Genomic DNA, 55,819 nt, shown 5'->3' on the forward strand with positions numbered 1-55,819 from the left:
CTGATCCTGCCGATCCTGGTGGTGATGGTGATCTCGTTCAGCAGCGCCTCCTACCTCACCTTCCCGCCACCAGGCTTCTCGCTGCGCTGGTACGAGAAATTCTTCTCCGATCCGAACTGGATGGACGCCTTCTGGCATTCCACGGTGATCGCCGCCGCCTCGGCCGTGATCTCGGTGGTGCTCGGCGCCTGCGCCGCGATGGGGATCGTGCGCAGCGAGATCCGCGGCAAGTCGGTGATCATGCTCCTGCTGGTGAGCCCGGTCATCGTGCCGCCGGTCGTGCTCGGCCTCTCGCTCTACAGCCTGTTCCTGCGCTTCGATCTGGTGGGGTCGATCTGGGGCCTGGCCTCGGCCCATGCGATCGGCGGCATCCCGCTCGTCGTGATCATCGTCTCGGCCGCGCTCCAGGGCGTCGACCGACGCCTCGAGCAGGCGGCGGCCCTGCATGGCGCGTCCCCGCTCACCGTCTTCCGCACGGTGACGCTGCCGGCGATCGCACCCGGCCTGGCGGCGGCGACCTTCTTCGCCTTCCTGCACTCGTTCGACGAGCTGGTGCTGTCGCTGTTCCTGTCGAGCGCGCAGCTCAAGACGCTGCCGCTGATGCTCTGGGCCGACATCAACTACCAGCTCAACCCGGTCCTCGCGGTGGTCTCCTCGCTTGAGGTCCTGCTGGTCGTGATCGGGCTCGCGCTCGCGGGCCCGGTGCTGGCGCGCACCCGCGCCGGCGCCTGATGCGCACACAACGAAAGAAAGAGAGAGGGAGGAAAGACATGGTGCAACGCATGACGATCTGGCGGGTGCTGCCCGCCCTGGCCGCGATGGCGCTGCCGCTCGGCCTGGCGCAGGGCGCGCAGGCCCAGAGCAAGGAGGTGATCGTGCAGGATCCGGGCGGCGCCTATGGCGAAGCCCTGCGCAAGATCATGTACGGGCCGTTCGAGAAGGAGACGGGCATCAAGGTCGTGACCGTCCAGGAGGCGCGCAGCGGCCCGCGGCTGAAGGCCCAGGCCGAAGCCGGCAAGGCCTCCTGGGACCTCGCTTTCATCTTCGACCAGGAAACCAAGATCCTCGGCGACTGCTGCCTGGCGGAGATCGACTACAAGAAGCTCTCCGAATCCGCGCAGAAGACGCTCGCCGCGATGCCGGACAACCTCAAGCGGCCCAAGGGCGTGGCGCTGCAGGTCATCGGCGTCGGCCTCGCCTGGAACAAGGACAAGTACAAGGCCGGTGCCGAGCCGCAGAACTGGGCCGATTTCTGGGATGTGAAGAAGTTCCCGGGGCGGCGCTGCATGCCGGCCTGGTCGCGCTTCACCTTCGAGGCGGCGCTGATGGCGGACGGCGTGCCGAAGGACAAACTCTATCCGATCGACATGGAGCGGGCGCTGAAGAAGCTCGCCGAGATCAAGCCGCATGTGACGAAATGGTGGACCACCGCCGCCCAGCCGCCGCAGCTCCTGCTCGATGGCGAGGCCGACATGTGCATGGCCTATACCGGTTCGATGAGCAAATTCGCGCTCGAGGGCGCGCCGGTGGCGATCTCCTGGAACCAGGGCTTCGTCTATTACGACTTCTTCTCGATCCCGAAGGGCGCGCCGAACTACGAGAACGCGCTGAAGGTGCTGTCCTGGCGGCTCGACCCCAAGCGCGCGGCGACGCTCACCTCGAACTTCCCGGTCGCGCTGCCTTCCTCCGTCGTCTTCGACGCGGCGGACCCGAAGATCAGCGGCTCCTGGGCGAACAACCCCAAGAATCTCGCCCAGGCGATCGAGTGGAGCCCGGATTATTGGGGGGCGACCTCTCCCGACGGCCGCTCGACCAATGAGGAGCACGGCCAGGAAAAGCTCAACGCGCTCTTGGCGAAGTAGCCGTTCGCGGAGGCGGCCGCCGGCAGGCGGCCGTCTTCCCGCGGAGCGCGGCCGGGAATAGAGATTAGCCAGGTTCAGGAGACCGGGTTTACACGATGGACAAGGCGTTCACGAAGGGGCTGCGGCTCCTCGAGGTCCTGGCGCGCAGCGACAAGCCTCGCGGGATCACCGATCTCGCGAAGGAACTGGAATTCACCAAGAGCAATGTGCACCGCCTGCTGGCGACCTTGCAGGCGCAGGGCTTCGTCCGGCAGATGCCGCCGCCGAGCAGCACCTATGAGCTGACGCTGAAGATCTGGGAGCTTGGAAGCAAAGTCGTCCGGCGCCTCGACCTCGTCTCCATCGCGCGGCCGGCCATGGAGAAACTGGCCCAGGCGACGGGCGAAACGGTTCATCTCTCCGTGCTCGACGACACCGACGTGGTCTATGTCGACAAGATCGAGAGCAAGCATCAGATCAGGGCCCATACCAGCGTCGGCATGCGCGCGCCGGCCTTTGCGATGGCGACCGGCAAGGCGATGCTGGCGCATGAGCCAGACGAGGCGCTCGACCGCTTCCGGCCGCTCTTCAAGCGCTACACCGCGACGACGCGGGTGACGCCCGAGGAACTCATGGCCGATATCCGGCAGATCCGGCAGCAGGGCTACGCGACGGTGCTGCAGGGCGAGTGGCGTGACGGGATCGCGGCCTGTGCCTGCGCGATCCTCGGCCAGGCCGGTGAAGTCGCCGGTGCGATCGGCATATCGGGCCCGGACTCCCGGCTGAAGCGGAAGGAACTGAAGCAGTTCTCGGAAGACGTCCGGGAGGCGGCGCGCTCGATCAGTGCGGCGCTCGGCCATCTGCCACGGCATTGAGAACAGCGGCATGCGCGGGCCGGCGCATCCGGCAAAACGAAATCATCGCAACAGCGAGAAGGTCGAACCATGAACGATAGCTTCCGGGCCATGATGATCGTCGATCACGAGGGGCGCCCGCGCGCGGAGTTCCGCGATCTCACAGTGGCGGAGCTGCCCGACCATGACGTGCTCGTCGAAATCTCCTTCTCGACGCTGAACTACAAGGACGGCCTCGCGATCAGCGGCAAGGGGCGGATCGCGCGCCGGCTGCCGATGGTGGCGGGGATCGATCTTGCCGGAACCGTGGTCGAGAGCCGCTCGCCCGACTGGAAGCCGGGCGACAAGGTCCTGGTCAATGGCTGGGGCCTGTCCGAGACGGAGTGGGGCGGCTATGCGCGCTTCCAGAAGCTGAAGCCGCAATGGCTGACGCGGCTGCCCGACGCCTTCACCTTCGAGCAGGCCATGGGCATCGGCACCGCCGGCTACACGGCGGCGCTCTGCGTCGACGCGCTGGAGGATTGGGGGGCGATCGCGCCCGGCGGCCGCGAGGTGCTGGTGACGGGCGCCGCCGGCGGCGTCGGCTCGACCGCGATCAGCCTGCTCGCCCGCAAGGGCTACACCGTCACCGCGGCGACGGGCCGGCCGGAGACGCATGCCTATCTGTCGGAACTCGGCGCTACCGCCTTCGTCGACCGGGCCGCGCTGGCGGAGAAGGGCGGCGCGCTGCAGAAGGAGCGCTGGGGCGGTGCGGTCGATTCCGTCGGCTCGACCACCCTGGCCAATGTGCTGGCGCAGACGGCTTATGGCGGGGCGGTCGCCGCCTGCGGACTGGCGGGCGGCATGGACCTTCCGGCGACCGTCGCGCCGCATATCCTGCGCGGCGTGAGCCTTCTCGGCATCGACAGCGTGATGGCGCCGGCCGGCAAGCGCGAACGCGCCTGGAAGACGCTGGCCGATCACCTCGACAAGGCGCAGCTCGGCCGCATCGCCCGCGTCGAGCCGATGTCGGCCCTGCCGGCCCTGGCGGAGGAGATCGTCGCCGGCAGGATCCGCGGCCGCGTGGTCATCGACGTCAGCCGCTGATCGAGGCCCGCGGCGTGCGTCGGCACGGGCGGGCGCGCCTCGTCGCGATTATGGAATGTTGTTCTGACATAGGGAACACGATGCAATGAGCAGCCGGGACGACCGCGCGTTGCGGCAATCCATCGTCACGGCCTGCCGCGAGATGACCGCGGCGGGCATCAACCAGGGCACCTCCGGCAATATCAGCGTGCGTGTCGAGGACGGCATCCTGCTGACGCCTTCCGGCCTGGCCTATGACCAGATGACGCCCGACGACATCGTCTTCATGGACTGGGATGGCGGCTGGACGGCGCGGGAGGGCAATGTGCCCTCCACGGAATGGCGCTTCCATCTCGACATCCTGAAGGCGAAGCCGGAGGCGGGCGCGGTCGTCCATGCCCACCCGACCTACTGCACGACCCTGGCGATCATGCATCGCGGCATCCCCGCGATCCACTACATGATCGCCGCCGCCGGCGGTAACGACATCCCCTGCGCGCCCTATGCCCAATACGGCACGGCCGAGCTGTCGCGGCTGGCGCTGGAGGCGCTGGCCGATCGCCGCGCCTGCCTGCTCGCCCATCACGGCCTGATCGCGACCGGGGTCAGCCTGCGCAAGGCGCTGTGGCTCGCCGTCGAGGTCGAGACCCTGGCGCGGCAATATCACGGCTGTCTCCAGATCGGCACGCCGCCGCTGCTGCCGGACGAGGAGATCGACAGCATCCTCAAGCGCTGGGGCCAGTACGGCCTGCGCGAGCGCAAGCCGCAGGTCTCCGCACCGGCCGCCGGCGGCTGAGGCGGCGCTGTCGCCCCGCCTTTGCCACCATCCACCCACTTCGATCCCGAGAAACCTGCCATGTCGCCCTCCCATGATGTCAGCGTCTGCGGCTCCTACATCCTCGATATCCTTGGCGTGCCGGTGAGCGACATTCCGCCGGGCGGCACGCGCTACCTGATTGACGAAATCCGCCTCACCGTGGCGGGCACGGCAGGCGGAACCGTCGTTCCCTGCGCACGGCTCGGCCTGAAGGCGCTCGCGGTCGGTGCGGTCGGCGAGGACGAGAAGGCCGATTGGGTGCTCGACGCGCTGCGCCGCGACGGCATCGACGTCTCGGTGATGGAGCGCATCGCCGATAGCCCGACCTCGGCCACGATCCTGCCGATCCGGCCGGACGGGTCGCGCCCCGCCCTCCATGCCCGCGGCGCTTCCGCCCGCTGGCGCATTTCCGCCGCGGCGCAGGCTCGCGCCTGCCAGGGGCGGATCGTCCATCTCGGCGGCGTCGGCTCGCTGCTGGCGATGGATGGCGAGCCCTCCCGCGCGCTCCTCGCCGATGCGCGCAAGGCCGGCCGCACCACGACGCTCGACCTGATCTCGGCCCGCGCCGAGACGCTGGCGCTGCTGGAGCCGCTCCTGCCCGAGGTCGATTTCTTCATGCCCAGCATCGACGAGACGGCGGTGATGGTCGGGACGGATGATCCGGCGGCCTGCGCCCGCTTCTTCCTCGAGCGGGGCGCGGGGGCCTGCGCGATCTCGCTCGGCGGCGAGGGCTCCTTCGTGATGACGCGGGACGGCCAGAACTTCACCATGCCGGCTTTCGAGGTCCCGGTGCGCGACACGACCGGCTGCGGCGACGCCTATTCCGGCGGCTTCATCGCCGGCCTCGTGCGGGGCTGGGAGCTCAGCGAATGCGCAAGGCTCGCGACCGCGACGGCCGCGCTGGTCGCTACCGGCCTGGGTTCCGGCGCCAACCTCGTTTCCTTCGACGAGACCGTGCAGGCGATGAACAGCCTGCCGGTCCGCAAGCCCGCCTGAGCGCGACCGCTATCTCTTTCTCATCTGAAGCGAGAACCGACATGACCAGACACGCCATCGTGACGGGGGCCAGCCGCGGCATCGGCCGGGCCATCGCGCTTGGACTCGCCGAGCGCGGCTACGACCTCGCGCTCACCGATATCGGCCCGCAACAGGCGACGCTTGCGTCGGTCGCGGGCGAGGTCGCCGAGCGGGGTCGACGCTGTGTCACCATCCTGGCCGATGTCAGCAATCCCGAGGATTGCCGCCGCTCGGCCGCCGAGGCGGTGCGCGGGCTCGGCCATGTCGATGCCCTCGTCAACAATGCCGGCATCCTGAAGCTCGCCTCGATCGAGGAGCTGACGCCCGAGCTCTGGGACACCACGCTCGCCGTCAATGCACGCGGCGTGTTCCAGATGACGCAGGCGCTGATCCCGCATATGCGCGAGCGGCGCTACGGCCGCATCGTCAACATCGCCTCGCTCGCCGCGCGGACCGGGGGGCCGGGCCAGTCGCACTACGCGGCGTCGAAGTCGGCGGTGGTCGGCTTCACGCGCGTCTCGTCGATGGAGCTCGGCCAGCACGGCATCACCGTGAACGCGGTCTGCCCCGGCATCATCCAGACCGAGATGGGGATGAACAATCTGCGCGATCCCGAGCGCGTGGCCTATTTCGAGAAGGTCACGGACCTGCATCGGCTCGGCAATCCCGAGGACGTGGTCGGGCCGGTCGCCTTCTTCGCCTCGGACGATTCCGCCTTCGTGACCGGCCAGGCGCTGAACGTGGATGGCGGCATCTTCTACAGCTGAGGATGCCCGCCGGTCCGGCCCTTCCCGAGGAGGGGCGGACCGGCGACCTTCCGAAGCGCGATGTCGGATCGCTGCGCACCTTGCCGGGGCAGCGACCCGCCTTCTTTGTCGATACCCTAGCCGACGTGGCGCTGGACGCCGTCCATCCAGGTCTCGCTGACCTTGATCTTGCCGATCTTGACCTGCGGGGCGGTCGGGTCCTGCTCGAGGATGGCGAAATCGGCGAGCTTTCCGGTTTCGAGCGTGCCGATCTGGTCGTCCATAAGGCACTGCCAGGCGGCGTCGATCGTCACGGCGCGCAATGCGGCCTCGACCGGGATGCGCTCCTCGGGGAAGAAGACGTCGCCACCCTCGTGCATCACCCGCGTCACGGCATCCTCGACGCAGCGCAGCGGCTCGATCGGCGTGACGTTCCAGTCGGAATGCAGCGAGATCCGCAGATTCGCGGCGAGTGCCGAGGCGCAGGGGTCGTAGAAGCGTGCGCGCTCCGGCCCCAGCAGCCGGTCCCTGAACGCCTTGCCCCACCAGCGGACATGGCCGATCAGGAAGGACGGCGACAGGCCGAGCTGCTTCATCCTTGCCATCTGCTCGGGGTGGAGGACGCTGCAATGCTCGATGCGGTGGCGCAAATCGTGCTTGGGCGCCGAGCTGAGCGCGGCCTCATAGGCGTCCAGCGTCATGTCGATCGCGGCGTCGCCATTGGCGTGCACGCCGACCTGCCAGCCGCCGGCATGGGCCCGGCGGATGACGTCCGTGACATGCTCCTTGGTGTAGTTCAGCGCGCCGCGCCCGTTCGTGCCGAGATAGTTCTCGCGCTGATAGCCGGTCCGGGCCTGGTTCGAGCCGTCGGCCCAGGCCTTGATGCCGTCGACGCGGAAGAAGTCGTTGCCGCGGCCGGGCTTGATGCCCTGCTTCTCCCATTCGTCCATCAGGGTCGAGATCAGCATGCCCCGGTAGCGCAGCGGCGAGTTGGCGTTGCCGGCCACGGCATCGAGAAGCGCCAGGTCCTGCATGCCGGCCATCAGGCCGATGCCGTTGTCATGCACCATCGTGCAGCCTACCGAGGCGCAGCGCGCGATCAGGCGCCGCGCGCGCCCGGCCATCTCGGCGGCGCTCGGGGCCGGCATCTTGTCGATGATCATCTCCTGCGCGGCCATCTCCTCGATCCGGCCGGTCAGGTTTCCGTTGGAATCGCGGACGAAGCGCGCGCCTGACGGGTCAGGGGTGTCGCGGGTGATGCCGGCCGCCTTGAAGCCGAGGCTGTTGGCATAGGCGATGTGGCCGTTGCTCTCCTGCATGAAGAACGGATTGTTCGGCGCGAGGACGTCCAGCTCGGCGATCGTCGGGATCTTGGCGTCGCGGGTGATGCTGGCGTCGAATTGCTGGGCGCGCACCCACTCGCCCGGCTTGGCCTTGGCCACCCCGTCCTTGAGCTTGGCGATCACGGTCGCATAGTCGGGCGTCGTGATCGGGCTGACGTCGATCCAGTCCTCGAAGACCGTGAAGACGAAATGCATGTGCGGGTCGATGAGGCCCGGCATCAGGGTCCGGCCCTGAAGGTCGATCACCCGCGTCTTCGGGCCGCCGCGCGCCTGCACCTCGTCGAGCTTGCCGACCGCCAGGATCCGGTTGCCGCGGATGGCAAGCGCCTCGGCGCGCGGCGCCTTGCCGTCCATGGTCAGGACGGGGCCGCCCTTGAAGATGATGTCGGCCAGGTCCGATGCTGCCGCAGGCTGCGCCAGGGCCGGGAAGGGGTCTGTGCAGAGGAAGGCCGCCCCGGTGGCCGCGCCGAGATATTTCATGAAATCGCGGCGGGAGGCGGCGCTGCGCAGCACGGCCATCTGTCCAGGATTACAAGCCAGGCACATGCGATGCCTCCCTCGGTCACGACAATGGAAATGGAACTGGATCGGGCGCGGCGCGGGGGCCGTCACGCCCGGGAAACGCGCTAGAACTGGAAGGTGGCGCCGATGATCGGCCCGTGCTGCGTCACCTTCCACTGGAAGCTGCCGTCGCGATAATCCTGGTACAGCGCGCGATAGCCGGCGCGCAGGATGGTCGGGCGGCCGAGGAGCTCGGTGCGATAGCCGAGATAGGCCTGGCCGTTGAGGCTCAGCCGCGTGCCCGCGCCGAAGCCGCCGACATCGCCCTCCAGCATCAGGTTCCAGCGATCGGTCAGGTCGAGCTGGGCCCGCATGCCGAGATAGGGGTCGAGCCAGCCCTCGCTGTGGGAAATGTGGAAGCTGCCGAAGCCGAGGCGGCCGGTCATGCGCGACCAGCGAACGCCGGCGGTCGGCTCGAGTGCGAAGATCCGCGGCGTGCCGTTGACCGTGCTGCCGCCGAGCGCGGCCTCGTAGACGCGGTAATAGGCACCGACGGCCACCAGGGTGGAGCGCATGCCGACGCCGAAATCGTACCGGCCCAGGCGTTCGTCGCTGGAGACGTCGACATATTGCCCGTTGAGATAGGCGCCGAAGACGCCGTTGCCGATCTCGATGTTACCCATCACGCCGGCATTGAGGTTCTTCAGCGTGTCGCGGAAGGGCACGTCGACACTGCGCTGGAAGCCGAATGCACCGGCATCGCCGTTAAGCGAGGCGGCCCAGAGATAGGGGCTGACGCTGAGGGTCCATTCGCGCGGTACGGCTGGGCTGGCCTGGTCAGTCTTGGGTGCGGAGAGGTCGGCCGCGCTTGCCGGGAGCGTCGTGGTGGATGCCAGGAGGCCGAAGGAAGCGGCGGCCGCGACTCGGCGAAGGAAGGGAAAGGCAGGAATCATGTATCCGGGTCCGGCATCTGTCGTCTGTGCAGCGTCGATATCGAGAAACTGGGGCATCGCGCGTGGAGCGCCCTGAGGAGCTTTTGATTTCGCCTGTGCATCACCTCGGACGATGAGGGCGTCGTCGCTGGGCGAACACCGCCATCTTGAACGGGCATACTCCCATGCGGGGGCCGATTCGGATGCAGCGTCACGTCTCATATTCCATGGCGTCGCGTCTCAGTGCCGAGCATGGTGAACCGGCCGGAGCGTGCGGTTACGCGCCATCAACCAATTCGCCCGCATTCTGCATCCCAGAACCGGGTTTCGCATGAGAGATCGGTAAACCGGCTGGGGGCGGCTCGGTGGCAAACGAAATCATCCTGTCGACCGATATGGTCGAGCCAGCCGCGCGGACCGACCTGTGCCGCGAGATGTCACGGCACTTCTTCGAGCCGAGAGCGCTGTCCGAAGGCGCCGAACCGCTCGAATTGTCGCTGCGCTCGCGCCTCGTCGGGCGCATGGCGGTCGTCGCATCCCGGCACGGGCCGCAGCGCTATCGCCGTGAGCGCCGCCATATCGCCGCGGGGATGGACCAGTACTTCATCCGCCTGCTCCTGAATGGCCGGCACGAAGGCGCCTGCGGGGAGCGTCCGACCGCGATCACGGCCGGCGATATCTGCGTCTTCGATCTGAGCCGACCCTTCTGCGGCGAGGTCGACCGCGGCGCGATGCTGTCGCTGATGCTGCCGCGAAGCGCCGTCGAGAAAGCGGCCCCGGGGCGCGATCTGCACGGCCTCGTTCTCGAGCGGGGCGCACCGGTTACGGTGTTCCTGACCGACTTCATGGCGAGCTTCGCCAAATTGTCGGAAACCCTGGATGAAAGCGAGACGCTCGCCATCGAGGACGCCGCGATCGGGCTCCTTGGCGCTTGTCTGTCGCGGCAGGCGCCGCCGCGGGATCCGGCGCTCGGGCTCGTGCTGCGCCACCGCCTGCTCGATTTCATCGAAAGCCACCTGGCGGCTCCGGATCTCGGCCCGGCCTTGCTGATGCAACGCTTCCAGGTCTCGCGCGCCCATCTCTATCGGATGTTCGTGGCGGAGGGTGGCGTCGCGGCCCTCATCCGCGACAAGCGGCTCGATGCGGCCTTCCACGCCCTGGCCTCCGTCAATGGCGGCCACTGGTCGATCGCGAAGATCGCCCACAGCTTCGGCTTCTCCAGCGCGACGCAGTTCCATCGCGCCTTCCGGGCGCGGTTCGGCGTCACCCCGAGCGAGGCGCGACACGAAACCCGACCCGGCACGGCCGGCCTCCAGGCCGCGATCGTCGGCTGGCACGAGCACTGTGTGCAGAGACCCCGCATGGCGGCGAGAGACTGAACGATGCGCTCCGTGCGGTCGCATCCCGCTATGCGTCGCCCATCCTGACACATCCCACCCGCGCCTCGCGCTAGGTTCGCGGCGATCTCGTTGGAATCGGGTGGCGGGGCGCGGTCGCCGGAGGCACTATCGCGCGCGTCATCGAACAGGAAGGCAGCGCCATGGCGGCCAGGACGGGCAGGATTCGTATCGGCATCGGCGGCTGGGTGTTCGAGCCCTGGCGCGGCGCCTTCTATCCGGGCGGCCTGCCGCAGAAGCGCGAGCTCGAATATGCCTCGGGCAAGCTGACCTCGATCGAGATCAACGGCACCTATTACGGCTCGCAGAAGCCCGAGAGCTTCGCGAAATGGCGCGAAGAGACGCCGGACGACTTCGTCTTCGCGCTGAAGGGTTCGCGCTTCTGCACGAACCGCCGCGTTCTGGCGGAGGCCGGGCCCTCGGTCGAGAAGTTCCTGACCAGCGGCCTGACCGAACTCAGGCACAAGCTCGGTCCGATCAACTGGCAGTTCGCGCCGACGAAGAAGTTCGATCCCGCGGATTTCGAGGCGTTCCTCAAGCTCTTGCCGAAGGAGCTGGACGGTATCGCGCTGCGTCATGCCGTCGAGGTCCGGCATGACAGTTTCCGCGTGCCGGACTTCGTCGCGCTGCTGCGCGGCTATGGCGTCGCGGCGATCACCTCGGCCGATGCGGATTATCCGCAGATCGCCGATGTGACGGCGCCCTTCGTCTATGCGCGCATCATGGGGACGCAGGAGGCGGAGCCGAAGGGCTATTCCGAGGCCGGTCTCGGACGCTGGGCCAAGGCGGCGCAGGCCTGGGCCGAGGGCGGCGTTCCGGAAGGGCTGGAGACGGTGGCGCCGGCCGCTCCCCGGGAGAAGCGCGACGTCTTCCTCTATGTCATCAGCGGCGGCAAGGTGCGCAATCCGGCTGCCGCGATGGAACTGATCGCCCGGACGGCAGGCTGAGCGTCACTCCGCCGCCGCTGTCTCCGGCAGCGCTTCCTGGCAGACGTCGACCCATTCCGCCTGTGTCAGCTCCGCCATGCGCGCCGGCCCGATGCGCAGCGCGCTATGCGTCGAGCCGGCCGCCGGCACGACGATGTCGTAGGCCTTCAGCGAGAGGTCGCAATAGATCTTGAGCGGCGTGGCGAGCCCGAAGGGGCAGACGCCGCCGACGGGGTGGCCGGTCAGGGCCTCGACCTCTTCCTGGCCGAGCATGCGCGGCTTGCCGCCGAGCGCGGCCTTGGCCTTGCGGTTGTCGAGCCGGGCGTCGCCGCGGGTGACGACGAGCACCACCTCCTCGCCGATGCGCAGCGACAGGGTTTTTGCGATCTGGCCCGGCTCGACGCCATGGGCCGCCGCGGCGAGCGGCACGGTGGCGCTGCTCTGCTCGGTGACGATCACGGCGATGTCGGGGGCGTGCTCGGCGAAGAAGGCGCGGACGGATTCGAGGCTCATCGGACGATTCGGGAAGTCAGCCACAGGATCAGCAGGCCGGCGAGAGCCGGGACGCCGAAGACGAGGAGGAAGATCGGAGCTTCCTCCATCACAGTATAGCCTGCCCGGCTGACGCCGATCCAGAGGTTGATCAGCGCGCCGACGAACCAGAGCGGCAGGAAGAGCCTGATCGCGAAGGGAATGGGCCGGCCGGCGGATACGGCCAGACGGGGCGCGGCCACGAGCAGAATGCCGAGCAGGGCGAAGCCGATGCCGATGACCTTGATCGTGTGCACGTCGTCCTCCGCGTCAGTCGTCTCGCCGCGGAGGCTGGCGCGCCACCGAGGCCGCCGTCAATGGCGGAAGTGGCGGTGCCCGGTGAAGACCATGGCGAGGCCGGCTTCGTCGGCCGCCTTGATGACCTCGTCGTCGCGCATCGAGCCGCCCGGCTGGATCACCGCGGTGGCGCCGGCCTCGGCCGCCGCCAGCAGGCCGTCGGCAAAGGGGAAGAAGGCGTCGGAGGCGACGACCGAGCCCTTGGCCAGGCTTTCCGCCACGCCAGCCGCCTTCGCGGCCTCGGCGGCCTTCCAGGCGGCGATACGCGAGGAATCGACCCGGCTCATCTGGCCGGCGCCGATGCCGACGGTGGCAAGGTCCCTGGCATAGACGATGGCGTTCGACTTGACGTGCTTGGCGACGCGGAAGGCGAAGCGCAGATCGGCGAGCTCGCGCTCGCTCGGCTGGCGCTTGGTCACGACCTTGAGTTCCATGTCGTCGACGACGGCGTTGTCGCGCGACTGGGCGAGGAAGCCGCCGGAAACGGTGCGCAGCGCGAGACCGGGCGCGCGGACATCCGGGAGGCCGCCGGTCAGCAGCAGGCGCAGGTTCTTCTTGGCGGCGATCATGGCGATCGCCTCCTCGTCGGCATCCGGCGCGATGATGACCTCGGTGAAGACCTCGACGATCTTCTTCGCGGCCTCGGCGTCGAGCTTGCGGTTGAGCGCAACGATGCCGCCGAAGGCCGAGACGGGGTCGCAGGCGAGCGCGCGCTCATAGGCCTCGAGCAGCGAGCCGCCGGCGGCGACGCCGCAGGGATTGGCGTGCTTGACGATGACGCAGGCGGCGGACGCCTCGGGCGCGAACTCGGCGACGCATTCGAAGGCGGCGTCGGTGTCGTTGATGTTGTTGTAGGAGAGCTGCTTGCCCTGGACCTGACGGGCGGTCGAGACGCCCGGGCGGTTCTCCGGCGTGCGGTAGAAGGCGGCCCATTGATGCGGGTTCTCGCCATAGCGCATGGTTTCGGCGAGGGCGCCGCCCAGCGCCCGGAAGGCCGGAGCCGTGTCGCCCAGCTCATTGGCGAACCAGTTCGAGATCGCCGCGTCATAGGCCGCGGTGCGAGCATAGGCCTTCTGGGCCAGCTTGCGGCGCAGCGTCAGCGTGGTCGCGCCCTTCTGCGCCTCGAGATCGGCAAGGACGGAGGGATAGTCCGCAGGCTCGACCACAACGGCGACGTCGTGATGGTTCTTGGCGGCGGCGCGGATCATCGCCGGCCCGCCGATGTCGATGTTCTCGATGCAGTCGTCATAGGCCTTGCCGGCCGCAACCGTCGCCTCGAAGGGGTAGAGGTTCACGACGAGCAGATCGATCGGCTGGATGCCGTGGCCGAGCATCGAGGCCTGATGCTCGGGATGCGAGCGGATGGCGAGCAGGCCGCCATGGACCTTCGGATGCAGGGTCTTGACCCGGCCGTCCATCATCTCGGGGAAGCCGGTGAGGTCGGAGACGTCGCTGACCGGCAGGCCGGCCTCGGCGATGGCCTTGGCGGTGCCGCCGGTCGAGACCAGCGCAATGCCGAGCCTGTGGAGCGAGCGCGCGAAGTCGATCAGGCCCGTCTTGTCGGAAACGGAAAGGAGAGCGCGTTCGACGCGGCGAAGTTCATTCGGCATCGGGGTCAGGTCCGGTCTGGATTGCGACGAAGGCAGTTTCTGAGTTCGGCAGCCGCGCGCGGGCTATCATGCTGCGCCGCGAAAGGCAAAGCGCGCCGTCGCAGGACCGTCACGCGTCGGGTGCGGACTCGGCTCCTTCGCGCTCGGCGATCGCGGCCGCGACGGTCTTGCCGGCGCGCGGATTGGCGGCGCTGATCCGGCTGAAGCGCCAGGCGAGGCGCGGCGTCGCGACGACGTCGTAGGCGACGACCAGCTGCTCGGTGCGCCGCCGCCCGTCCGCCGCTGCGAGGAAGATGCTCTCCTCGATCGCGATCTGCAGCCCGCTGGCCTCGAAGCTCCAGACCTCGCCGGAGGCCAGCGCCAGCAGCGCGCCGCTGCCGTCGCGAACCAGGCTGGCGCGGACATGCGGATGCAGATGGAAGCGGATTGCGGCGGGCAGTGTGGCGCCGGCACCGGTCAGCGCGACCTCGTCCTCGCCCGAGAGGGCGGCGCCGTCGCGCGCGAGCAGGAGGCGCCTCGTATGCACGGCGCCCAGGCTGCGGCGATAGCCGTCATGGCTCGCCACCCATTCCGGACCCTCCACTCCGTCCTGACGCGCGACGCGGACGTCGCGCGGTCCCGAGACGATCCGGCTCTCGCCCAGGACCACCCCGAAATTCGCGCTCGAGCGGTCGTCGAGGACGAGGGTGGAATGCGCGGCGGTGCTGCGGGCGGCGAGCCTCAGCTCGGGCGGGCCGAAGCGGCTGGCGCCGCAATTGACGATGATGCGCTGTGGGCCGCTGGAGAACTCGAAGGCGAGGCAGCCGGCATGGGCCTCGGTCGAATAGGCGCCGCGCGGCGGTGCGCCGGCATCGGCGACGACGATGCTGCGCTCGGCGGCGAGGCGGCTGTAGCCGGAATAGGCGGCGTGCTCGGTCGGGCGCCCGCGCGCGTCGTCATAGGCGGCGAGCGTGGCCATCAGGTCGGGCGGTGTCGTGCCCATGCCATTGAACAGCGCCAGCGCCCCGTCGCCATGCCGGAACAGGCGCAGATGCGGCATCATCCGCTCGATCGCCGTCAGCACGCCCTGCGGCGGCTCGAGGCCGCGGGCGGCGAAGGTTTCGCGCAGCGGCAGCAGATCGAGCAGGAACTCGATCAGCAGGCGCGGATTGCGCGAGAGATGGCCGCCATCGGGCAGGACCTGCTCCTCCAGCTCGTCCGAGAGCTGGCTTTCGTAGCGGCGCCGGCGCGCATCCTGGCCGTCGAGGCAGATGGCGGCGAGCGTGACCGCGATGAGGCTGTTCAGCCGGTCGGTGCCCTCGACCGCCCCGGCGAGGGCGAGGCCCAGCCGATCGGCCAGCTGCGCGACATGGCGCAGATAGCGCTCGTAGAAGGCGTGGTCGGAGCCTTCGAGCAGCAGCGGCGAATGGGAGAGGAAGGAGATCAGTCGGCGGGCGGCGACGGCAGGCCGGCGCGCGATCTCGTGGCGGTAGCGGCGCCGGGCGATGAAGTCCTCGACCAGGCTGCGGGCATTGGCGCGGGCGATCGCCGTGTCGGCGGCGCGCATATGGCGCAGCCAGCCGAAGCCGTAGAGCGCCTCGGCCCAGGCCTCGCTCGGCGGCTCGACGTCGAAGGGGGATTCGCCATGGCTGCGCAAAGTGCGCCCGGCAAAGGCGTAGTAGCCGGCGTAGAAGTCTCCCGCCGTCGTCGGATCGGCGGTGCGCAGGTCATGCGGCGCGAAGAGCAGGCGGGTGGCGGTGCCGCGGCCGAAGGGCCAGAGCCGGCGCGTGGCGCCGACGAACTGGCCACGGGTCCGCCGTGCCGCCCGTCCGATCGCGGCCTGGGCCAAACCCCGTCGCTCAGTCCAGCCGTTCAAATCTCCCGTAAGCTCCGTCCCGGGGCGCGGCGGCGCGCCGCGCGAATCCCGGCTCCGTCATAGCCTGATCAGGCGGGTTGCGTAAAATCCCGCCCATCCCGAAAGACGCGCCGTTTCACCGGAAAGCTGATGCGGAAGGGTCCGGATATCGCCGTTCGCATCGATCGCCTCCGCCAAACCGCCGATTTCCGCCGGCTCAACGGGCCCGCGACGAAATTGGGGATGACGCGCCAGGAAGGCCGTGATCTGGGCCTCGCCCTCCTGCGCCTCGAGCGAGCAGGTGCAGTAGACGAGGCGCCCGCCGGGCTTCGTCAGGGTGGCCGCCGCGTCGAGCAGGCGCGCCTGCAGGCCGGCGAGCCGGTCGCGATCCTCCGGTGTCTTGGTCCAGGCCACGTCGGGGTGGCGGCGGATGGTCCCGGTCGCGCTGCAGGGTGCGTCGAGCAGCACCGCATCGAAGGGCTCGGCCTTCCAGTTTGCGGCATCGGCGGTGACGACTTCGGCCGTGAGGCCGAGGCGGGCAAGATTGGCCTTGAGGCGGCGCAGGCGCGGCGCCGACCGATCGAGCGCCGTCACTTCGGCTCCCGCGGCGGCAAGCTGCGCGGTCTTGCCCCCGGGCGCGGCGCAGAGATCGGCGATGCGTTCGCCGGGGCGTGCTGCCAGCAGCCGTGCGGGCAGGGCGGCCGCGGCATCCTGCACCCACCAGGCGCCTTCCGCGAAGCCGGGCAGCTCGGCGATGGCCCGGCGCTCGCGCAGCCGGACCGAGCCGGTCGGCAGGGCGACGCCGCCGAGCGCTTCGGCCCAGTGGGCCGGATCGGCCTTCACGGTGATATCGAGGGGCGGCTCCTCGCGGTGGCTCGCCGCGATCGCGGCCGCCGTTTCCGCGCCATAGGCGTCGTGCCAGCTCTCGGCCAGCCAGTCGGGCGTGTCGCGGAAGGCGTCGGCCCGGCTCTCGGCCAGGACCGCGTCGCGCTCGCGTACGAGCCGGCGCAGCACGGCATTGCCGAGCGAGGCATAGCGGGCGGAGCGCGCATCCTCGTGCAGATGGCGGATGGCGAGATCGACGGCGGCATGGTCCGGCACGTCGAGGAAGAGGATCTGCGCCGCAGCTGCGGTCAGGATCGGCTCGAACGGGCCGGACTGGCGCGGGCTGCCGCGGTCGAGCCGCTCGTCGATAGCCTGCTGGATCGTGCCCAGCCGGCGAAAGGCGGTGACGGCGATGGCGCGGGCGAGCCCGGCATCTGCGGCGTCGAGACCGGCCTCCGGCAGCATCCGCTCGATGGTCTCGTCGAGCGCGACGCGGGCGCGCAGCACCTCGTCGATGACATCGGCGGCGAGACGGCGGGCGGGCAGGCCCGGCGCATCGTCGCGCTTCGGGGTCGCTGCCGGGGGCCGGCGGCGCGAGGGAGCGTGACCAGCCATCTCAGCCCCAGGGGCCGGGCTGACGCGGGGCGCTTCCCCATGGGCCGTTGCCGGCCTGGGTGGTGAAGCCCGCTGCGGACGCGGTGGCGCCGACACCCATGGCGCGCGCCTGCTCCATCAGCGCGGCGATGCGGTTACCAGTGTCGGGATGGGTCGAGAAGAGATTATCCATGCCGCCGCCGGTCAAGGGATTGATGATGAACATGTGCGCCGTAGCAGGCTTGGCCTCGGCTGTCTCGTTGGGAATGTGCTGGACGCCGGCCGCGATCTTGGCGAGGGCGTCGGCGAGCCAGACCGGGTTGCCGCAGATCTGGCCGCCGAGCTTGTCGGCCTCGTATTCGCGCGAACGCGAGATCGCCATCTGGATCAGGGCGGCCGCCATCGGCGCCAGGATCGAGAGCAGGATCTGGACGATCAGGTTCGGGCGGTTGTCGCGCGAGCCGAAGAACATGCCGAAGGTGACGAGCGAGGAGATCGCGCCCGCGAAGGTCGCGGTGATCGTCATGGTCAGCGTGTCGTGATTCTTGATGTGCGCAAGCTCGTGCGCCATCACCCCGGCCAGTTCCTCATAGGTCAGCGCGCGCAGGATGCCGGTCGTCGCTGCGACGGCCGCGTTCTGCGGGTTGCGGCCGGTGGCGAAGGCGTTGGGCTGGTCCTCATGGATCAGGTAGACACGCGGCATCGGCATGTTCGCGCGCGCCGCGAGGTCGCGCACCATGCCGTAGAGTTCCGGGGCGCTGCGTTCGTCGACCTCCTGGGCGTTATGGGCGGCGAGCGCCATCCGGTCGGAGTTCCAGTAGCTGAAGAGATTGGTCACGGCGGCGAAGCCGAGCGCCATCAGCATGCCGCCGCCGCCGCCGAGCAGATAGCCGACGGCGCCGAACAGCGCGGTCAGGCCTGCCATCAACATCCCGGTGCGAACGTAGTTCATCGATACCCCTTTATCGGCGGCGCTGCGCGGGAAAGCCCTCGCGAAGGCCAGGTCCGTGCCCTATGTGGTGGGGGCTATCCCGATCCTGCAAGAGAAACCGCGAGGAAGGCGAGCCGAGATGCCGGAAAAATCCAGCGACGACGACATGCCGGGTGCCGCCGGGCAGGCGCAGGCGAAGACGATTTCGCCCGCCGCCGAGCGGGCGCTCGCCGAGGCCGCCGCGCGACGGGCCGCGATCGATGCCCATGCCGCCGAAGTCGCCAAGGCGCGCGAGCTGAATGGCCGCGGCGGGCTCGAACCGGTGCGCTACGACGACTGGGAAGTGAAGGGCATCGCCAGCGATTTCTGAGGTCTCCGGCCGGATCGACCGGCGCGAAACATTGCCAAGCCGCGAGGTTGCGTCCAAACAGCGCCGGAAGGGCATTGGATTTTCGGTGATGGACAGCAACGACAAGCGTCTCGCGGCGCTGCGCCGCCTTCTGGCCGAGGCGCATGAAAAGCTCGGCCTGAAGCTCGGCTTCCGGCTCTGGGATGGCAGCTCCGTCCCGGCCGGCTGGCCCGCCGACGGGCTCGCCATCGCGATCGCCGACCCCGGCGTGCTTGCCGCGCTGATCCGCAAACCCAAGCTCGACACGCTGCTCAACCTGCACATCACCGACAGGATCGCGATCCGGAACGGTTCGATCTTCGATCTCGCGGCCGCGCGGCCTGACGGCAAGGTGGGCAAGCTCGCGCGCAACATCCCGAAGGGCGCGGTCTTCGATGTCGTCAGACGCTTCGTCTTCGCCCCCGGCAAGGCGGAAGCGGCGATCGGCCACCGCAAGGGCGACGAGATCGCGCGCGACGGCGCCCCGGCCACCAACAAGGCCAATATCGCCTATCACTACGACGTCTCGAACGATTTCTACCGGCTCTTCCTCGACGAGGAGATGGTCTACACCTGCGCCTATTTCACCGAGGACCATGGCGACCTGGCGCGGGCCCAGCGCGACAAGCTCGACATGATCTGCCGGAAGCTGCGCCTGAAGCCGGGCGACCGCTTCCTCGACATCGGCTGCGGCTGGGGCGCGCTGGTCTGCCATGCGGCGCGCCATTACGGCGTCGAGGCCCATGGCGTGACGCTGGCCGAGGAACAGCTCGCCCTGGCGCGCGAGAAGGTCGAGAAGCTCGGGCTGCAGGGCAAGGTCACGCTCCATCTCAAGGATTTCACCCAGATGGAGGGGGAGTTCGACAAGATCTCCTCGATCGGGATGTTCGAGCATGTCGGCATCCGCAACCATCCGTCCTATTTCCAGGCGGTGAACCGGCTGCTGCGGCCGCGCGGGCTCTACCTGCACCATTGCATCTCGCGTCGGGCCAAGAAGACCGAGAAGGCCTTCAACAAGATGCCGGCCGAGTATCGCGCGCTGGTGCGCTACATCTTTCCCGGCGGCGAGCTCGACCATCTGGGCATGTCGATCGCCAATCTCGAGCGCCACGGCTTCGAGATCCACGACGTCGAAGGCTGGCGCGAGCACTATCAGCGCACGACGCGGCTGTGGTGGGAGCGGCTGGAGGCCAACAAGGCGAAGGCGGAGGTCGAGATCGGGCCGGAGCGGACGCGGATGTGGCTGCTCTATCTGGCGGGCTGCTCGCTCGCCTTCGAGCGCGGCGGGGCGCTGGTCAACCAGACGCTGGTCTCGAAGCGACGCAAGGGCCCGTCCGGCCTCCCCCTGACGCGCGTCGATCTTTATCGCGACTGAACGGCTTTACGGCCGGCTGCGCCGCCGGCCATATCGTTCGTCCATTCTGCATCTGCGGGTGGGAATGCCCGGCGCAGGCCGGGCCAAGACTCACAGCTCGATCGAGATCTACTTCTTGATGAAGAGGTCGAGCTTTCCGTGGTGTTCCGCCAGCAGGTAATAGAAGGTCAGGCGGGACTTGGTCCTGTCCTCCTTCATGTGCTCGCAGACGGCCTTGATCGAGCCGTCGAGATCGCCGGACTTCAAGCCGAGCTTCTTCTTCAGGAAGTTCTCGCGGACGCGCTCGACCTCGGCCGGGTCGGAACAGGCGACGTAGCGGGTGTCCGGCTTGCTCATGACGAGTGCGTAGGATTTCGACATGCCGGCAAAGGCAGCCTCGTTCAACGGCTTCTTGGCGAACTTCTTCACGTCAGCGAGGTGGTCCATCGGGTAGCCCCTTCCTGGCCCGCGCGAGGCGGGCGGTTGCGTGTCGCGGCGCGACGTTAACGTGGTTTTTCACGGGGGGCGAGGGGGCGGCGCCTGCGATTACGGCTTTTGCGGGCGCTTGGCCGTCGTCTTTCGTCGAAATCCGGGCCGTTCAGGGCAGCACGACGACCGGGGTGCCCATCTGGACGCGGGCGTAGAGGTCGATCACGTCGCTGTTGTGCATGCGGAAGCAGCCATAGGAGGCAGCGGTGCCGACCGTGTTCGGCATGTTGGTGCCGTGGATGGCGTATTGCCCGCCCGGTCCCAGGCCGATCACGCGCGCACCCATCGGGTTGCGTGGCGAGCCGCCGGGAATGACGTCGGGCAGCCGGGGATTGTCGCGCTTGACCTCGGCCGGCGGTGCCCAGGCCGGATCGACCTGCATCTCCTCGACATATTTGACGCCACGCCACTGCTTGCCGGCCTTGCCGACGGCGATGGTGTAGCGGATCGCCTCGCCGGGCGCGACGACGAGATAGAGCTTCCGCTCGCCGGTGCGGATCACGATGGTGCCCGGCTGGAAGCGATCGTCGCGCAGGCCGACGACCTCGCGTGCCTCGGCCGATGTGCCGGCGGCGAGCCCGAATGCCGCGAGGGCGGCGGCGAGGCCGAGGGCGGCGGCGGATCTGGCCATGGTCGAGACTCCCGTTCGGATGCTGGCGGGAGTTTGACGGGCGCAGCCGTGAAGCAGCGGTTGAGCGATATGGTGAAGCCGCGATTCAGGATGAATCGCCGGTGAACCCGCACGTGCGGTCTTTCGGCTAGGCCGCGGGCCGGGCCCGGTGCTGCTGCGGCAGCAGGAAGGGCAGGCCGGGCGCAGGCGCGCGGCTCAGCGTCAGGTCGACCTTGAAGACCTGGCGCAGCAGCGCGTCGTCGAGCGTGCGCGCTGGCGGTCCCTGCGCGATGATCCGCCCCTGGTCCATCACCACGAGATGGTCGGCATAGGTCACGGCGAGGTTGAGATCGTGCAGCACGATCAACACCGCAACGCCGCGCGCGGCGATGCTGCGCGCCATGTCGAGCAAAGCGAGCTGGTGACAGAGATCGAGGCTGGCGATCGGTTCGTCGAGGAACAGCACCTGCCTTTCGGCGATGCTGCGGCCGGCTTCGAGCTGGCAGAGGACGCGGGCGAACTGGACGCGCTGCTGCTCGCCGCCGGAGAGCGTCTGGTAGCGCCGCCCGGCGAGGTCGATGACGCCGGCTGCCGCGAGGCTCTCGGCGACGATCGCCTCGCGCCGCTGGCGCGTCAGCGCCCGGCCGACGCCGTCGACGCCGAGCCGGGCGACCTCATAGGCGCTGAACGGGAAGGCGAGCCGAGCATGCTGGGCCATGACCGAGCGCAGGCAGGCCAGGCGCCAGGCCGGGACCGTGCCGAGCGGCGCCCCCGCGATCTCGATGTGCCCGCCCACCGGCTTGAGTTCGCCGGTGAGGAGCTTGAGCAACGTCGATTTCCCGGCGCCGTTCGGGCCGATCAGGATCGTGGTCATGCCGCCGGCGAGGCCGAGGCTCGCTTCGGCGACCAGGCGTCGTCCGCCGGCGGCGAAGCTCACGCCATGGCTGGAGAGGATCGGCATCGGGTCAGACATCGAGGACGCTCGTGCGGCGCAGCAGCAGCCAGAGGAAGAAGGGCGCGCCGATCGTGGCCGTGACGATGCCGATCGGCAGCTCCGCCGGGGCGACGATCAGGCGTGCGGCGATGTCGGCGCCGACCAGTAGCATCGCGCCGCCCAGCGCCGAGAGCGGCAGCAGCAGCCGGTGATCGGGGCCGACGGACAGGCGGATCAGATGCGGCACAACGATGCCGACGAAGCCGATCATCCCGGCCGAGGCGACACTGGCGCCGACCGCGAGCGCGACGAGCAGGATCGCCAGCGCCTTGATGCGCTGCACGGGGATGCCGAGATGATAGGCCTCGGCCTCGCCCAGCATCAGGCCGTTCAGCCCGCGCGCCAGCAGCGGCATCAGCAGCAGGAGCGGCAGGATGATCGGCGCCACCGCCGAGAGCTTCGTCCAGCTCGCGCCGCCGAGGCTGCCGAGCGACCAGAAGGTCAGGTCGCGCAGCTGCCGGTCGTCGGAGACGAAAGCGAGAAGCCCGGTGAGCGCACCGGCCAGGGCGCCGAGGGCGACGCCGGCCAGCAGCATGGTCGCCACCGAGGTGCGGCCGCCGCGGGTGGCGATGAGGTAGAGCGCCAGCGTCGAGGCGAGGCCACCGCAGAAGGCGCCGGCGGGCAGCAGCGCGAAGGGCAGCTTCATCATGGTGCCGGCCAGAAAACGGTCGCCCAGCACGATGGTGGCGGCGGCGGCCAAGGCGGCGCCGCTGGAGACGCCGACGAGGCCGGGGTCGGCCAGCGGATTGCGGAACAGCCCCTGCATCAACGCACCCGAGACGGCGAGCCCGGCGCCAACGAGCAGGCCGAGCAGCACGCGCGGCAGGCGGATATTGAGGACGACGAGGACGTCGCGGCCTTCCAGCAGCGTGGCATCGCCGGTGAGCCTGGCGATCAGGATCTCGGCGACTCGGCCGGGCGCGATCGAAATCGCGCCCTGGCCGATCGCGACGATGGCGAGCAGCAGGCAGGCGAGGGTGAGCCCGGCCAGCGCGAGGGCGCCGACGCGGCGGCGCCCGGTGATCAGCGTCGCGAGCGGCGAGGGAGCCATTGCGGGAGAAGGCGCGGCGAGGGTCACGGGGCGGCGGCCGTCTTCAGCGGCGGGATGCCGGCTTCCGGATAGATCGCGGCCATGAGATCGCGCGCCGCCATCGGCGTGCGCGGTCCGAAGCCGAGCAGGTAGAGCCCGTCCATATGCAGCAGCCGCTTGCCCGCCGCGGCCGGGGTCTGAGCGAAGGAGGGCATGGCGAAGAGCTCGTCGGGGGTGATGTTGTGGGCGCTGCTGTTGCGCATCATCAGCACCATTTCCGGCGCGGCGGCGGCGATGGCCTCGTCGGTCATCGGCTTGTAGCCCTCGATCGCGTCGGCGACGTTGAGGCCTCCCGCAAGCGAAATGATCGCGTCGGCCGTGCTGTTGCGGCCGCCGACCAGGGCGCGGCCGTTCTGGAGCGAGAGCAGGAAGAGCACGCGGCGCTTCTTCGCGACGGTGGAGCGCAGGGAGGCGAGCTCGTCGAAGCCGGCCCGGGCCCGGGCCGCCAGGCGCCCGGCCGGTCCGGCGGCGCCGACAGCGGCGCCGATCGCGGCGATCTTGGTGGCGACGCCATCCGGCGTCAGCCCGTCGGTGATGCGGACGAGCTTCACGCCGGATTCGTTGAGCAGGGAAATGGCGTCGGGCGGGCCGGCACCCTCGATCAGCATCACGAGAGACGGCTTGAGCGAGAGCACGCCCTCGGCGGAAAGGGCACGGACATAACCGATATTCGCCTTGTCCTTCAGGGCTTCGGCCGGGAACTGGCTGGTGGAGTCGACGCCAACGATTCTGTCCTGGAGGCCGAGCGCGTAGAGCACCTCGGTGATGACGCCGCCGGCGACGACGATGCGATCGGGCGTCTGCGCGAGGGCTGAGCCAGTAAGGCCTGCGGGCAAGGCGAGCCCGCGGAGGCCGAGCGCCGCCAGTGCGAGGCACGTGGCGAATTCGCGTCGGCTCGGACGGGAGGGAAGGCGTTGCGTCGCGGGGATGCGCGAGCCGGACATATGGCAACTCCATGCACGGCCGGGGCAGCGGATCGCTATCCGAAGCAGATCGGCCAATTCAGAAGGCGGTTTTCAGTTTACAATGATTCAACTCAAGTAATTTCCTGTTTTTAATTACTCAAAACAAGAAATACTTACATGTATTGTTGACGGTGATATTCGGCTTTACTACAAGGGGTCAAGGGCGGCGCCGGAGTGCGCCGGTTCCGGCCGCGGCACCTTGTCCGCCGCCGGATCGTGCCATGCGCTTTTCCGGGATGGGCGCCTCGCTGAGGCGGCATGCAGGGCTGGCGCGAGCGCTTCGCTCCGCTGCCCGTTCCAGCCGCTTCCCGCGGCAGTGCCAGCGCAGGGTTTGCCATGTTCATCGCCATGAATCGCTTCAAGGTCGTCAAGGGCGAGGAGGCCGCCTTCGAGACGGTCTGGTCCTCGCGCAAGAGCCGGCTCGACGAGATGCCGGGCTTCCTGTCCTTCCATCTGCTGAAGGGGCCGGAGAAGGAGGACCACACGCTCTATTCGTCGCATACGAGCTGGGCTGCGAAGGAGGATTTCGTTGCCTGGACCAAGTCGGAGCAGTTCCGCGAATCGCATCGCAATGCCGGCCAGCCGCGCCCGAAGCCGATCTATCTCGGCCATCCCGAATTCGAGGGTTTCGAGACGATCCTGACCGAAACCAACCCGCATCTGCCCCGCCAGGCGGCCGAGTGAGGGCGGCGGGATGACGTTGCTGGAAACAGCCGCGCCGGCGGCGATGGAGCGGGTGCGCGAACTGCTCGCGGCCAAGCCGGACGGCGTGATCGAGGCGATCGCGCGCGAGGCCGGCGTGTCGACGCTGGTCGTGCTCGAGCAGGCGCCGGCGAGCGACCGCGTCCTCGTGGCGCCGGAGCATTTCGAGGCGCTCTGGCAGGATCTCGCGACCTGGGGCGAGGTGCTCTTCATCGTGCACACCCCCGACATCGTGCTCGAATGCGAGGGCTCCCTGCCGGTCGGCTCCTTCGGCCATGGCTACTACAACATCCATGGCGACAGCCCGATCGGCGGCCATATCAAGGCCGGCAACTGCACGGCGATCTATGTCGTGGATCGCGCCTTCCACGGCCGCCGCTCCTGCTCGGTCCAGTTCTTCAACGGGGCGGGCGAGGCGATGTTCAAGGTCTTCGTGCGGCGAGACGCCGCTCGCGAATTGCTGCCGGATCAGCTAGAGCGCTTCGAGGCGCTCAAGGCGAAGTTCGTCTGAGGCCGCAAAAAAGGCGACATCCTGCGCTTGACGCAGATGTTTCCGGGGAGCCGAGGCTCCCCGTCACCGGCTGGTCATGACTGAGATTTACCGATCGTTAACCATACCGTCGCAGCCTGCGCGGCAGAAGGCCCGTCGTTCGTGAGCGCGCCTGCCGATCCTTCCGGCACTGGCGCGGCCGATGACAGGCTGTCCGATCAGCCTGTGGTGGATGTCGATATGACCGCTCATGTCGCCATGGAACGTGCGCTGCTGCCGCCCAGCCGGCCGGCCCTCGCCCTGGCGGCCGGGCGCCGCTTCGTCGCGGCGCGGGCGCCGATGCTGCGTTCGGCCGTGCTGCTGGGGTTGCGCTTCGTCCAGGCTCGGCTGATTTCGGTCTGGGGTCTCCTGATCGCTGCCGCGCTCTGCCCGCCTTTCGTCTTCGCGGCTTTCGCGGTCTTCTCCGCCGCGGTGAACTTCGTCTCGACCGCTTCGCTGCTGCGCCTGGAGGCAGTGTTCTTCCAGAGCGGCGACCGGGTCCGGCTCGGCCTCGCCTTCCGGCTTGCGACGGCGGTCGGCTTCGCCTTCTGTGTTGCGGTGGCAGCGGTTCTGATCGGGCTCGCCGCCTTCGGCTGGATCGCGCCTGCGGTCGGGTTCCTGTTCTTCGGTTCGCTGGTCGCCCGTTCGGTGCTGCGGCTGCTCTGGGCCGAGGCCACGGCCGAGGGCGATTTCCGCGCGATCGGCAACAGCAATGTCGTGCAGGCGATGGTCCAGCCGGCGATCATGCTGGTGTTGATCGTCATCTTCGGGCCCAAGGCGCTCGCGTTGTTCCTGGCCGATATGCTGGGGCATGTGCTGGCCGCCGGTTATCTGCTGCGGCGACGTTGGCCGGCGGTGCTGAGGCTCGCGCATCCGGCCCTGTGGTCGTGGCGCGGCCTCCTCGGCGCGGCCTATCGCTGGCGCGACGCCCCGCGGGCGATGCTGCCGGCGGCGCTCCTCGCCTATGGCTTCGCCATCGCCCCGGTGCTGGCGCTGCCCTACGCCTCCAACACCGTGCTCGCCGCCCAGATCGCCCTGTCGATGCGCCTGCTCGACATGCCGACCCAGATGTTCGGCACGGTCTCGATCCCGGTGGTGCTGAACCGGCTGCGGGCCTGCCCTGGGCAGCGCCGGCGCCTCTGGGCGCGGATCATGGCGCTTGCGCTCATCGCCGGGGCGGTGCTGCTCTTCGGCGCCATCGCCTTCACCTTCCTGCTGGCGGACCCGTGGCTCGTCGGCACGCAATGGGAGGATCTCGGCGTCGTGATCGCGCTGATGGCGCCGTTCTATGTCGGCATCGCCGTGCTGGCGCCGCTGCAGGAAATGGCGACGCTGTCGCGCCAGCCCCTATGGCAGGTTGCGATCAACGCGCTGGCGCTCGTCGCGATCATCGTGGCGATGGCCTCCTTCGGCGCGCTTTCGCCGGCCCTGCTCGAGGTGATTGGCCTGATCTCGGTCCTGCGCATGCTAATGCATGCGGTGTTCATCTGGCTGCATCTCGGCCATGTCGAGGACGTGCCTGCCAGCGGCCTTGCCGTGGGCAGCGCGGCGCGCTGACGCCCTATTCCCGGCGGATCAGGCGGTCCGCGACGAGCGAGGAGAGCAGGCCCGGCTTGAATTCGCGCTCGAGCCGCTCCGGGTCGTAGACCGTCTCGACCCAGTCGAGGAAGGCGATGCCCTTCGCCTCGCCTTCTCGGCCATAGGCCTCGAAGAAGGCGTCGAGGATGCCGGTCTTGGCGAAGCGGAAATGGCCGTAACGCAGGGAGAGCTGGCGCATCGCCTCGTCGAGCGGGCGGCCCTCATGGACGAGCAGGTACAGCGCCGAGAAGAAGCCGGCACGATCGGCGCCGGACTTGCAGTGGACGAGCGCCGGCTTGTCGAGGCTCTCGAAGAAGGCCTTGGAGCCGAGGATCGTCTCGCGGTCCGGCGCGCCGCGCGAACGCAGCACGAAGTCGACGAGCGTGATGCCGTGGCGCTCGCAGGCTTCCTTCTGCAGCGGCCAGGAGCCGTGTTCGCGGCCGCCGCGCAGATTGACGATGGTCCTGACGCCCTGGCGGGCGAAGCGCGCGATCTGATGCGGAGCTGGCTGGGCGGCGCGCCACAGCTTCGGCGTGACGCGATGCGCGTTGAGATAGGCCAGCCGGAAGATGCCATGATCGACGAGCAGCATGTTGGCCCAGGCGCGCAGGCGCTGGCCGCGGCCTTCGATCGGGCGGTCCCAGCGGGCGATGCGGGCCATGCGGCGGGCGTAACGCTCCTCGTCGGAGCGCGGGCGGCTCAGCACGGGAAGATCTCGGTCGGCTTCATGCAGCGCCCGATACCAGCGCACACCCCGTCGCGCAAATTGCGCCGGGCCCCCGTGCACGACCGAGCGAAGGAAGGGGTTGGACTTTTCGCGTCGAACTTGCATAACGCCCGCGAAATTTCCGAGTGAAGGTTTCCCATGCGCATCGACGCCATCTCCATCGGCAAGAACCCGCCCGACGAAGTCAACGTCCTGATCGAAGTGGCGATCGGCGGCGAACCGATCAAGTACGAGATGGACAAGGAAGCCGGCACGCTCTTCGTCGATCGCTTCCTCTACACGCCGATGCGCTATCCGGGGAATTACGGCTTCATCCCGCACACGCTGTCGGAAGACGGCGACCCCTGCGATGTGCTCGTCGCCAATACGCGCCCACTGGTGCCGGGCTCCTACATTGCGGTCCGGCCGATCGGCGTGATGCTGATGGAGGACGAGGGCGGCGGCGACGAGAAGATCATCGCCGTGCCGGTGCCGAAGCTGACGAAGCGCTACGAGAACGTCCACAACTACACCGACCTGCCGAAGATCACGCTCGACCAGATCCAGCACTTCTTCGAGCACTACAAGGATCTCGAGCCCGGCAAGTGGGTGAAGCTCAAGGGCTGGGGCGGTGCCGCCGAGGCCAAGAGGCTGATCGTCGAGGCGATCGAGCGCGCCAAGGCCGCGAAGAAGGGCTGAGGCCCGGCGCAGGCGTCGGAAAGATCAAGGGGTCGCGCCTGGCGCGACCCCTTTTTCATTTCAGGCAGCGATCGCTTCCGCCAGCGCCACGGTGCGGCGCGCCATTTCGGCATGCAGCAGCTCGACCATCCGCCCGTCGAGCTGGATCGCGCCCTTGCCGGCATTCTCCGGCTGGTCGAAGGCGGCGATGATCGCGCGCGCCCGGGCGAGCTCCGCCTCGTCCGGCGCGAAGATCGCGTTGGCGGGGCTGAGCTGCGAGGGGTGGATCAGCGTCTTGCCGTCGAAGCCGAGATCGCGCCCCTGCTCGCATTCCGCCCGGAAGCCCGCCTCGTCCCGGATCTCGTTGTAGACCCCGTCGAGGATGTCGATGCCATGGGCGCGCGCGGCAAGCAGCGCGCTGGTCAGCCAGGGCAGCATCGGCGCGCGGCCCGGCACGAAGCGGGCGCGCGTCTCCTTGGCGAGATCATTGGTGCCCATCACGAAGCAGGAGAGCCGCGTGGCAGGATCGCGGGCGGCCCGGGCAATGCGCTCGACGTCGAGGATGGCGAGCGGGGTCTCGATCATCGCCCAGACGGCGATCTCCGGCGCGGCCTGCAGGACGTCGAGCCGCCGGCCGACCTCGCGCAACGTCTCGGGCGAGTCGACCTTCGGCAGCAGGATCGCGGCGGGCGCGGCTGCCGCCGCCGCGGCGAGATCGTCGGAGAACCAGGGGGTGGCGAGGCCATTGACCCGGATCACCAGCTCGCGCTTGCCATAGCCGCCGGCCTTTACCGCGGTGCAGACCTGGTCGCGCGCCACGGCCTTGGCATCGGGGGCGACGGCGTCCTCGAGATCGAGAATCAGCACATCGGCCGCGAGCTCGCGCGCCTTCTCGAGCGCGCGGGCGTTGGAACCCGGCATATAGAGGGCGCTGCGGCGGGGGCGAATCGTCGTCATCATCTCTCCTGACACGGCCGGCTTGTGTTGCGCCGCACAGTAGACCACCGCAGCCGCAATGCCAGCGCTGCGAAAGGCGGAGGAAGTGGTCATGGCATTGCTCGCCGGCGTCGATGGCTGCCGCGGCGGCTGGATCGCGGCGCTTTTCGACACGAGCCGGCCGGAATGTCCGCCGATGGTGCGCGTCCTGCCGCGCTTCGACGATCTGTTCGCCGATGCCGTGCCCGACATCGTGGCGGTCGACATGCCTATTGGGTTGCCGGAGCGGGTGCAGGGTTCCGGTCGCGGGCCCGAGCAACTGGTCCGGCCGCTGCTCGGCGCTCGGCAATCCTCGGTCTTCGCGATCCCGGCGCGGTGCGCCGTCGAGGCCGCCGACTATGCCGAGGCCTGCGCGCGGGCGCTGGCGGCGTCCGACCCGCCGCGCAAGGTCTCGAAGCAGGGATTCCACCTCTTTCCCAAGATCCGCGAGATCGACAGGCTGCTGCGCGGCGAGCCGGCGCTGAGCGAGCGCGTTTTCGAAATCCATCCTGAGCTCGCCTTCCGCATGATGCGCGGTGCGACGCTGGCGCATCCGAAGAAGATCAAGGGCGTGGTCAATCCGGCGGGGCTCTGCGAGCGCCGGGGCCTGCTGGTCGCCGCGGGCATCCCGGCTGCAACGGCTGAAGCCCGGCCGCCGCGGGGTGCGGCGGGCGACGACCTGCTCGACGCGCTCGCCGCCCTCGTCGTCGCCCGGCACATTGCCGCCGGGCGGGGCAGGCCCTTCCCCGATCCGCCCGGACGCGATAGCCACGGGCTTCCGGTCGCGATCTGGACCTTTGCGTCCTCGCCTCAGCCAGCACAGGATTCCGTCATGAGCGTTTCCCCTGTCACCCGCCCGATGATCGAGGAAGCGGCCGGGCGCATCGCCGGCCATGCGCGGGTTACACCCGTGATGCGGCTCGGCGCCGGCGCGCTCGGCACCAAGGCGGATGTCTCGCTCAAGCTCGAATGCCTGCAGCATGCCGGCTCGTTCAAGACGCGCGGCGCCTTCAACAACCTGCTCTCGCTGCCTGTGCCGGCGGCCGGAGTCTCGGCCGCATCGGGCGGCAATCACGGTGCGGCGGTGGCCTATGCCGCGATGAAGCGAGGGGTGAAGGCGACGATCTTCGTGCCGGAGATCTCGCCGGCAGCCAAGATCGACGCGATCCGGCGCTTCGGCGCCGATGTGGTCGTCGGCGGCGCGCAGTACGACGATGCGCAGGCGGCCTGCGACCGCTTCGTCGCGGAGACCGGGGCGCTCAAGATCCACCCCTTCGCCGCGATGGAGACGATCGCCGGGCAGGGCACGCTCGGCCGCGAATGGGATCTGCAGGAGCCCGATCTCGACACGGTGCTCGTCGCGGTCGGCGGCGGCGGGCTGATCTCGGGCATCGCGAGCTGGTTCGCCGGCAGCAAGGTCAAGGTCGTCGGCGTCGAGCCCGAGGGTTCGCGGGCGCTCCAGGCGGCGTTCGAGGCGAAGGGGCCGGTCGAGGTCAAGGTCGCGTCGGTCGCGGCGGATTCGCTCGGCGCCCGCAATGTCGGCCAGCTCGTCTACGACGTCACCAAGGACAGCGTCGCCCGCATCGCGCTCGTGCCGGATGCGGCGATCACCGAGGCGCAAGCGCTGCTCTGGCGCGATTTCCGCCTTGCGGTCGAGCCGGGCGGGGCGGCAGCGCTGGCGGCGCTCCTGTGCGGCGCCTACGAGCCCGCGGCGGGCGAGCGGCTCGGCGTTCTGGTCTGCGGGGCCAATGTCGATCTGACGAAGCTCGCGGCGATCGCGGGGTAAGGGGGCGTCATTCCCGGGCTTGACCCGCGAATCTCCTGACGAAAGAGGCGCCCCTTCTGCATGATATGCTAGGGGCAAGCCCGGGCATGACGCTCGGCCTTTCGTCGGGGCTGGACGGCGCGCTTGGTTGCAACGCAATATCGCCGGCGATCAGGAGGCGATGCATGACCGGCGCGACAGCGAAGACCAGTTCCGGCCGCTTCTTCGAGGATTTCCATCTCGGCGACATGATCGTGCACGCGACGCCGCGCACGGTGACGGCCGGCGACGTCGCACTCTACACCGCCCTCTACGGGCCGCGCTTCGCCGTGCAGTCCTCGGACGCCTTCGCCCGGGCGATCGGCTACCCGGCGGCGCCGGTGGACGACCTGCTGGTCTTCCACATCGTCTTCGGTAAGACCGTACCGGACATCTCGCTCAATGCGGTCGCCAATCTCGGCTACGCCGATGGCCGGTTCCTGCGGCCGGTCTTCCCCGGCGACACGTTGGCGACGACCTCCGAGGTCATCGGGCTGAAGCAGACATCCGCGGGCGATGCCGGCATCGTCTATGTCCGCTCGATCGGCCGCAACCAGCATGCCGAGATCGTGCTGAGCTATGCGCGCTGGGTACTGGTGCGCAAGCGGGAGCCCGGCACGCCGGCCCATGCCGAGCAGGTGCCGGAACTGGCGAAGGCCGTGCTGCCCGAAGAGCTCGGCGAAGGCTGCCCCGCGATCGAGCTCTCTGCCTATGACGATGCGCTGGCAGGCTCGCCCTTCCGCTGGAGCGACTATGCCGTCGGCGAGCGCATCGACCATGTCGACGGCATGACCGTCGAGGAGAGCGAGCACCAGCTCGCGACCCGGCTCTACCAGAATACGGCCAGAGTGCATTTCGATGCCCATGCCGCGCAGGGCAGCCGCTTCGGCAAGCGGCTGATCTATGGCGGCCATGTCATCAGCCTGGCGCGGGCACTCTCCTTCAACGGGCTCGGCAACGCCTTCCACATCGCGGCGATCAATGGCGGGCGCCATGTTGCGCCGCTCTTCGCCGGCGACACGGTCTATGCCTGGAGCGAGGTGCTGGCGAGCGCGGAGCTGCCGGGGCGCGGCGATGTCGGAGCACTCCGGCTGAGGCTCGTCGCCGCCAAGAACCGACCCTGCGCCGACCACCCGCTGAAGCAGGGCGATCAGTACGATCCGAGCGTGATCCTCGATTTCGACTACTGGGCGCTGCTGCCGCGGTGACTTCGGACGTGGTTGCGAGGAGCGAAGCGACGAAGCAAAGCCGGGCCGCAGGGCTGAAGGCTCTACCCAGTCCCTCTGGGTTGCTTCGCTTCGCTCGCAGTGACGGTTATGGTGCCGGCAAGCACTCCTTAATGGGAGCCGCGCTAAGCTTTTTGTAACGAAATGACGATTTTCAGAATCTGTAACTTTGTTATGCGCGTGCCGCATTGCAGCGCCGGGATGGTTTCGTTAGAGAACCAGTCACCCTAGAATGATCCCAAATGGGTCCGCCGTTTTCCGACGGGCCGCTTGATCGGAGAACGATATTGGCCGAGGTCAAGCCCGTGGCTCGCCCGCTTTCGCCGCATCTGCAGATCTACCGCTGGTCCTGGACGATGGCGATGTCCGTCGCCCACCGCGTCACCGGGTCGGGGCTCTATCTCGGCACGGTGCTGATCGCAGCCTGGCTCGTCGCCGCCGCGTCCGGCCCCGCCGCCTTCGGTACCGCCCAGGCGATCGCCGGCTCCTTCCTCGGCCGCCTCGTGCTGTTCCTCTACAGCTTCTCGCTGATCCATCACATGCTCGGGGGGCTGCGCCACTTCGTCTGGGACATGGGCAAGGGCTACGAGCCCGAGACCCGCATGAAAATGGCCAAGTTCACGCTGGTCGGCTCGGTGAGCCTGACGGTCCTGGTCTGGATCGTCGCGCTGGTCCTGCGCTGAGGAGTCCGTCATGCAGTCCAACTCCTCGATGCGCACTCCGCTCGGCCGCGTCCGCGGCCTCGGTTCCGCGAAGTCCGGCACCGGCCATTTCTGGCTGCAGCGCGTCACCGCCGTCTCGAACCTGATCCTGACGGTCATCTTCATCGGCGTCGTCATCGCGCTGGTCGGCCGGCCCTATCCGGCCGCTGTCGCGCTTCTGTCCAACCCCTGCGTCGCCATCCTGATGCTGCTCTTCATCCTCTCGGCCTGCATCCATATGCGTCTCGGCATGCAGGTCGTCATCGAGGATTACGTCCATGCCGAAGGGCCGAAGGTCCTCGCCGTCATGGCCAACACCTTCTTCGCCATCGCGGTCGGCGCGGCCAGCGTCTATGCGGTGCTGAAGCTGTCTTTTGGAGGCTGATCCGATGGCGATCACCAAGTCCCGCCCGGTCCCGGCCTATACCGGAGCCGCCTATCCGATCACGGACCACACCTTCGACGTCGTCGTCGTCGGGGCCGGTGGCGCGGGCCTTCGCGCCACCGTCGGCTGCTCGCAGGCTGGCCTGCGCACGGCCTGCATCACCAAGGTGTTCCCGACCCGCTCGCACACCGTCGCGGCGCAGGGCGGCGTCGCCGCCTCGCTCGGCAACATGGGCAAGGACACCTGGCAGTGGCACATGTTCGATACCGTGAAGGGGTCGGACTGGCTCGGCGACCAGGACGCCATCGAGTATCTGGTGCGCAACGCGCCGGCCGCCGTCTACGAGCTCGAGCATTGGGGCGTGCCCTTCTCGCGCACCGAGGACGGCAAGATCTACCAGCGCCCCTTCGGCGGCATGACCACCGAATTCGGCCAGGGTCCGCCGGCCCAGCGCACCTGCGCCGCGGCCGACCGGACCGGCCACGCCATGCTGCACACGCTCTACGGCCAGGCGCTGCGCTACAATACCGAGTTCTTCATCGAGTACTTCGCCATCGACCTGATCATGGACGAGGACGGCCATTGCCGCGGCGTGATCGCGCTCAAGCTCGATGACGGCACGCTGCACCGCTTCCGCGCCCAGCAGACGATCCTGGCGACCGGCGGCTATGGCCGCGCCTATTTCTCGGCGACCTCGGCCCATACCTGCACCGGCGATGGCGGCGGCATGGTGCTGCGCGCCGGCCTGCCACTGCAGGACATGGAGTTCGTGCAGTTCCATCCGACCGGCATCTACGGCTCGGGCTGCCTGATCACCGAAGGCGCGCGCGGCGAGGGCGGCTATCTCACCAATTCCGAGGGCGAGCGCTTCATGGAGCGCTACGCCCCCTCCGCCAAGGACCTTGCCTCGCGCGACGTCGTCTCGCGCTCGATGACGATGGAGATCCGGGCCGGCCGCGGCGTCGGCAAGGACAAGGACCACATCTACCTGCATCTCGACCATCTCGACCCGAAGATCCTGCACGAACGCCTGCCGGGCATCTCGGAGAGCGCCAAGATCTTCGCCGGCGTCGACGTCACCCGCGAGCCGATTCCGGTGCTGCCGACCGTCCACTACAACATGGGCGGCATCCCGACGAACTATCACGGCGAGGTGCTGACCAAGGTCGGCGGCGATCCGGATACGGTGGTTCCCGGCCTGATGGCGATCGGCGAGGCGGCCTGCGTCTCGGTCCATGGCGCCAATCGCCTCGGCTCCAACTCGCTGATCGACCTCGTCGTCTTCGGCCGTGCGGCCGGCCTGCGCTGCGCCGAGACGGTGACGGCGGGCGAGAAGCAGCCGGAACTGCCGAAGAACTCGGCCGATCTGGCGCTCACCCGCCTCGACAAGTACCGCAACGCTGCGGGCAAGACGCCGACGGCGGAGCTTCGCGACCGGATGCAGCGGACGATGCAGAACAACTGCGCCGTCTACCGCGAGGGCGATACGCTGGAAGAGGGCCACAAGCTCATCCACGAGGTCTGGGCCGGCATCACCGATATCGGCACCAAGGATCGCTCGCTGATCTGGAATTCCGACCTGATCGAGACGCTGGAGTTCGACAACCTGATCACCCAGGCGGTCGTCACCATGGACTCGGCGCTGAACCGGCCGGAAAGCCGCGGCGCGCATGCCCGCGAGGATTATCCGAACCGCGACGACAAGGACTGGATGAAGCACACCCTGGCCTGGATCGACGACGAGAAGCGCACGGTCACCCTCGATGACCGGCCGGTGCACACGTACACGATGTCCAACGACATCGAGTACATCAAGCCCAAGGCGCGGGTGTACTGAGGACGATCCGATGGCCGAATTCAATCTCCCGAAGAACTCCCGCCTGACCGAGGGCAAGGCCTGGCCGAAGCCGGCCAACGCCAAGAACGTCACCGAGTTCAAGATCTATCGCTGGAACCCGGACGACACCGCCAATCCGCGCACCGACACCTATTATGTCGACCGCGACGATTGCGGGCCGATGGTTCTCGATGCGCTGATCTGGATCAAGAACAAGGTCGACCCGACGCTGACCTTCCGCCGCTCCTGCCGCGAGGGCATCTGCGGTTCCTGCGCCATGAACATGGACGGCAAGAACGGGCTGGCCTGCACCACCGGCATCGACGAATGCGGCGGTACTGGCAAGAGCGCCGGCAAGGTCGCGATCTACCCGCTGCCGCATATGCCGGTCGTCAAGGACCTCGTGCCTGACCTGACCCGCTTCTACGCGCAGCACGCCTCGATCGAGCCCTGGCTGCAGACGACGACGCCGGCTCCCGAGAAGGAATGGCGCCAGGCCAAGGATGACCGCGAGAAGCTCGACGGGCTCTACGAGTGCATCCTCTGCGCCTGCTGCTCGACCTCCTGCCCGAGCTATTGGTGGAACGGCGATCGCTATCTCGGCCCGGCGGCGCTGCTGCAGGCCTATCGCTGGCTGATCGATAGCCGCGACGAGGCGACGGGCGAGCGGCTCGACAATCTGGAAGACCCCTTCCGGCTCTATCGCTGCCACACCATCATGAACTGCGCCAATGCCTGCCCGAAGGGCCTGAACCCGGCCAAGGCGATCGCGGAAGTCAAGAAGATGATGGTGGCGCGCCAGGTCTGAGCCGGCGCCGCCATTCGCTATTCAAGTGTTTATGACGCCAGCCCTCGGGGCTGGCGTTTTCGTTTCATCTCCTGGCGCTGATGTCGATGAAGGGCGCGGGGACCGTTTCAGGCGATATATCGCCCCGGCCGGAACGGCGCCGGATCGATCGGGGGTGCTTCTCCGCAGACCATGGCAGCGACCATCTCGCCGGTGATCGGGCCGGTCGAGAAGCCGATATGCTGGTTGCCGAAGGCGAGCCAGAGGCCGGGGTTGCGCGGCGCCTCGCCGATCATCGGCAGTGAATCCGGCAGGGTCGGCCGGGCGCCGCGCCAGGTTTCGCCGACGGCCTCGCCGAGCGGGAAGGCCTCGCGGGCGGCGGCCGTGGCGCCGTCGATCTGGCGGTGCTCGTCGGGCGCGTCGCGGAAGGACAGATCGACACCGCTGGTGACGCGGAAACCCTGCTCCATCGGCGCCATATAGTAGGCGCCGTCGACATCGTAGACCGGCCGCGACAGGCTGGTACCCGCCTGGGGCTTCATATGGCGGTGATAGCCGCGTTCGACGTCGAGTTTCGGATCGATGCCGAGGGGCTTGAGCAGGTCGCCGCTCCAGGGGCCGAGCGCGACCACGGCGATGTCGGCATCGAATGCGCCCTGTGCGGTGCTGGCACGCCAGCCGGCGCCGTTTCGGGCGAGGCCGGTGATCGTGGCCTGCTCGATCCGCCCGCCGCGCTCGGCGAAGAGCCTGCCATAGGCGGCGGTGACCGCGCCGGGTGAATCGACCGAGCCGACGGAGGGGATCAGCAGCCCGGCCGGGAAGATCGGGTTCAGGCTCGGCTCGACGGCGGAGATGCCCTGCCGGTCGAGGACTTCAGACTCGATGCCATGGCGCTTCAGGAAATCGTGCTCGGCCTGGGCTGCGGCGTGGCCGGCCTCGGTGCGCCATAGCTTGAGCGTGCCGGTTTCGCGCAGGCGGTGGGGGACGCCGGCTTCAGCCATCAGGGCGCGGTGGCGCGCGACGGTGCTCGCGGTCAGCGCCTGCAGCGCGGCGATGCGGGCGGCGGCCTGCGACGGCCTGGCCTCCCAGAGGAAGCGCAGCAGCCAGCCCGGCCGCGACAGGGCGCGGCGCCAGCTCAGATTGAGCGCCGGATGGCGATTGCCGAGATAACCGGCGATCTTCGGGAACAGCGACGGGTTGTTGAGCGGCACGATCGACGATGTCGCGAGCACGCCGGCATTGCCGTAGGAGGTCTCGCAGCCGGGCTCCCGGCGGTCGATCAAAGTCACGGCGATGCCGCGCTTCTGCAGGGCGAGCGCGCAGGAGACGCCGACCATGCCGGCGCCGAGGACGAGAGCAGTCTGGGTCACGCGGGCTCCGAGGCGGTATCGGCGGGCTGTTTCAGCCAGTGGTCGAGGAAGGCGTCGAGCCAGAGCCGGATCGCCGGATCATGCTGGAACCAGCCGGGGACATGGGTGTGGCCGAGCTGGGCACCGGGCATCAGCGTGCGCTCATGGCCACGTACCGACCAGCGATACATCATCGCCGGCGTCACTTCGGGATGGAACTGGATGCCGTAGGCCTTGCTGCCGGCGCGGATCGCCTGGACCGGGAAGTCGCCGCCGGTCGCGAGGCATTCGGCGCCGTTCGGGCAGTCGAAGCCTTCGCGGTGCCATTGATAGACGGTGCGCGGCCAGACGAAGCCGGCCTCGCGGGCATGGCCGTCGCCCGCCGTCGTCGGGTTCAGCGCATAATAGCCGACCTCGGCGCGGCCCTCGGCATGCGGATAGACGCGTCCGCCGAGATGCCGGGTCAGCATCTGCGCGCCGAGGCAGATGCCGAGGAAAGGCGCATCCTCCTTCAGGCAGGTGCCGATCCAGTCGATCTCGGCCTTGACGAAGTCGTCGGCGTCGTTGGCGCTCATCGGCCCGCCGAAGATCACGGCGCCGGCATGGTCGCGCATGGTCCGCGGCAACGGATCGCCGAAGCGCGGCTTGCGGATATCGAGCGCATGGCCGCGGGCCTGGAGCAGCCGGCCGACGCGGCCGGACGTCGAGTGCTCCTGATGCAGAACAATGAGGACGGGCTTCGGCGCGGGCCGCAGCTTGCGGACGGAAACGAGGGAACGGGTTCGGCGCGCCGGGCGGAAGGGGAAGGCGTGGTCGTTCATCACGGACTTCGAGGTCGCTCGCACGCGGATGGGCACAGGGACGGCGCGCGAAGCCATGCCAGATCGCTTCCGAGCATGCGGTTCCAGACGGAACGAAGCAAGCGAATTATGCGCCGGGAGCGCGGCAATGATCCGGCAAGCTTCCGCCATCATGCCGGATTCCGCCGGTGGAAATGCCGTTTTGCTTGACGACGGTCTGCTTATCTGAGATGAGAATGAACATTCATTCTCATTGTTGTCGAGTTGCGATGCCCCCCGTGCTGCCCGCCACGCTGTCCGATTCCGCCCTGTCGGAGCGCCATATCCGCATCCTCGATGCGGCGGAGCGCGTCTTCGCACGCGCCGGCTTCCATGCGGCGACGATGCAGGACGTCGCGGCCGAGGCGGGGATGAGCCCGGGCAATCTCTACCGCTACTTCAACTCCAAGGATGCGATCATCGCCGGCATGTCCGAACGGGACCGCAGCCTGATCGCGGAAGATTTCGGCAGCCTGTGTCCGGCCAACGGCTCGCTCCTCGACCAGCTCGAGGAGCTCGGCCGCAAGCACCTCGTCCGCCAGCCTCGCGAGAAGGCAGTGATCGCCCTTCAGATCTGGGCTGAAGCCGCGCGCAACCCCGAGATGGCGCGGATGTGCGCCGATATCGAGGGCACGGTGATCGAGGGGCTGGCGACCGCGATCGGCGAGGCCAAGCGCAATGGCGAGCTGCCGCCGCGGCTCGACGAGCACCGTTTCCTGCTCGCGATCTCGATGATGGCGGACGGCTTCTTCTGTCGGCGCGCCATGGACCCGACCTTCGATGAGGCTGTTGCAGCCGACACCCTCTTTGCCGGCATGCGCCAACTCGCGCAGAGCATGCTCCTGCCCGATCCGGACCCGAAACCATGATCTCTGCCTCCGCTTCCCCGCTTTCGTCCAGTCGCGCCGCCGCAACAGGATCCACCGCGATGTCCGCTCGCTTCCGCGTCTTCCATCCGCTCCGCCCGGCCGCGACGGCCGCCGTGCTGGCGGTCCTCCTGACCGCATCCCTGCCGCTTGCCGCGCAGACGCCGGCGCCGACGCCCGCGGCGGCGGGCCCCTCCGTCACGGTGACGCAGGCCCAGCGGACCGAGATCGTCGAGAGCGTCGTCGTTTCCGGCTCGATGGTGGCGCGCGATGAGATCCTGGTCGGACCGGAGGTCGACGGGCTGTCGATCGTCGATCTCCTGGCGGAGGAGGGCGACCGGGTCCGGCAGGGGGCGGTGCTCGCTCGGCTCGACCGGACGACTCTGGATGTCCAGAAGGCGCAGAACGACGCGCAGATCGCCCGCGCCGAGGCGGCCGTTGCGCAGGCACAGGCGCAGATCGCCGAGGCCGACGCCAATCTGGTCCAGGCCAACAATGCCTTCGACCGCACCAAGGCGCTGCGCGAGAGCGGCAATGCCAGCATCGAGATGTTCGACCAGCGCGCCGCGGCGGCGCGTTCGGGGCAGGCGCGCGCCAATGCGAGCCGGCAACTCCTGGCGATCGCCAGTGCCGATCTCGCGCTCGCCCAGGCGCAGGGCAAGGACATCGCGGTCAAGCTCGCCCGTACCGAGATCAAGGCGCCGCGCGCCGGCATCGTCAGCCGCCGCACCGCCCGGCTGGGCGGAACCGCGAGCATGTCGCCGGGGGCCGAGCCCCTGTTCCGCATCATCGCCGACGGCGCCGTCGAGCTCGAGGCGGAGGTCGCCGAGGTCGAGCTGCCGGGGCTGAAGCTCGGGCAGAAGGTGGCCGTGACGCCGGCTGGAGCCCGGGAAACGTTGGCGGGCACGATCCGCCTGATCTCGCCCGAGGTCGACAAGGCCTCGCGCCTCGGCCGGGTCAGGGTCGCGCTCGACGGCAATCCGCCGGTGGCGATTGGGACCTTCGCGCGCGGCATCATCGAGACCGGACGCAAGCAGGCCGTGACTTTGCCGCTTTCCGCCATCACCTATAGCCGCGTCGGAGCGAGCGTGCAGAGCGTCAAGGACGGCAAGGTGACGACCAAGCCGGTGACGCTCGGCCTGTCGGGCGGGGGGCGCGCCGAGATCGCCTCCGGCCTCGTCGAGGGAGAGACCGTGGTCGCACGCGCCGGCACCTTCGTGCGTGACGGCGACCTCGTCACTCCCGTCGCGACCAACTGACGGATGCGACCATGAACGTGAACTTCTCCGCCTGGTCGATCCGGAAGCCGGTCCCGGCGATCCTGCTCTTCTTCGTGCTCTGCGTGCTCGGCCTGCTCGCCTTCTCGAAGCTGCCGGTCACGCGCTTTCCGAATATCGACATCCCGCTGGTCTCGGTCACCGTGACCCAGTCCGGCGCGGCGCCGGCCGAGCTCGAAAGCCAGGTCAGCAAGCGCGTCGAGGATTCGGTTGCCAACATCACCGGCGTCAAGCACGTCACCTCGACCCTGGCCGACGGCCAGTCGCTGACGCTGATCGAGTTCCGGCTCGAGACCGACACCGACCGCGCTGTCAACGACGTCAAGGACGCCATCGCCAAGATCAGGGCCGATCTGCCCCGCACCATCGACGAGCCGGTGATCCAGCGCATCGATGTCGAGGGCCAGTCGATCCTGACCTATGGCGCGGCCTCGGCCGGCATGACGCTGGAGCAGCTCTCCTGGCATGTCGACGACGTCGTCGCGCGCGAGCTGCAGGGGCTGAAGGGCGTCGGCCGCGTCGAGCGCTATGGCGGCGTCGATCGCGAGATCCGCATCTCGCTCGATCCCGACCGGCTGCTGGCGCTCGGCATCACTGCCAACGAGGTCAACCGCCAGATCCGCGCCACCAATGTCGACCTCGCCGGCGGGCGCGGCGAGGTCGGCGGGCAGGAGCAGGCGATCCGCACGCTTGCCGGCGCGCGCACCGTCGCCGACCTGGCCGAGACCAAGATCACGCTCTCGGGCGGGCGCGAGGTGCGGCTGAAGGAGCTCGGCCGCGTCGAGGATTCGCATTCGGAGCCGCGCGCCTTCGGCCGGCTCAACAAGAACCCGGTCGTGACCTTCGCGGTGTTCCGCTCGAAGGGTTCGAGCGAGCTCTCGGTCAAGGACGTGGTGGCGCAGCGCGTCGAGGAACTGAACAAGCGCTTCCCCGACATCAAGATCACGCCGATCGACGACGCCGTCGCCTATACCCACGGCAACTACAAGGCGGCGATGGAGACGCTGATCGAGGGCGCCGCGCTCGCCGTCATCGTCGTCTTCCTGTTCCTGCGCAACTGGCGCGCGACGCTGATCACGGCCGTTGCTCTTCCGCTCTCGGCCATCCCCACCTTTTGGGCGATGGAGCTGATGGGCTTCTCGCTCAACCTGGTCAGCCTGCTCGGCATCACGCTGGTGACCGGCATCCTGGTCGACGACGCCATCGTCGAGATCGAGAACATCGTCCGGCACATGAAGATGGGCAAGTCGCCCTATCGCGCCGCGATGGAGGCGGCGGACGAGATCGGGCTCGCGGTCATCGCGATCACGCTCACCATCGTCGCGATCTTCGCGCCGGTCTCCTTCATGGGCGGCGTCGCCGGCCAGTATTTCCGGCAGTTCGGCCTGACGGTCGCGGTCGCCGTGCTGTTCTCGCTGCTCGTGGCGCGGCTGATCACGCCGATGATGGCGGCCTATCTGATGCGGCCGGTCCACCATGCCGACCCGAAGGACGGGCGGATCATGGGCGCCTATGTCGGCCTGCTCAAGACGACGCTGAAGAAGCGGCGCATCCCGTTCTTCCCGCGCTTCGACGGCACGGGCCGCTGGCGCAGCATGCCGTTCAACACGGCCTATGCGACGCTGGTGATCGGCTTCATGTTCCTGATCGGCTCGATCCAGGCGACGCAGCTGCTGCCGACCGGCTTCATCCCGGATGAGGACACCTCGCGCGTCGTGGCCTCGGTCGAGCTGCCGCCGGGCTCGACGCTGGAGGATACCCGCGTCACCACCGACAAGCTCGTCGACGCGCTGAAGACGATCCCCGAGGTGACCAACGTCTTCGTGCTCGGCGGCGCCTCGCCGACCGGCCAGCGCGAGGTGCGCCGCGCCGCCGTCTTCATCCTGCTCAAGCCCAAGGCCGAGCGCGACATCGCCCAGAAGGAGCTCAAGGTCACCATCGCCGAGAAGCTCGCCAGCGTGCCGGATGTGCGCGCCTGGTACGTCAACGAGCGCGGCGAGCGCGAGATGGCCTTCTCGATCCTGTCGAAGGATGGCGAAGCGCTCGACGCCGCGGTCGCCAAGATCGAGGCGCGGATGCGCCAGGTCGATGGCTATCTCAACGTCGCCACCGCCGGTTCGCTCAGCCGCCCGGAGCTGCGCGTCACGCCGAAGCTGGAGGAGGCCGCCAATCTCGGCGTCACGCCGGAGGCGATCTCGGAAGCCGTGCGCGTCGCCACGATCGGCGATGTCGGCGCCAATCTCGCCAAGTTCAACGCCGGCGACCGGCTGGTGCCGATCCGCGTCCAGCTCGACGAGGCCGCGCGCACCGACATGCGCAACATCGCGGCGCTGCGCGTCACCAACACGAACGGCGTCTCGATCCCGCTCACCGCCGTCGCCGAAATCGGCTTCGGCGAAGGCCCGAGCTCGATCGACCGCTACGACCGCGTCCGCCGGGCGCAGATCGGCGCCGATCTCAAACGCGGCTTCGAGCTCGGCACCGCTCAGGAGAAGTTCCAGGAGATCGTCAAGGAGGTCGGCCTGCCGCCGGGCGTCTGGATCGCCGCGACCGGCGACGCAGAGATCCAGGGCGAGGTCGTCCAGGGCTTCATCACCGCGATGACGACCGGCCTCATGCTGGTGCTGGCGGTGCTGATCCTGCTGTTCGGCTCGGTCTTCCAGCCGATCACCATCCTGCTCTCGCTGCCGCTTTCCTTCGGCGGCGTGGTGATCGCGCTGCTGGCGACGCAGAATGCCGTCTCCATGCCGGTCTATATCGGCCTGCTGATGCTGATGGGCATCGTCACCAAGAACGCGATCATGCTGGTCGATTTCGCGGTCGAGGAGGTCGGGCGCGGCAAGGACCGGATGACCGCGCTGATCGAGGCCGGCCGCAAGCGGGCGCGCCCGATCCTGATGACGACCATCGCCATGGCGGCGGGCATGCTGCCCTCGGCCTATGGCGTCGGCGACGGTGGCGAGTTCCGCGCGCCGATGGCGATCGCGGTGATCGGCGGCCTGATCGTCTCGACCGTGCTGTCGCTCGTCTTCGTGCCGTCCTTCTACATGGTGATGGACGATCTCTCGCGCGCGACCGGCTGGCTCTTCGGCCGCTTCTTCGGCAAGGCCGAGGACGAAAGCAGCTGGGAGCCGATCGACGAGCACGCGGCCCCGGCGATCGCGACGGCGGAAGCGATGTCGAAGCCGGCCCGGCCGCGATTGGCGGCGGAGTAGGGCGTCAGGCGGAGGCGGCCAAAGCCGCCTGCCGCCGCGCCAGCGCCTCCCGATAGGCCTGCGTCAGCTCGTCGAGCACGGATCGCTCTGGCTTTGGCGCGTCGAGATGGAGGAAGCGCAGCTCCTCCATGAAGCGCTCCCAGAGCGCGGGGCCGCCTTCGCTCAAGAACTCGGCCCGGATCGAGAGCTCCTCGGTCACCGGCAGGGAGCGCCGGCCCCATTCGCCCATCGCGGCGAAGACGGGCACGAGCGCGATGCCCATCTCGGTCAGGCTGTAGATCGCCTTCTGCTTGTGGCTGGCGTCGTCGCGGCGCGAGAGCAGCCCGTTCCCGACGAGGCGCTTCAGCCGGTCGGCGAGGATGTTCGAGGCGATGCCCTCGTCGGATTTCGACAGGAGCTCGCGGAAGTGCCGGCGATTGCCGAACATCACGTCGCGCAGGACGATCAGGCTCCAGCGATCTCCCAGGATTTCCAGCGTCAGATTGATCGGGCAGCCGGAACGGCCGGTCTCGCGCATGCTCGTCTCCAAAAACTGCTTGCAATATAAAATCAGTCTGGCTACCCATCAACCAATTGCAAATAACAACTGGTTTTGAGCGGGCATGACAGGAGGCTGAGATGGCCAAGGTGATCGTCTGGAATCTGATGACGCTGGAGGGGTTCTTCGAAGGCCGGGAGAAATGGGATCTCGGCTTCCACGAAGACGCCTGGGGCGAGGAACTGAGCGATCTCAGCAAGGAGTTCGGGCGCAAGGCCGGGCTCCTGGTCTTCGGCCGCGTCACCTATGAGGGGATGAAGGCCTATTGGACGACCGCCGCGGAGGAGGAGGGCGAGATCAAGGCCTTCATGAACGCCCTGCCGAAGCTCGTCGCCTCGCGCAGCCTGACCGCCTCGGACTGGAACAACACCACGGTGACGGCCGACATCGCCGGCGAGATCGCCCGCCACAAGGCTCTGCCGGGCAAGGACATCTACGTTTTCGGCAGCGCCGAATTGACCGAGTCGCTGCTGGCGGCCGGGCTGGTCGACGAGATCATGATCGCCGTCGCGCCGGTCACGATCGGGCAGGGCACGCCCTTGTTCAAGCCGGGCGAGGAGAAGCGCCGCTTTGCGCTGATCGCGGCCCGCCCGCTCGCGAACGGCACCGTGATCCTGCACTACGGGGTCAAGCGGGCCGGCTGACGGCGCGGTTCAGCCGCGGCGGACCATCAGCACGGCGGCGAGGATGGCGACCCCGCCGAAGCCCTGCACCGGCGTCGGCTGCTCGCCGAACAGCGCCCAGGCGGCGAGCACGCTGACCAGCGCCGGCCAGACCATGACGAGCGAGGCGGCGCTGGCGCCGTAGCTGCCGAGCGAGAGCGTGATCAGCCCCTGGCCGAGCACATGGGAGACGATGCCGAGCGCCGCGACCGCGAGCCAGCCCTGCAGGCTGGCCGGAATGATCTGCTCGCCGAAGGCGAGCGCCGCCGCGAGACAGAACACTGCGCAGACCGCGCTGGAGACGAGGTTGACATAGCCGGCATCGGCCCGGTTGCGGGCGTGGCGCACCGCCAGGATATAGGCGGCGTAGGACATCGCCGCGCCGACGGCGAGGCTGTCTCCGAACAGATTGCCCGACAGCTGCGCCGCGCCGGTGAATTTCGGCAGGATCAGCAGGAGCGCGCCGGCGATCGCCAGCATCAGCGCGCCGAGAATGCGCCGGGACGGGCGCTCGCCGAGGAGCAGCCAGGCGCCGAGCACGACGCCCACCGGGGCAAGATTGCCGAGCAGCGAGGCATTGGCGATCGTCGTATGGCCGAGCGCGGCGTTGTAAAGCGTGACGTCGATGCCGAAGGCGAGCCCCGCCAACGCCACGGCGGCGAAGGCGCCGCTACGGATCGCGCCGCTCTTCGGCTTGCGCCGCTCCACCGCCGTCCAGGCCATGAGCGCCGGCAGGGCGAAGATCATCCGCCAAAAGCCGGCCGCGGCCGGGCCGACATCGGCGAGGCGCACAAAAATGCCGGAAAAGCCGATGAAGGTCGCTCCGGCGAGCAGCACGAGAAACATCGCGAGTGCGGGCGATGCGGGCCGGGCGGGAATCGCTGGGGCGGACATGATGTTTTCTGATCGATATTGGGGTCAGCTTCGGCCGCGACGGCGCGCCCGGCTCAGCCCCGTTCGAGCGTGGATATAGGGCGCTTTCTCCCATCGGAAAAACGGATTATTCTGATTTAACCATTCTTAAAATCGATCGAAGCAGCACGTTCCAAGGAGGCACGTCATGACGGTCCATTTCGACCTCGCCGCGCTCGGCATGCTGGTCGCCGTGGCGGAGACCGGCGGCTTCACCGCGGCGAGCGCGAGGCTCGGCCGGACGCAATCGGCGATCTCGGTCCGGATCCAGGATCTCGAGAGCCAGCTCGGCCACAAGCTGCTGGAACGATCGCGCCGCGGCGTCACGCCGACCGATGCCGGCGAGCGGCTGATCGCCCATGCGCGGCGGCTGCTCGCGGTCGAGCGCGAGGCGCTGGCGGATCTCGCCGGCGACACGCCCTCCGGACGGCTGCGCATCGGCATTCCCGACGACTATATGGACGCCTATCTCAGGCCGCTGATCGCGCGCTTCGCGGCCGAGCACCCGAAGGTCGAGCTCGAGGTGCGCTGCGACCTGTCGAAGCGCATCGAGCCGGCATTGCTGGCTGGCGAATACGATCTCGCCGTGGTGACGCAGGACCCCAAGAAGCCGATGGGCGAGGTGCTCAGGCGCGAGCCGATGGTCTGGGTGGCGGGGCGTGGCCATCGCCCCGAACTGCAGGAGACACTGCCGCTCGCCCTCTTCTCCGAGGGCTGCCGGGCGCGGCCGCGCATCCTCGCGGCGCTCAGCACCGCCGGCAAGGCACATCGCCTGGTCTTCTCATGCTCGCATACCTCGGGCGTGCTCTCGGCGGTCGAGGCCGGGTTCTGCGTGGCGGCGATCACCGAAAGCGCGATCCCTCCGTCCCTGCGCCGGCTCGGCCCGGCCGAGGACCTGCCGCCTCTGTTCGAGCTCACGGTCGGGCTGATGATGGCGCCGCGTCCCGATCTTGCGGCGCGGCGCTTCGCCGATGCGCTGCGCGAGGAAATGAGCCTGTTGCGGCTGGCGGCCTGATCCGGTGCATTGCCCAAAGGCGCGCGTGGGCTTAAAGCCGAGGGCATCTCTTTCTCAGGCGTCATCCCGGGCGTGGCAAAGCGCAGACCCGGGGTTCATGCCGGAACGGTTCAGGCATGGATCCCGGATCAGCGCCGCCGACGCGGCTTGTCCAGGATAGCGGTGTCGCCGTTTTTGGTTCCGGAAACGATCCGATCTCATGAAATTCCTCGACCAGGCCAAGATCTATGTGAAGGCGGGTGACGGCGGCGCCGGCTGCGTTTCCTTCCGCCGCGAAAAATTCATCGAGTTCGGCGGGCCCAATGGCGGCGATGGCGGGCGCGGCGGCGACATCGTCGTCGAATGCGTGCAGGGCCTGAACACGCTGATCGACTACCGCTTCCAGCAGCACTTCAAGGCCCGCACCGGCGAGCACGGCATGGGCAAGGACCGCCATGGCGCCAATTCGCCGGCGATCGTGCTGAAAGTGCCGCCGGGCACCGAGATTCTCGACGAGGACGGCGAGACCAAGATCGCCGACCTGACCGAGCCCGGCCAGCGCTTCGTGCTGTGCAAGGGCGGCAATGGCGGCTTCGGCAACGCCTATTTCAAGACCGCGACCAACCAGGCGCCGCGCCATGCCAATCCCGGCCTGCCGGGCGAGGAGCGCTGGGTCTGGCTCAGGCTGAAGCTGATCGCCGATGCCGGGCTCGTCGGCTTGCCCAATGCCGGTAAGTCGACCTTCCTCGCCACCGTCACGGCGGCGAAGCCGAAGATCGCGGACTATCCCTTCACGACGCTGCATCCGGGCCTGGGCGTGGTGCGTGTCGACGGACGCGAGATGGTGCTCGCCGACATTCCCGGTCTGATCGAGGGCGCACATGAAGGCCACGGCCTCGGCGACCGCTTCCTCGGCCATATCGAGCGCTGCCGCGTGCTGCTGCATCTGGTCGAAGGCACGAGCGAGCATGCCGGCAAGGCCTACAAGACCGTGCGCGAGGAGCTGGAGGCCTATGGCGAGGGGCTGGCCGACAAGCCGGAGATCGTCGCGCTCTCCAAGGTCGATGCGCTGACGCCGGAAGTGCTCAAGGAACAGGTCGCGCGCCTGAAGCGGGCGGCCAAGCGCATGCCGATCATCCTCTCGGCCGCCTCGGGCGAGGGAGTCGATGCCGCGCTCAGGGCGCTCTTCACCGTGGTCGAGGAGGCCCGGCGCGAGGAAGAGCGCGAGAACGCTCCCGCCACGGAGACCGGCTGGCGCCCCTGACATCAGCGGTTCGGCTCTAGCGGAAGTTCCGCCAGGCGCCGACGCGGTGGATGTTCTCGCGGTCGGCTGCCTCTTCTCCGAAGGGCGCGACCGGCCAGTCCCAGCTCTCATCGGGCGCAGGCAACGCGACGCCGCGCATCAGGTCGAGCTGGTCCGTGACGGTGCCGGCGCGGTCGCGCTCGACCATCTCGACGTCGCTCAGCAGGACGACGCGGCCGCGGAAGCGGCGCAGGTCGGCGAGATGCCAGGCGATGCAGCGCGCCGGCAGGTCGATCGGCAGCGCCGCGGCTTCGTCGGGATTGTCCGCGAGCCAGTCCTCGATCGGCCAGGCAAGCTGCGAGAGCAGGTTGGCCGAGACGACGAGGTCGATCGCCGGGTCGGCGGCGAGGCCCACCAGTGGATCGTCCCGGCCGTCGCCCTGCCCGGCGAGCCAGGCCATGATGCCGGTGAGGTTCTGCGTCAGCAGCGCGACCTTGCGGCGGAAGCGCATGGCGAGCCGGATTTGCGGCAGATGCACGGCGTCCACCAGCAGCACGCGCTCGAAATTGGCTGCGAGTAGCCGGAGCGGGATGTCGCGCAGCAGTCCGGAGCCGAGGATGACGGCGGTCCGCCGCTGCGGGAGTTCGGTGACGACCTCGGCGATGACGGCGCGACAGCGGGCGTGATGCCCGGCCCAGGCTCGACGCTGCCGGACGCCGCGCGACCAGAGTGCGACGCTCTCCCCGACCAGGCCGAGCCTGCGGGTCATGCGCGAGGCCGGCGTCGCCAGCCGCAGGGCCAGTTCCGCGAGCATGGCTATGCGCCTGCGCTTCGCATCGGCCGATGTGTCAGGTCAGCGCGCCGCGCCCCGCAACCGGCCAGACGGCCTCGACATGGGCATCCGGCCCGTGCAGGCCGCGCATGCAGACGTACCAGTCGTGGAGATTGACCGTCGGGTCGCAATGGCTCGGCACCAGCAGCAGCCGGTCGCCGCGATGCGGCAGCGCGATCGGATCTCCGGTCAGCACGCCATGCTCGTCGGAGGGCTTGGTGTAGACCACCCCCTCGCGCCGGAAGGGGATCGGCATGCCGGAATCGACGGCCGCCGCCTTGTGCCCGGCATCGACGATGGCGCGGTCCGGCACCGGCTTGCTCATCACCCCGGCGAGCACGAAGAGCGCGTGCTCGAAGCTGCGGAAGGGCGTGCCGTCGGCCTGGCGGTTGCGGGCGTAGTCGGCGTCCATGAAGATGTAGGAGCCGGCCTGGATTTCGTTCCAGAGGCCGGATTGCGTCTCGAGTTCATGGGTGCCGGTGCCGGCGCCGCTGACGATCTCGCAGTTCAGCCCGGCATGGGCGAGCCGCTCGGCGGTGTTGCGCACGGCGTATCCGGCACGCTCGATCGCCTCGCGCCGCTCGTCGATCGAGCGCATATGCTGGGCGGCGCCGTGATAGGCCTGAAGGCCGGCGAAACGCAGCGTGTTGGACCGGGCGATGGCTTCCGCCAGCCGGACCGCCCCCTCGCCGGGCGCGATGCCGCAGCGCCGGCCGCCGACATCGATCTCGACATAGACATCGAGCACGACGTCATTGCGCGCGGCAGCCTCCGCCGCCTCGCGGACACCCTCGGCATGGTCGACGCAAAGCCCGATCCGGGCGCTGCGGGCGAGCTGCGCCAGCCGGTCGAGCTTGGTCGGGCTCGCGATTTCGTTGGTCACCAGCACGTCGCCGACGCCGCCCGCGACCAGCACCTCGGCCTCGGACACCTTCTGGCAGCACTGCCCGATCGCGCCATGGGCGATCTGGCGCAGGGCGATCTCGGGGCTCTTATGGGTCTTGGCGTGGGGCCGCAGCCGCACGCCATGCGCCTGGGTGAAGGCGGCCATGGCGACGAGATTGCGCTCGAAGGCGTCGAGATCGAGGACGAGGGCGGGGGTTTCGATCTCGGCGAGGCTTTGGCCGGGCTGGGCCGGCGGCGATAGCGGCATGGAGTCTCCTGAATCGGTTGTGGCCATGGGAGGACAGCTTCGTGTCCGGAGCAAGGCCCCCGGCCTGCACCCCGGCATGCGCCGTAGCGGGCTCTGCCCGAGAGCGGGCCCGGCCGGCGGCGATTCGGCCGGGCCGGGACCTCCTCCAGTGGCGTTGCCGGCCCGGCCGTGATAGGCGCGGCCCATGAAGATCGGCCGCGTCACCGACGATACCCTTGCGTTGTTCGCCCGCGTCTGGCGCGAGCAGATCAGATCCTACCTGCCGCAGATGCTGATGATTCTCGGCCTGGTCGTGGTCATCGCCGCGACGACGAGCTTCTACCCGCTGCTGATCAAGGCGGCCTTCGACGCCTTCGCCGATCCGCTGACGGCCGAATCGACCGGCTTCGTGCGGCGCATGGAGCGGCTGGTCTCCAAGTCGATCAACTACGAGATCGGCGTGATCAACGCGATCGCGACCGTGGTGGTCATCGTCACCGCGATCAAGGGCTTCTCGCTGCTGGCCCAGACAGTGATGACCAACAAGGTGGTCAGCCGGATCGAGGCGGACATGCAGACGGCGCTCTACGGCCATCTGATCGATGCCGATCTGGCGCAGCTCCAAAAGGAGAACCCGGCCTCGCTCACCCAGCGCTTCACCACCGACTTCACCTTCGTCAAGGAAGCGCTGACGCGGATCGTCAACATCGCGATCCGCGACGTGGTGACCGCGATCGCGCTGGTCGGCGCGCTGTTCTGGATCGACTGGCAGATGACGCTGGTGGTGGTGCTGATCGCGCCGGTGATCGCCCATCCGATCGGCCGCATCGGGCGCAAGCTGAGGCGGATGGCGAGTTCGCAGCAGGAACAGACCGGGGTGATGGCGAGCCTCGTCACCGAGAGCCTGCAGGGTGCGCGCGTCGCCAAGACCGATTCGCTCGAGCCCTATCTCAAGGGGCGTGCCGCCAACGCCTTCGAGGCGATCCGTGCGCTCAAGGTGAAGGCGGCGAATGCGCGCGGGCGCCTCGATCCGCTGCTGGAGGTCGGGGGCGGCATGGCGGTGGCGGGCGTGCTCGCCGCCATCGGCGTGCGCATCACCTCGGGCTCCTCCACAGTCGGCGACTTCACCGGCTATGTCTCGGCGCTGCTGCTCGCGGCCCAGCCGATGCGCTCGCTCGGCAACCTGAACGCGATCGTGCAGGAGGCGGGAGCCTCGCTGAAGCGCTACTACGCGCTCATCGACGAGAAGCCGCTGATCATCGATCGTCCGGATGCGAAGCCGCTCGCCATCGCGGCGGGCGACGTCGCCTTCCGCCATCTGCGCTTCCGCTACCGCGAGGACCAGCGCGCGCTGGAGGGGATCGACCTCGTCGCGCGCGGCGGCACGACGACGGCGCTGGTCGGCCGCTCCGGCTCGGGCAAGTCGACGCTGCTCGCTCTGGTGCCGCGACTCTACGACCCTGCCGCGGGGCGGGTCGAGATCGACGGGCAGGACCTGCGCAGCGTCACCCTGCAGAGTCTGCGCCACCAGATCGGCGTGGTCAGCCAGGATGTCGTGCTGTTCGACGACACGGTCCGCGCCAACATCGCCTTCGGCCGCCCGGGTGCGAGCGAGGCGGAGATCATGGCGGCGGCGAAGGCCGCGGCGGCGCACGACTTCATCACGGCGATGCCCGGCGGCTACGATGCGCCGGTCGGCGAGCGCGGCCACAAGCTTTCGGGCGGCGAGCGCCAGCGCATCGCCATCGCCCGCGCGATCCTGAAGGATGCGCCGATCCTGCTGCTCGACGAGGCGACGAGCGCGCTCGACACCGAATCCGAGCGCCTGGTGCAGCAGGCGCTGGCGCGGCTGATGAAGGGGCGGACCACCATCGTCATCGCGCATCGGCTCTCGACCATCCGCGAGGCGGACCTGATCGTGGTGATGGACGAAGGCAAGATCGTCGAGACCGGCAGCCATGACGAACTGCTGGCGCGCGACGGCGCCTATGCCCGCCTGCACCGGCTGCAATTCGTCGAAGCCTGACCGCTGCGGCGCTCAGGCGCCCGTAGACTGCTTCAGCTTCTCGTTGAGCGGCGCGCAGAAACCGGGTTCGAGCGGCGCACCGTCGATCCAGCAATGGCGGACGATGACGATGCGCCCGGCATCGACCAGGCTGTTCTCATCGCCGGGCCGGCTGCTGCGCGGGCGGCCGCGCCGGATGCGCCAGACGATCCGGTCGGGGTCCTCGCTCAGCACATCGGCGGCGCCGGCGATCTTGTCGCGGCCGATCATGGCGAGACCGGCCTCGGCCGGCAGCTCCTTGGGCAGGTTGACGCTGAGATAGGCGCCCTCGCGGCTCCATTGCGCCCGGCGTTGCCAGAGATCGTCGATGATCGCCGCGAGCGCAGCGATGTCGCGTTCCTCCGCCGTGCCGCCCTTGGTGCGCGAGAAGCCGATGGCGGGAAGGTCCCAGAAGCTGGCTTCGCGCGCGATCGAGAGCGTTCCGGAATAGGCGGCGTCCTCGGCGGCGTTGCGGCCGTCATTGACACCGGAGAGCACGAGGTCGGGCCGGCCGCCGTCACGGAACAGCACGGTCATCGCGGCGACGACGCAATCGGCCGGCGTGCCGTCCAGCGCATAGAGCTGCGGCGCGCGTCGGGTCAGCGTCAGCTCGCGATCGAAGGAGAGATGGTGGCTCGCCGCCGTCCATTTCCGCTCGGGTGCGACCACCCAGATATCGGAGGCGATGCGAGCTGCGGCGGCGCGCAGCAGGGCGATGCCAGGAGCGTCGATGCCGTCGTCATTGGCGATGAGAATGCGCATGCTCAGACCTCGATGACGTCGCCGGGCCGCAGATCGGCCGCGAGGCCGGGAATGTCGGCCGCCAGCGAGCGGGCGGTCTCGGCATCGCAGGAATGGGCGAGGATGCGGCCGGCGCCGCTCGCCGCCGCGATGGCCGCGTTCTCCGGCAAGGTGGGATGGGTTGGGAAGCGCAGCCAGTCGGCCTTGCCGGCGGCGAGCTGTACCGCGGCCGGGCTGCCGGTGGGAACATGTCCGGTGAGCAGGATGGGATGACCGTCACGGGCGGCCTGGGCGAGCGCAGCGCGGGACGGACCGGCGAGGCCCATGCCGTCGTCGCAGAGCAAGGCGGCGGGCGGCAGAGGTTCGCCCTCCTGCCAGAGCATGGCCTCGGCGAGGCGGGCGGAAAGCAGGTCGGCAATCCCCGGTCGCAGCCAGGATGCCGCCGCGACCTGCTGGGCGAGTCCCGGGCGCATCGCCGGGTGAATGGCGAGCGGTGTCCCGATCAGCCCGATCAGCTCGATCGAGCGGCCCGAGAGCGGCGTCGGCAGGACTGCGCCCTGCGGATGGGCGGCGAGCCAGTGCGTGATGGCGCCGCCCCGTTCCGCCGCCGGGACTCTGTCGGCGCCATAGGAGGCGTCGACCAGCAGCAGGTCGCAGGGCGGCAGCGGGTCCATGGCGAAGACCGGGCTCGCGGGCACGACGTCGCCGCAATAGCCGAGGCTGCGGCCGTCGGCCTGCAGATGGCACCAGACGCCGCCGACGACATGGCCGCTGCGCCCGGTGCGGATCCCGATCGGACCGAGCGCGAAGGCCTGCCCGGGACCGATGATCTCGGGCCGGATTCGCCGGGCCAGCGTCTGCTCCCGCTTCGTCGCATAGGCAGAGAGCGTCGCATCGGTCTCGGCGGCGGTTTCGGCCGTCATCAGCACCCGGCCGGAGAAGCCATTGGCACAGCACCAGCCCAGCGCCGCGACATGATCCTCATGGGCATGGGTGACGATGATCGCGTCGAGCCGCTCCAGCTCGTCGGGCGTGATCACGGGATAGTAGCCGGGGCCGCCCTGCGCGCTGGTGTCGACGCCGACATCGAGCAGAAGCCGGGTCCCGCCCGCCTCGATGCCGATGCAGGTCCGGCCCTTCTCGCCGACCCCGCCATGGATCTTCAGTTTCATGCGGCCCGTCTCACGCAGCCTTGTCCAGAGGGTCGCTGTCGGGAATGATCCAGCCGTCATTGATGGCGATGCGGATCGCCTCGCCGGTCTGGGCCGGCGCGGGCTCGGCCGCATCGAGATGCAGGACGATGTCGGCTCCGGCGCTCGGGCGCGCCTCCATGCGGAAGAAGCCGCCCTGATAGGAGAGGCGCTCGACGGCGGCGGAGACGCCGGCCTGATCCGCGGCGGCGAGGCCGATGTCGCGGGCGCGCAGGCAGAGTTTCGCCTGGCCGCTCAGCGCCTGATCGGGCCGGCAGCGCACCACCGCCTCGACGCCGAGCACGCTGACGCGGCAGCGTCCGGCCTGCGGCGCCGACAGCACCGCGGCCGGGAGGACCATGCCCTCGCCGATGAAGCTGGCGACAGTCGTGTTGGCAGGCTCGCGATAGAGCGCTGAGGGCGTGGCGAGCTGCAGCAGCCGGCCGCGATCCATCACGGCGATGCGGTCGGCCAGCGCCATCGCCTCGGCCTGGTCATGGGTGATGTAGACCATCGTCGTGCCGGTGCGCTCGTGGAAGCGGGCGAACTCATCCTCCATCGAGGCGCGCAAGTGCACATCGAGATTGGCGAGCGGTTCGTCGAGCAGCACCAGCGAGGGCTCGGTGACGAGGCAGCGCGCCAGGGCGACGCGCTGGCGCTGGCCGCCGGAGAGAAGACCCGGCCGGCGCTCGGCGAAGCCGTTCAGCCCGACGAGATCGAGCGCGGCGGCGACGCGCCTGGCCCGCTCGGGATCGCGCACGCCGGCGACGGTGAGGCCATAGGCGACGTTCTCCGCCACCGTCATATGCGGCCAGAGCGCGTAGGACTGGAAGACGATGCCGAGCTTGCGGTGCTCCGGCGGGATATGGGTCTCCGCCGAAGAGACCAGCCGGTCGCCGATGCGGATCGTGCCGCCGTCGAGCTTGTCGAAGCCGGCGATCTGTCGCAGCAGCGTGGTCTTGCCGCAGCCGGAGGCGCCGAGCACCGCCAGGAACTCGCCATCCTCGACGTCGAGTGAAACGTCGTCCAACGCGAGATAGGATCCGAAGCGCTTCTGCGCCCGGTCGATGGTCAGTCGCGCCACGGCAGGACTCCCTGGGGCAATCTCTGGGCGAAGAGGGTGGTCGAGAGCATCAGCCCGACGGTGACGAGGACGGTGATCGCGGCCAGCGCCGAGGCATAGGTCGAATCGCCCCCCTGCTCGAAGGAGAAGACGACGACGCCCAGCGTCTCGGCGCCCGAGGACCAGAGCAGGGCGGAGACGGTGAGCTCGTTGAAGGCGGTGAGGAAGACCAGCAAGGCCCCCGCCACCGCCGCCGGAGCGACCAGCGGGAAGATGACCGTGACGAGGCGCCGCGGCAGGCCGGCGCCGGCGATCTGCGCGGCCTCCTCCAGCGTCCGGTCGATCTGGAGATAGCCGCTGATGACGGGCCTTAAGCCGAGCACGAGGAAGCGGGCGAGATAGGCGAAGACGATGATCCAGACGGTGTTGTAGAGCGTGACGTTCAGGACCGGGATCGGCCTGAGGAAGAGCAGGATCGCGGCGATCGCGAGCACGACGCCGGGCATGGCGTAGGGCAGCTCGGCGGCGAGGTTGAGCAGGCGCAGTGCCCGCGACTTCTTCCAGACGATGAAATAGCCGAGCGGCACGCAGATCAGCACGATCGCGGTTGCGGCACCCGCCGACATCAGAAAGCTGTTGACGAAGGCGCGCTTCGAGGCGGCGTGCTCGAACAGCACATAGGCGTAGTTGGCGAAGGTCGCCGTCGCCAGGTTGAGCGGCACGCCGAAGGCCGGGATCAGCGAGGTCGAGAGCAGGCCGAGGAAGGGCAGGGCCAGCACCAGGATGGCGAAGGTCCAGAGCGCGATCTCGACCGGCGTCCGCCAGCGGCCGAGCTCGAAGGGGCGCGCGGCGCTCGAGGTCGTGGTGATCCGGAAGTCGCGACGGCGCATCATGAAGTCCTGCAGCAGGATGCCGGCCATGGCGATGATGCCGATCAGTAGCGACAGGATCGCGACTTCCGAAAGGACGCCCGGCCCGAGCCCGGCGAGGCGCTGGTAGATCAGCGTCGGCAGGGCGAGGAAATTGCCGGGGATGCCGAGGAAGGCGGGAATGCCGAAATTGC

The 55,819-nt window shown here is 68.8% G+C and carries 53 protein-coding genes (2 of these 53 running past the window's edge); 28 read left to right on the forward strand and 25 right to left on the reverse strand.

The annotated features are described in order from the left end of the window. The 7 genes from B5Y19_RS03665 to B5Y19_RS03695 all read left to right on the forward strand — a co-directional run. Positions 1-732, forward strand: partial view of an ABC transporter permease subunit gene (locus B5Y19_RS03665; protein ID WP_079591122.1) — the end only. It extends 1,059 nt beyond the left edge of the window; the window shows 732 of its 1,791 coding nt (coding positions 1,060-1,791); the start codon falls outside the window, past its left edge; the stop codon is at positions 730-732. Between the two features lie 38 nt (positions 733-770). Then, positions 771-1,862: an extracellular solute-binding protein gene (locus B5Y19_RS03670; RefSeq protein WP_055729119.1), complete on the forward strand. Its 1,092-nt coding sequence runs from the start codon at positions 771-773 to the stop codon at positions 1,860-1,862. 95 nt (positions 1,863-1,957) lie between these two features. Further along, a complete protein-coding gene (locus tag B5Y19_RS03675; RefSeq protein ID WP_055729118.1) occupies positions 1,958-2,716 on the forward strand; it encodes an IclR family transcriptional regulator in 759 nt (252 codons plus the stop codon). 69 nt (positions 2,717-2,785) lie between these two features. Continuing rightward, positions 2,786-3,781: an MDR family oxidoreductase gene (locus B5Y19_RS03680; protein ID WP_055729117.1), complete on the forward strand. Its 996-nt coding sequence runs from the start codon at positions 2,786-2,788 to the stop codon at positions 3,779-3,781. A gap of 85 nt (positions 3,782-3,866) precedes the next feature. Continuing rightward, positions 3,867-4,556: an L-fuculose-phosphate aldolase gene (locus tag B5Y19_RS03685; RefSeq protein ID WP_055729116.1), complete on the forward strand. Its 690-nt coding sequence runs from the start codon at positions 3,867-3,869 to the stop codon at positions 4,554-4,556. 60 nt (positions 4,557-4,616) lie between these two features. Then, positions 4,617-5,573 (forward strand): carbohydrate kinase family protein, encoded by a 957-nt coding sequence (locus tag B5Y19_RS03690; RefSeq protein ID WP_055729115.1) that lies wholly within the window; start codon positions 4,617-4,619, stop codon positions 5,571-5,573. A gap of 41 nt (positions 5,574-5,614) precedes the next feature. After that, positions 5,615-6,361, forward strand: coding sequence for an SDR family NAD(P)-dependent oxidoreductase (locus B5Y19_RS03695; protein ID WP_055729114.1), 747 nt, complete (start codon positions 5,615-5,617; stop codon positions 6,359-6,361). 116 nt (positions 6,362-6,477) lie between these two features. On the opposite strand, the gene B5Y19_RS03700 is transcribed toward B5Y19_RS03695, so the two are convergent. Both B5Y19_RS03700 and B5Y19_RS03705 read right to left on the reverse strand, forming a co-directional pair. After that, positions 6,478-8,229 (reverse strand): amidohydrolase, encoded by a 1,752-nt coding sequence (locus B5Y19_RS03700; protein ID WP_079591123.1) that lies wholly within the window; start codon positions 8,227-8,229, stop codon positions 6,478-6,480. Between the two features lie 80 nt (positions 8,230-8,309). Then, on the reverse strand, positions 8,310-9,137 hold the full coding sequence (locus B5Y19_RS03705) for a hypothetical protein (RefSeq protein WP_079591124.1): 828 nt from the start codon (positions 9,135-9,137) through the stop codon (positions 8,310-8,312). A 344-nt stretch (positions 9,138-9,481) separates the two neighbouring features. Here B5Y19_RS03705 and B5Y19_RS03710 point away from each other — a divergent pair, with 344 nt between their 5' ends. Both B5Y19_RS03710 and B5Y19_RS03715 read left to right on the forward strand, forming a co-directional pair. Next, on the forward strand, positions 9,482-10,495 hold the full coding sequence (locus tag B5Y19_RS03710; protein ID WP_055729112.1) for a helix-turn-helix domain-containing protein: 1,014 nt from the start codon (positions 9,482-9,484) through the stop codon (positions 10,493-10,495). A 161-nt stretch (positions 10,496-10,656) separates the two neighbouring features. Then, on the forward strand, positions 10,657-11,460 hold the full coding sequence (locus B5Y19_RS03715; protein WP_055729111.1) for a DUF72 domain-containing protein: 804 nt from the start codon (positions 10,657-10,659) through the stop codon (positions 11,458-11,460). A gap of 3 nt (positions 11,461-11,463) precedes the next feature. On the opposite strand, the gene B5Y19_RS03720 is transcribed toward B5Y19_RS03715, so the two are convergent. From B5Y19_RS03720 to htpX, 6 genes are all read right to left on the reverse strand, one after another. Further along, positions 11,464-11,952, reverse strand: coding sequence for a YbaK/EbsC family protein (locus B5Y19_RS03720; protein WP_055729110.1), 489 nt, complete (start codon positions 11,950-11,952; stop codon positions 11,464-11,466). Continuing rightward, positions 11,949-12,227, reverse strand: a complete 279-nt coding sequence (locus B5Y19_RS03725) for a hypothetical protein (protein WP_055729109.1) — start codon at positions 12,225-12,227, stop codon at positions 11,949-11,951. The genes B5Y19_RS03720 and B5Y19_RS03725 overlap by 4 nt, the downstream gene beginning before the upstream one ends. A 57-nt stretch (positions 12,228-12,284) precedes the next feature. Continuing rightward, positions 12,285-13,877, reverse strand: a complete 1,593-nt coding sequence (purH, locus tag B5Y19_RS03730) for a bifunctional phosphoribosylaminoimidazolecarboxamide formyltransferase/IMP cyclohydrolase (RefSeq protein WP_055729108.1) — start codon at positions 13,875-13,877, stop codon at positions 12,285-12,287. 109 nt (positions 13,878-13,986) lie between these two features. Beyond that, positions 13,987-15,732, reverse strand: coding sequence for a heparinase II/III family protein (locus B5Y19_RS03735; RefSeq protein ID WP_079591126.1), 1,746 nt, complete (start codon positions 15,730-15,732; stop codon positions 13,987-13,989). 57 nt (positions 15,733-15,789) lie between these two features. Beyond that, positions 15,790-17,151 carry an RsmB/NOP family class I SAM-dependent RNA methyltransferase gene (locus B5Y19_RS03740; RefSeq protein ID WP_055729107.1) on the reverse strand — a complete coding sequence of 454 codons (1,362 nt, stop codon included), beginning with the start codon at positions 17,149-17,151 and terminating at the stop codon, positions 15,790-15,792. Between the two features lies 1 nt (position 17,152). Then, entirely contained in the window at positions 17,153-18,082 is a 930-nt protein-coding gene (htpX, locus tag B5Y19_RS03745; protein ID WP_055729106.1) for a zinc metalloprotease HtpX, read from the reverse strand. Positions 18,083-18,227: 145 nt separating this feature from the next. On the opposite strand from htpX, the gene B5Y19_RS03750 reads away from it, so the two are divergent. Together B5Y19_RS03750 and B5Y19_RS03755 are read left to right on the forward strand one after the other, a co-directional pair. Next, the gene (locus B5Y19_RS03750) at positions 18,228-18,431 is read left to right on the forward strand and encodes a DUF1674 domain-containing protein (RefSeq protein WP_055729137.1); all 204 of its coding nucleotides are present in this window, start codon (positions 18,228-18,230) and stop codon (positions 18,429-18,431) included. 88 nt (positions 18,432-18,519) lie between these two features. After that, on the forward strand, positions 18,520-19,824 hold the full coding sequence (locus B5Y19_RS03755; protein WP_055729105.1) for a class I SAM-dependent methyltransferase: 1,305 nt from the start codon (positions 18,520-18,522) through the stop codon (positions 19,822-19,824). Between the two features lie 108 nt (positions 19,825-19,932). Here the strand turns inward: B5Y19_RS03755 and B5Y19_RS03760 are convergent, their stop codons facing one another. From B5Y19_RS03760 to B5Y19_RS03780, 5 genes are all read right to left on the reverse strand, one after another. Further along, a complete protein-coding gene (locus B5Y19_RS03760) occupies positions 19,933-20,250 on the reverse strand; it encodes a DUF2853 family protein (RefSeq protein ID WP_055729104.1) in 318 nt (105 codons plus the stop codon). 151 nt (positions 20,251-20,401) lie between these two features. Then, positions 20,402-20,923, reverse strand: a complete 522-nt coding sequence (locus B5Y19_RS03765; RefSeq protein WP_055729103.1) for a L,D-transpeptidase — start codon at positions 20,921-20,923, stop codon at positions 20,402-20,404. Positions 20,924-21,050: 127 nt separating this feature from the next. Continuing rightward, the gene (locus B5Y19_RS03770) at positions 21,051-21,875 is read right to left on the reverse strand and encodes a heme ABC transporter ATP-binding protein (protein ID WP_055729102.1); all 825 of its coding nucleotides are present in this window, start codon (positions 21,873-21,875) and stop codon (positions 21,051-21,053) included. Then, positions 21,868-22,947 carry a FecCD family ABC transporter permease gene (locus B5Y19_RS03775; RefSeq protein ID WP_055729101.1) on the reverse strand — a complete coding sequence of 360 codons (1,080 nt, stop codon included), beginning with the start codon at positions 22,945-22,947 and terminating at the stop codon, positions 21,868-21,870. The genes B5Y19_RS03770 and B5Y19_RS03775 overlap by 8 nt, the downstream gene beginning before the upstream one ends. 23 nt (positions 22,948-22,970) lie before the next feature. Then, positions 22,971-23,930 carry a heme/hemin ABC transporter substrate-binding protein gene (locus B5Y19_RS03780; protein ID WP_079591127.1) on the reverse strand — a complete coding sequence of 320 codons (960 nt, stop codon included), beginning with the start codon at positions 23,928-23,930 and terminating at the stop codon, positions 22,971-22,973. 357 nt (positions 23,931-24,287) lie between these two features. Between B5Y19_RS03780 and B5Y19_RS03785 the strand changes: the two genes are divergently transcribed. The 3 genes from B5Y19_RS03785 (at position 24,288) to B5Y19_RS03795 (ending at position 26,739) form a co-directional block, all read left to right on the forward strand. Further along, positions 24,288-24,635: a heme-degrading protein HmuQ gene (locus B5Y19_RS03785; RefSeq protein ID WP_055729135.1), complete on the forward strand. Its 348-nt coding sequence runs from the start codon at positions 24,288-24,290 to the stop codon at positions 24,633-24,635. Positions 24,636-24,645: 10 nt separating this feature from the next. Continuing rightward, on the forward strand, positions 24,646-25,164 hold the full coding sequence (gene hutX / locus B5Y19_RS03790; protein WP_055729100.1) for a heme utilization cystosolic carrier protein HutX: 519 nt from the start codon (positions 24,646-24,648) through the stop codon (positions 25,162-25,164). A 219-nt stretch (positions 25,165-25,383) separates the two neighbouring features. Further along, positions 25,384-26,739, forward strand: a complete 1,356-nt coding sequence (locus B5Y19_RS03795; protein ID WP_055729099.1) for a hypothetical protein — start codon at positions 25,384-25,386, stop codon at positions 26,737-26,739. A 4-nt stretch (positions 26,740-26,743) separates the two neighbouring features. Here B5Y19_RS03795 and B5Y19_RS03800 read toward each other — a convergent pair whose 3' ends face one another. Then, positions 26,744-27,466, reverse strand: a complete 723-nt coding sequence (locus B5Y19_RS03800; protein ID WP_411914135.1) for a fused DSP-PTPase phosphatase/NAD kinase-like protein — start codon at positions 27,464-27,466, stop codon at positions 26,744-26,746. A 159-nt stretch (positions 27,467-27,625) separates the two neighbouring features. On the opposite strand from B5Y19_RS03800, the gene ppa reads away from it, so the two are divergent. Beyond that, entirely contained in the window at positions 27,626-28,165 is a 540-nt protein-coding gene (ppa, locus tag B5Y19_RS03805) for an inorganic diphosphatase (RefSeq protein WP_055729098.1), read from the forward strand. A 60-nt stretch (positions 28,166-28,225) separates the two neighbouring features. Here the strand turns inward: ppa and B5Y19_RS03810 are convergent, their stop codons facing one another. Continuing rightward, a complete protein-coding gene (locus B5Y19_RS03810) occupies positions 28,226-29,101 on the reverse strand; it encodes an HpcH/HpaI aldolase/citrate lyase family protein (protein ID WP_079591223.1) in 876 nt (291 codons plus the stop codon). A gap of 91 nt (positions 29,102-29,192) precedes the next feature. Between B5Y19_RS03810 and B5Y19_RS26655 the strand changes: the two genes are divergently transcribed. From B5Y19_RS26655 to B5Y19_RS03840, 6 genes are all read left to right on the forward strand, one after another. Next, on the forward strand, positions 29,193-30,905 hold the full coding sequence (locus B5Y19_RS26655) for a serine/threonine dehydratase (RefSeq protein ID WP_342060147.1): 1,713 nt from the start codon (positions 29,193-29,195) through the stop codon (positions 30,903-30,905). A 164-nt stretch (positions 30,906-31,069) separates the two neighbouring features. Continuing rightward, a complete protein-coding gene (locus B5Y19_RS03820; RefSeq protein WP_055729096.1) occupies positions 31,070-32,131 on the forward strand; it encodes a MaoC family dehydratase in 1,062 nt (353 codons plus the stop codon). Positions 32,132-32,433: 302 nt separating this feature from the next. Continuing rightward, on the forward strand, positions 32,434-32,832 hold the full coding sequence (sdhC, locus tag B5Y19_RS03825) for a succinate dehydrogenase, cytochrome b556 subunit (protein WP_244555490.1): 399 nt from the start codon (positions 32,434-32,436) through the stop codon (positions 32,830-32,832). A 10-nt stretch (positions 32,833-32,842) separates the two neighbouring features. Further along, positions 32,843-33,235 carry a succinate dehydrogenase, hydrophobic membrane anchor protein gene (gene sdhD, locus B5Y19_RS03830; RefSeq protein WP_055729094.1) on the forward strand — a complete coding sequence of 131 codons (393 nt, stop codon included), beginning with the start codon at positions 32,843-32,845 and terminating at the stop codon, positions 33,233-33,235. Between the two features lie 4 nt (positions 33,236-33,239). Then, entirely contained in the window at positions 33,240-35,072 is a 1,833-nt protein-coding gene (gene sdhA, locus B5Y19_RS03835) for a succinate dehydrogenase flavoprotein subunit (protein WP_079591130.1), read from the forward strand. A 10-nt stretch (positions 35,073-35,082) separates the two neighbouring features. Continuing rightward, complete coding sequence (locus tag B5Y19_RS03840) at positions 35,083-35,880, forward strand: succinate dehydrogenase iron-sulfur subunit (protein WP_055729092.1); 798 nt, start codon at positions 35,083-35,085, stop codon at positions 35,878-35,880. Between the two features lie 107 nt (positions 35,881-35,987). Here the strand turns inward: B5Y19_RS03840 and B5Y19_RS03845 are convergent, their stop codons facing one another. Further along, positions 35,988-37,229 (reverse strand): NAD(P)/FAD-dependent oxidoreductase, encoded by a 1,242-nt coding sequence (locus tag B5Y19_RS03845; RefSeq protein ID WP_079591131.1) that lies wholly within the window; start codon positions 37,227-37,229, stop codon positions 35,988-35,990. Beyond that, complete coding sequence (locus B5Y19_RS03850) at positions 37,226-38,029, reverse strand: glutamine amidotransferase (RefSeq protein WP_079591225.1); 804 nt, start codon at positions 38,027-38,029, stop codon at positions 37,226-37,228. Before B5Y19_RS03850 ends, B5Y19_RS03845 begins: the two co-directional genes overlap by 4 nt. Positions 38,030-38,286: 257 nt before the next feature. Here B5Y19_RS03850 and B5Y19_RS03855 point away from each other — a divergent pair, with 257 nt between their 5' ends. Genes B5Y19_RS03855 through B5Y19_RS03865 form a run of 3 tightly spaced genes read left to right on the forward strand, consistent with a single transcriptional unit; the run spans position 38,287 to position 43,405 of the window. Beyond that, a complete protein-coding gene (locus B5Y19_RS03855; RefSeq protein ID WP_176168557.1) occupies positions 38,287-38,916 on the forward strand; it encodes a TetR/AcrR family transcriptional regulator in 630 nt (209 codons plus the stop codon). Positions 38,917-38,975: 59 nt separating this feature from the next. Continuing rightward, on the forward strand, positions 38,976-40,172 hold the full coding sequence (locus B5Y19_RS03860; protein ID WP_055729090.1) for an efflux RND transporter periplasmic adaptor subunit: 1,197 nt from the start codon (positions 38,976-38,978) through the stop codon (positions 40,170-40,172). Positions 40,173-40,183: 11 nt separating this feature from the next. Then, the gene (locus B5Y19_RS03865; protein ID WP_079591133.1) at positions 40,184-43,405 is read left to right on the forward strand and encodes an efflux RND transporter permease subunit; all 3,222 of its coding nucleotides are present in this window, start codon (positions 40,184-40,186) and stop codon (positions 43,403-43,405) included. A 4-nt stretch (positions 43,406-43,409) separates the two neighbouring features. Here the strand turns inward: B5Y19_RS03865 and B5Y19_RS03870 are convergent, their stop codons facing one another. Further along, positions 43,410-43,922 carry a winged helix-turn-helix transcriptional regulator gene (locus B5Y19_RS03870; RefSeq protein WP_055729088.1) on the reverse strand — a complete coding sequence of 171 codons (513 nt, stop codon included), beginning with the start codon at positions 43,920-43,922 and terminating at the stop codon, positions 43,410-43,412. 101 nt (positions 43,923-44,023) lie between these two features. Between B5Y19_RS03870 and B5Y19_RS03875 the strand changes: the two genes are divergently transcribed. Then, entirely contained in the window at positions 44,024-44,587 is a 564-nt protein-coding gene (locus tag B5Y19_RS03875) for a dihydrofolate reductase family protein (protein ID WP_055729087.1), read from the forward strand. Positions 44,588-44,596: 9 nt separating this feature from the next. Here B5Y19_RS03875 and B5Y19_RS03880 read toward each other — a convergent pair whose 3' ends face one another. After that, on the reverse strand, positions 44,597-45,499 hold the full coding sequence (locus tag B5Y19_RS03880; protein ID WP_055729086.1) for a DMT family transporter: 903 nt from the start codon (positions 45,497-45,499) through the stop codon (positions 44,597-44,599). Between the two features lie 166 nt (positions 45,500-45,665). Between B5Y19_RS03880 and B5Y19_RS03885 the strand changes: the two genes are divergently transcribed. Continuing rightward, positions 45,666-46,532 carry a LysR family transcriptional regulator gene (locus B5Y19_RS03885; protein ID WP_055729085.1) on the forward strand — a complete coding sequence of 289 codons (867 nt, stop codon included), beginning with the start codon at positions 45,666-45,668 and terminating at the stop codon, positions 46,530-46,532. Positions 46,533-46,731: 199 nt separating this feature from the next. Then, complete coding sequence (gene obgE / locus B5Y19_RS03890) at positions 46,732-47,775, forward strand: GTPase ObgE (protein WP_055729084.1); 1,044 nt, start codon at positions 46,732-46,734, stop codon at positions 47,773-47,775. Between the two features lie 16 nt (positions 47,776-47,791). Here obgE and B5Y19_RS03895 read toward each other — a convergent pair whose 3' ends face one another. Beyond that, positions 47,792-48,568, reverse strand: a complete 777-nt coding sequence (locus B5Y19_RS03895; RefSeq protein WP_079591134.1) for a hypothetical protein — start codon at positions 48,566-48,568, stop codon at positions 47,792-47,794. Between the two features lie 34 nt (positions 48,569-48,602). Next, positions 48,603-49,739, reverse strand: coding sequence for a DSD1 family PLP-dependent enzyme (locus B5Y19_RS03900; protein WP_055729082.1), 1,137 nt, complete (start codon positions 49,737-49,739; stop codon positions 48,603-48,605). Between the two features lie 184 nt (positions 49,740-49,923). On the opposite strand from B5Y19_RS03900, the gene B5Y19_RS03905 reads away from it, so the two are divergent. Continuing rightward, positions 49,924-51,744 (forward strand): ABC transporter ATP-binding protein, encoded by a 1,821-nt coding sequence (locus B5Y19_RS03905; RefSeq protein WP_055729081.1) that lies wholly within the window; start codon positions 49,924-49,926, stop codon positions 51,742-51,744. A 12-nt stretch (positions 51,745-51,756) separates the two neighbouring features. Here the strand turns inward: B5Y19_RS03905 and surE are convergent, their stop codons facing one another. The 4 genes in view from surE to B5Y19_RS03925 are tightly spaced (at most 10 nt apart) and all read right to left on the reverse strand, a layout consistent with a single transcriptional unit that may run on beyond the window. Then, entirely contained in the window at positions 51,757-52,524 is a 768-nt protein-coding gene (gene surE / locus B5Y19_RS03910) for a 5'/3'-nucleotidase SurE (protein WP_055729080.1), read from the reverse strand. Positions 52,525-52,526: 2 nt separating this feature from the next. Next, on the reverse strand, positions 52,527-53,675 hold the full coding sequence (locus tag B5Y19_RS03915; RefSeq protein WP_055729079.1) for an MBL fold metallo-hydrolase: 1,149 nt from the start codon (positions 53,673-53,675) through the stop codon (positions 52,527-52,529). Between the two features lie 10 nt (positions 53,676-53,685). Beyond that, positions 53,686-54,777, reverse strand: a complete 1,092-nt coding sequence (locus B5Y19_RS03920) for an ABC transporter ATP-binding protein (protein WP_055729078.1) — start codon at positions 54,775-54,777, stop codon at positions 53,686-53,688. Further along, positions 54,765-55,819: the 3' portion of an ABC transporter permease gene (locus B5Y19_RS03925; RefSeq protein WP_055729077.1), read on the reverse strand. The gene runs 658 nt beyond the window's last position; only the last 1,055 of its 1,713 coding nucleotides appear in the window; its start codon lies off the right edge, out of view; the stop codon is at positions 54,765-54,767. The genes B5Y19_RS03920 and B5Y19_RS03925 overlap by 13 nt, the downstream gene beginning before the upstream one ends.

This window comes from Allobosea thiooxidans (genome assembly GCF_900168195.1).
GTDB classification, from domain to species: Bacteria; Pseudomonadota; Alphaproteobacteria; order Rhizobiales; family Beijerinckiaceae; genus Allobosea; species Allobosea thiooxidans.

Bases quoted from the DNA above. Each gene is read 5' to 3' on its own strand.
- B5Y19_RS03795 (WP_055729099.1), top strand. From the start codon at position 25,384: ATGACCGCTCATGTCGCCATGGAACGTGCGCTGCTGCCGCCCAGCCGG.
- htpX (WP_055729106.1), bottom strand. From the start codon at position 18,082: ATGAACTACGTTCGCACCGGGATGTTGATGGCAGGCCTGACCGCGCTG.
- B5Y19_RS03675 (WP_055729118.1), top strand. From the start codon at position 1,958: ATGGACAAGGCGTTCACGAAGGGGCTGCGGCTCCTCGAGGTCCTGGCG.
- B5Y19_RS03880 (WP_055729086.1), bottom strand. From the start codon at position 45,499: ATGTCCGCCCCAGCGATTCCCGCCCGGCCCGCATCGCCCGCACTCGCG.
- ppa (WP_055729098.1), top strand. From the start codon at position 27,626: ATGCGCATCGACGCCATCTCCATCGGCAAGAACCCGCCCGACGAAGTC.
- B5Y19_RS03785 (WP_055729135.1), top strand. From the start codon at position 24,288: ATGTTCATCGCCATGAATCGCTTCAAGGTCGTCAAGGGCGAGGAGGCC.
- B5Y19_RS03905 (WP_055729081.1), top strand. From the start codon at position 49,924: ATGAAGATCGGCCGCGTCACCGACGATACCCTTGCGTTGTTCGCCCGC.
- B5Y19_RS03750 (WP_055729137.1), top strand. From the start codon at position 18,228: ATGCCGGGTGCCGCCGGGCAGGCGCAGGCGAAGACGATTTCGCCCGCC.
- B5Y19_RS03895 (WP_079591134.1), bottom strand. From the start codon at position 48,568: ATGCTCGCGGAACTGGCCCTGCGGCTGGCGACGCCGGCCTCGCGCATG.
- B5Y19_RS03775 (WP_055729101.1), bottom strand. From the start codon at position 22,947: ATGGCTCCCTCGCCGCTCGCGACGCTGATCACCGGGCGCCGCCGCGTC.
- surE (WP_055729080.1), bottom strand. From the start codon at position 52,524: ATGCGCATTCTCATCGCCAATGACGACGGCATCGACGCTCCTGGCATC.
- B5Y19_RS03780 (WP_079591127.1), bottom strand. From the start codon at position 23,930: ATGTCCGGCTCGCGCATCCCCGCGACGCAACGCCTTCCCTCCCGTCCG.
- B5Y19_RS03820 (WP_055729096.1), top strand. From the start codon at position 31,070: ATGACCGGCGCGACAGCGAAGACCAGTTCCGGCCGCTTCTTCGAGGAT.
- B5Y19_RS03690 (WP_055729115.1), top strand. From the start codon at position 4,617: ATGTCGCCCTCCCATGATGTCAGCGTCTGCGGCTCCTACATCCTCGAT.
- B5Y19_RS03755 (WP_055729105.1), top strand. From the start codon at position 18,520: ATGGACAGCAACGACAAGCGTCTCGCGGCGCTGCGCCGCCTTCTGGCC.
- B5Y19_RS03865 (WP_079591133.1), top strand. From the start codon at position 40,184: ATGAACGTGAACTTCTCCGCCTGGTCGATCCGGAAGCCGGTCCCGGCG.
- B5Y19_RS03870 (WP_055729088.1), bottom strand. From the start codon at position 43,922: ATGCGCGAGACCGGCCGTTCCGGCTGCCCGATCAATCTGACGCTGGAA.
- B5Y19_RS03810 (WP_079591223.1), bottom strand. From the start codon at position 29,101: ATGACGACGATTCGCCCCCGCCGCAGCGCCCTCTATATGCCGGGTTCC.
- B5Y19_RS03670 (WP_055729119.1), top strand. From the start codon at position 771: ATGGTGCAACGCATGACGATCTGGCGGGTGCTGCCCGCCCTGGCCGCG.
- B5Y19_RS03680 (WP_055729117.1), top strand. From the start codon at position 2,786: ATGAACGATAGCTTCCGGGCCATGATGATCGTCGATCACGAGGGGCGC.
- B5Y19_RS03900 (WP_055729082.1), bottom strand. From the start codon at position 49,739: ATGCCGCTATCGCCGCCGGCCCAGCCCGGCCAAAGCCTCGCCGAGATC.
- B5Y19_RS03715 (WP_055729111.1), top strand. From the start codon at position 10,657: ATGGCGGCCAGGACGGGCAGGATTCGTATCGGCATCGGCGGCTGGGTG.
- sdhA (WP_079591130.1), top strand. From the start codon at position 33,240: ATGGCGATCACCAAGTCCCGCCCGGTCCCGGCCTATACCGGAGCCGCC.
- B5Y19_RS03840 (WP_055729092.1), top strand. From the start codon at position 35,083: ATGGCCGAATTCAATCTCCCGAAGAACTCCCGCCTGACCGAGGGCAAG.
- B5Y19_RS03875 (WP_055729087.1), top strand. From the start codon at position 44,024: ATGGCCAAGGTGATCGTCTGGAATCTGATGACGCTGGAGGGGTTCTTC.
- purH (WP_055729108.1), bottom strand. From the start codon at position 13,877: ATGCCGAATGAACTTCGCCGCGTCGAACGCGCTCTCCTTTCCGTTTCC.
- B5Y19_RS03860 (WP_055729090.1), top strand. From the start codon at position 38,976: ATGTCCGCTCGCTTCCGCGTCTTCCATCCGCTCCGCCCGGCCGCGACG.
- B5Y19_RS03770 (WP_055729102.1), bottom strand. From the start codon at position 21,875: ATGTCTGACCCGATGCCGATCCTCTCCAGCCATGGCGTGAGCTTCGCC.
- B5Y19_RS03720 (WP_055729110.1), bottom strand. From the start codon at position 11,952: ATGAGCCTCGAATCCGTCCGCGCCTTCTTCGCCGAGCACGCCCCCGAC.
- B5Y19_RS03685 (WP_055729116.1), top strand. From the start codon at position 3,867: ATGAGCAGCCGGGACGACCGCGCGTTGCGGCAATCCATCGTCACGGCC.
- B5Y19_RS03695 (WP_055729114.1), top strand. From the start codon at position 5,615: ATGACCAGACACGCCATCGTGACGGGGGCCAGCCGCGGCATCGGCCGG.
- B5Y19_RS03705 (WP_079591124.1), bottom strand. From the start codon at position 9,137: ATGATTCCTGCCTTTCCCTTCCTTCGCCGAGTCGCGGCCGCCGCTTCC.
- B5Y19_RS03765 (WP_055729103.1), bottom strand. From the start codon at position 20,923: ATGGCCAGATCCGCCGCCGCCCTCGGCCTCGCCGCCGCCCTCGCGGCA.
- B5Y19_RS03850 (WP_079591225.1), bottom strand. From the start codon at position 38,029: ATGAACGACCACGCCTTCCCCTTCCGCCCGGCGCGCCGAACCCGTTCC.
- B5Y19_RS03915 (WP_055729079.1), bottom strand. From the start codon at position 53,675: ATGAAACTGAAGATCCATGGCGGGGTCGGCGAGAAGGGCCGGACCTGC.
- B5Y19_RS26655 (WP_342060147.1), top strand. From the start codon at position 29,193: ATGGCATTGCTCGCCGGCGTCGATGGCTGCCGCGGCGGCTGGATCGCG.
- B5Y19_RS03740 (WP_055729107.1), bottom strand. From the start codon at position 17,151: ATGGCTGGTCACGCTCCCTCGCGCCGCCGGCCCCCGGCAGCGACCCCG.
- B5Y19_RS03885 (WP_055729085.1), top strand. From the start codon at position 45,666: ATGACGGTCCATTTCGACCTCGCCGCGCTCGGCATGCTGGTCGCCGTG.
- B5Y19_RS03760 (WP_055729104.1), bottom strand. From the start codon at position 20,250: ATGGACCACCTCGCTGACGTGAAGAAGTTCGCCAAGAAGCCGTTGAAC.
- B5Y19_RS03700 (WP_079591123.1), bottom strand. From the start codon at position 8,229: ATGTGCCTGGCTTGTAATCCTGGACAGATGGCCGTGCTGCGCAGCGCC.
- hutX (WP_055729100.1), top strand. From the start codon at position 24,646: ATGACGTTGCTGGAAACAGCCGCGCCGGCGGCGATGGAGCGGGTGCGC.
- obgE (WP_055729084.1), top strand. From the start codon at position 46,732: ATGAAATTCCTCGACCAGGCCAAGATCTATGTGAAGGCGGGTGACGGC.
- sdhD (WP_055729094.1), top strand. From the start codon at position 32,843: ATGCAGTCCAACTCCTCGATGCGCACTCCGCTCGGCCGCGTCCGCGGC.